Origin of the sequence: Paracoccus sediminicola, from assembly GCF_027912835.1 — a bacterium.
GTDB lineage: Bacteria > Pseudomonadota > Alphaproteobacteria > Rhodobacterales > Rhodobacteraceae > Paracoccus > Paracoccus sediminicola.
The window spans coordinates 56,741-114,411 of the sequence record NZ_CP115770.1 but is presented as its reverse complement, the minus strand read 5'-3'; the positions used below and the strand labels follow the sequence as shown (position 1 = coordinate 114,411).

General features: G+C 61.2%; 55 protein-coding genes (1 of these 55 cut by a window edge). 34 read left to right on the top strand and 21 right to left on the bottom strand.

The features are described 5' to 3' along the window. The 8 genes from PAF18_RS16945 to PAF18_RS16910 form a co-directional block, all read right to left on the bottom strand. On the bottom strand, positions 1-1,362 hold the full coding sequence (locus tag PAF18_RS16945) for an NADH-quinone oxidoreductase subunit N (RefSeq protein WP_078523489.1): 1,362 nt from the start codon (positions 1,360-1,362) through the stop codon (positions 1-3). A 5-nt stretch (positions 1,363-1,367) separates the two neighbouring features. Further along, a complete protein-coding gene (locus PAF18_RS16940; RefSeq protein WP_216034234.1) occupies positions 1,368-2,828 on the bottom strand; it encodes a complex I subunit 4 family protein in 1,461 nt (486 codons plus the stop codon). Positions 2,829-2,839: 11 nt separating this feature from the next. Beyond that, a complete protein-coding gene (locus tag PAF18_RS16935) occupies positions 2,840-4,738 on the bottom strand; it encodes an NADH-quinone oxidoreductase subunit 5 family protein (protein WP_271118268.1) in 1,899 nt (632 codons plus the stop codon). Beyond that, positions 4,735-5,046 (bottom strand): NADH-quinone oxidoreductase subunit NuoK, encoded by a 312-nt coding sequence (gene nuoK, locus PAF18_RS16930; protein WP_050532696.1) that lies wholly within the window; start codon positions 5,044-5,046, stop codon positions 4,735-4,737. The genes PAF18_RS16935 and nuoK overlap by 4 nt, the downstream gene beginning before the upstream one ends. Further along, positions 5,043-5,561, bottom strand: coding sequence for an NADH-quinone oxidoreductase subunit J family protein (locus tag PAF18_RS16925; protein ID WP_078523484.1), 519 nt, complete (start codon positions 5,559-5,561; stop codon positions 5,043-5,045). Before PAF18_RS16925 ends, nuoK begins: the two co-directional genes overlap by 4 nt. Then, complete coding sequence (locus PAF18_RS16920) at positions 5,558-6,457, bottom strand: complex I subunit 1/NuoH family protein (protein WP_043847419.1); 900 nt, start codon at positions 6,455-6,457, stop codon at positions 5,558-5,560. Before PAF18_RS16920 ends, PAF18_RS16925 begins: the two co-directional genes overlap by 4 nt. After that, a complete protein-coding gene (locus PAF18_RS16915) occupies positions 6,454-8,457 on the bottom strand; it encodes a heavy metal-binding domain-containing protein (RefSeq protein WP_353620702.1) in 2,004 nt (667 codons plus the stop codon). The genes PAF18_RS16920 and PAF18_RS16915 overlap by 4 nt, the downstream gene beginning before the upstream one ends. A 179-nt stretch (positions 8,458-8,636) precedes the next feature. Then, positions 8,637-8,999, bottom strand: a complete 363-nt coding sequence (locus PAF18_RS16910; RefSeq protein WP_043847423.1) for an NADH-quinone oxidoreductase subunit A — start codon at positions 8,997-8,999, stop codon at positions 8,637-8,639. Between the two features lie 370 nt (positions 9,000-9,369). On the opposite strand from PAF18_RS16910, the gene PAF18_RS16905 reads away from it, so the two are divergent. Both PAF18_RS16905 and PAF18_RS16900 read left to right on the top strand, forming a co-directional pair. Then, complete coding sequence (locus tag PAF18_RS16905; RefSeq protein ID WP_240477028.1) at positions 9,370-10,011, top strand: RNA polymerase sigma factor; 642 nt, start codon at positions 9,370-9,372, stop codon at positions 10,009-10,011. A gap of 12 nt (positions 10,012-10,023) precedes the next feature. Further along, positions 10,024-10,383 carry a hypothetical protein gene (locus PAF18_RS16900; protein ID WP_271118267.1) on the top strand — a complete coding sequence of 120 codons (360 nt, stop codon included), beginning with the start codon at positions 10,024-10,026 and terminating at the stop codon, positions 10,381-10,383. A gap of 505 nt (positions 10,384-10,888) precedes the next feature. Here PAF18_RS16900 and PAF18_RS16895 read toward each other — a convergent pair. Next, the gene (locus tag PAF18_RS16895; protein WP_271118266.1) at positions 10,889-11,575 is read right to left on the bottom strand and encodes a DUF6629 family protein; all 687 of its coding nucleotides are present in this window, start codon (positions 11,573-11,575) and stop codon (positions 10,889-10,891) included. A gap of 177 nt (positions 11,576-11,752) precedes the next feature. Here PAF18_RS16895 and PAF18_RS16890 point away from each other — a divergent pair, with 177 nt between their 5' ends. From PAF18_RS16890 to PAF18_RS16825, 14 genes are all read left to right on the top strand, one after another. Continuing rightward, positions 11,753-12,295, top strand: a complete 543-nt coding sequence (locus PAF18_RS16890) for a proton-conducting transporter transmembrane domain-containing protein (RefSeq protein WP_353620703.1) — start codon at positions 11,753-11,755, stop codon at positions 12,293-12,295. A 68-nt stretch (positions 12,296-12,363) separates the two neighbouring features. After that, positions 12,364-13,224, top strand: coding sequence for a hypothetical protein (locus PAF18_RS16885; RefSeq protein WP_271118265.1), 861 nt, complete (start codon positions 12,364-12,366; stop codon positions 13,222-13,224). 124 nt (positions 13,225-13,348) lie between these two features. After that, positions 13,349-14,545 (top strand): phospholipase D-like domain-containing protein, encoded by a 1,197-nt coding sequence (locus tag PAF18_RS16880; protein ID WP_271118264.1) that lies wholly within the window; start codon positions 13,349-13,351, stop codon positions 14,543-14,545. Between the two features lie 183 nt (positions 14,546-14,728). Next, complete coding sequence (locus tag PAF18_RS16875) at positions 14,729-14,893, top strand: hypothetical protein (protein WP_157835932.1); 165 nt, start codon at positions 14,729-14,731, stop codon at positions 14,891-14,893. Between the two features lie 109 nt (positions 14,894-15,002). Next, entirely contained in the window at positions 15,003-15,362 is a 360-nt protein-coding gene (locus tag PAF18_RS16870; protein WP_043847459.1) for a DUF5676 family membrane protein, read from the top strand. A 2-nt stretch (positions 15,363-15,364) separates the two neighbouring features. Beyond that, the gene (locus PAF18_RS16865; protein ID WP_271118263.1) at positions 15,365-16,747 is read left to right on the top strand and encodes an MBL fold metallo-hydrolase; all 1,383 of its coding nucleotides are present in this window, start codon (positions 15,365-15,367) and stop codon (positions 16,745-16,747) included. After that, positions 16,744-18,252: a thymidine phosphorylase family protein gene (locus PAF18_RS16860; protein WP_043847457.1), complete on the top strand. Its 1,509-nt coding sequence runs from the start codon at positions 16,744-16,746 to the stop codon at positions 18,250-18,252. Before PAF18_RS16865 ends, PAF18_RS16860 begins: the two co-directional genes overlap by 4 nt. Beyond that, positions 18,249-19,151, top strand: a complete 903-nt coding sequence (locus PAF18_RS16855) for a ribose-phosphate diphosphokinase (RefSeq protein ID WP_043847455.1) — start codon at positions 18,249-18,251, stop codon at positions 19,149-19,151. Before PAF18_RS16860 ends, PAF18_RS16855 begins: the two co-directional genes overlap by 4 nt. Before the next feature lie 18 nt (positions 19,152-19,169). Continuing rightward, on the top strand, positions 19,170-21,650 hold the full coding sequence (locus PAF18_RS16850) for a phosphoketolase family protein (RefSeq protein ID WP_434802277.1): 2,481 nt from the start codon (positions 19,170-19,172) through the stop codon (positions 21,648-21,650). Between the two features lie 107 nt (positions 21,651-21,757). Next, complete coding sequence (locus PAF18_RS16845; protein WP_081749914.1) at positions 21,758-22,024, top strand: DUF2933 domain-containing protein; 267 nt, start codon at positions 21,758-21,760, stop codon at positions 22,022-22,024. Then, positions 22,021-22,671: a methyltransferase family protein gene (locus PAF18_RS16840; RefSeq protein WP_216034265.1), complete on the top strand. Its 651-nt coding sequence runs from the start codon at positions 22,021-22,023 to the stop codon at positions 22,669-22,671. Before PAF18_RS16845 ends, PAF18_RS16840 begins: the two co-directional genes overlap by 4 nt. A gap of 180 nt (positions 22,672-22,851) precedes the next feature. Beyond that, positions 22,852-23,904, top strand: coding sequence for an NAD-dependent epimerase/dehydratase family protein (locus PAF18_RS16835; protein ID WP_271118261.1), 1,053 nt, complete (start codon positions 22,852-22,854; stop codon positions 23,902-23,904). Positions 23,905-23,928: 24 nt separating this feature from the next. Beyond that, positions 23,929-25,263 (top strand): APC family permease, encoded by a 1,335-nt coding sequence (locus PAF18_RS16830; RefSeq protein ID WP_216034263.1) that lies wholly within the window; start codon positions 23,929-23,931, stop codon positions 25,261-25,263. Then, positions 25,260-26,036, top strand: a complete 777-nt coding sequence (locus tag PAF18_RS16825) for a Na+/H+ antiporter NhaA (protein WP_271118260.1) — start codon at positions 25,260-25,262, stop codon at positions 26,034-26,036. The genes PAF18_RS16830 and PAF18_RS16825 overlap by 4 nt, the downstream gene beginning before the upstream one ends. 231 nt (positions 26,037-26,267) lie before the next feature. Here the strand turns inward: PAF18_RS16825 and istB are convergent, their stop codons facing one another. The 9 genes from istB to PAF18_RS16780 all read right to left on the bottom strand — a co-directional run bounded on the left by istB (position 26,268) and on the right by PAF18_RS16780 (position 42,499). Continuing rightward, positions 26,268-26,996, bottom strand: a complete 729-nt coding sequence (gene istB, locus PAF18_RS16820) for an IS21-like element ISPkr1 family helper ATPase IstB (protein WP_271115488.1) — start codon at positions 26,994-26,996, stop codon at positions 26,268-26,270. Further along, on the bottom strand, positions 26,926-28,494 hold the full coding sequence (istA, locus tag PAF18_RS16815; RefSeq protein WP_271115489.1) for an IS21 family transposase: 1,569 nt from the start codon (positions 28,492-28,494) through the stop codon (positions 26,926-26,928). Before istA ends, istB begins: the two co-directional genes overlap by 71 nt. A 264-nt stretch (positions 28,495-28,758) precedes the next feature. Then, the gene (brxL, locus tag PAF18_RS16810) at positions 28,759-30,867 is read right to left on the bottom strand and encodes a BREX system Lon protease-like protein BrxL (RefSeq protein ID WP_271118259.1); all 2,109 of its coding nucleotides are present in this window, start codon (positions 30,865-30,867) and stop codon (positions 28,759-28,761) included. Between the two features lie 11 nt (positions 30,868-30,878). Beyond that, the gene (gene pglZ / locus PAF18_RS16805; protein ID WP_271118258.1) at positions 30,879-33,380 is read right to left on the bottom strand and encodes a BREX-1 system phosphatase PglZ type A; all 2,502 of its coding nucleotides are present in this window, start codon (positions 33,378-33,380) and stop codon (positions 30,879-30,881) included. Beyond that, entirely contained in the window at positions 33,373-36,879 is a 3,507-nt protein-coding gene (gene pglX, locus PAF18_RS16800) for a BREX-1 system adenine-specific DNA-methyltransferase PglX (RefSeq protein WP_271118257.1), read from the bottom strand. Before pglX ends, pglZ begins: the two co-directional genes overlap by 8 nt. Further along, a complete protein-coding gene (brxC, locus tag PAF18_RS16795; RefSeq protein ID WP_271118256.1) occupies positions 36,879-40,400 on the bottom strand; it encodes a BREX system P-loop protein BrxC in 3,522 nt (1,173 codons plus the stop codon). The genes pglX and brxC overlap by 1 nt, the downstream gene beginning before the upstream one ends. A 4-nt stretch (positions 40,401-40,404) precedes the next feature. Further along, entirely contained in the window at positions 40,405-41,007 is a 603-nt protein-coding gene (locus tag PAF18_RS16790) for a DUF1788 domain-containing protein (protein WP_132464600.1), read from the bottom strand. Beyond that, a complete protein-coding gene (locus PAF18_RS16785) occupies positions 41,004-41,648 on the bottom strand; it encodes a DUF1819 family protein (RefSeq protein WP_271118255.1) in 645 nt (214 codons plus the stop codon). Before PAF18_RS16785 ends, PAF18_RS16790 begins: the two co-directional genes overlap by 4 nt. Next, on the bottom strand, positions 41,645-42,499 hold the full coding sequence (locus tag PAF18_RS16780; protein ID WP_271118254.1) for a BrxR family helix-turn-helix transcriptional regulator: 855 nt from the start codon (positions 42,497-42,499) through the stop codon (positions 41,645-41,647). The genes PAF18_RS16785 and PAF18_RS16780 overlap by 4 nt, the downstream gene beginning before the upstream one ends. Before the next feature lie 201 nt (positions 42,500-42,700). Between PAF18_RS16780 and PAF18_RS16775 the strand changes: the two genes are divergently transcribed. The 3 genes from PAF18_RS16775 to PAF18_RS16765 all read left to right on the top strand — a co-directional run bounded on the left by PAF18_RS16775 (position 42,701) and on the right by PAF18_RS16765 (position 45,512). After that, positions 42,701-43,999, top strand: a complete 1,299-nt coding sequence (locus PAF18_RS16775; RefSeq protein ID WP_271118253.1) for a peptidoglycan-binding domain-containing protein — start codon at positions 42,701-42,703, stop codon at positions 43,997-43,999. 162 nt (positions 44,000-44,161) lie between these two features. Further along, positions 44,162-44,635: a thermonuclease family protein gene (locus PAF18_RS16770; RefSeq protein ID WP_271118252.1), complete on the top strand. Its 474-nt coding sequence runs from the start codon at positions 44,162-44,164 to the stop codon at positions 44,633-44,635. A 121-nt stretch (positions 44,636-44,756) separates the two neighbouring features. Next, on the top strand, positions 44,757-45,512 hold the full coding sequence (locus PAF18_RS16765) for a hypothetical protein (RefSeq protein ID WP_271118251.1): 756 nt from the start codon (positions 44,757-44,759) through the stop codon (positions 45,510-45,512). Between the two features lie 103 nt (positions 45,513-45,615). Here the strand turns inward: PAF18_RS16765 and PAF18_RS16760 are convergent, their stop codons facing one another. The 3 genes from PAF18_RS16760 to PAF18_RS16750 form a co-directional block, all read right to left on the bottom strand. Next, positions 45,616-45,840 carry a hypothetical protein gene (locus tag PAF18_RS16760; protein WP_271118250.1) on the bottom strand — a complete coding sequence of 75 codons (225 nt, stop codon included), beginning with the start codon at positions 45,838-45,840 and terminating at the stop codon, positions 45,616-45,618. Positions 45,841-46,006: 166 nt separating this feature from the next. Beyond that, a complete protein-coding gene (locus PAF18_RS16755; RefSeq protein WP_159965062.1) occupies positions 46,007-46,264 on the bottom strand; it encodes a helix-turn-helix domain-containing protein in 258 nt (85 codons plus the stop codon). Between the two features lie 124 nt (positions 46,265-46,388). Further along, entirely contained in the window at positions 46,389-46,640 is a 252-nt protein-coding gene (locus PAF18_RS16750; RefSeq protein WP_076981275.1) for a hypothetical protein, read from the bottom strand. A gap of 210 nt (positions 46,641-46,850) precedes the next feature. On the opposite strand from PAF18_RS16750, the gene PAF18_RS16745 reads away from it, so the two are divergent. The 15 genes in view from PAF18_RS16745 to PAF18_RS16675 are tightly spaced (at most 43 nt apart) and all read left to right on the top strand, a layout consistent with a single transcriptional unit that may run on beyond the window. Beyond that, the gene (locus PAF18_RS16745; RefSeq protein ID WP_242115333.1) at positions 46,851-47,219 is read left to right on the top strand and encodes a hypothetical protein; all 369 of its coding nucleotides are present in this window, start codon (positions 46,851-46,853) and stop codon (positions 47,217-47,219) included. 43 nt (positions 47,220-47,262) lie between these two features. Next, positions 47,263-47,883, top strand: coding sequence for a lytic transglycosylase domain-containing protein (locus tag PAF18_RS16740; protein ID WP_034452016.1), 621 nt, complete (start codon positions 47,263-47,265; stop codon positions 47,881-47,883). Further along, positions 47,880-48,173, top strand: coding sequence for a TrbC/VirB2 family type IV secretion system protein (locus tag PAF18_RS16735; RefSeq protein WP_110281104.1), 294 nt, complete (start codon positions 47,880-47,882; stop codon positions 48,171-48,173). Before PAF18_RS16740 ends, PAF18_RS16735 begins: the two co-directional genes overlap by 4 nt. Next, positions 48,166-48,444, top strand: coding sequence for a VirB3 family type IV secretion system protein (locus PAF18_RS16730; RefSeq protein WP_009808059.1), 279 nt, complete (start codon positions 48,166-48,168; stop codon positions 48,442-48,444). Before PAF18_RS16735 ends, PAF18_RS16730 begins: the two co-directional genes overlap by 8 nt. Continuing rightward, entirely contained in the window at positions 48,434-50,797 is a 2,364-nt protein-coding gene (locus PAF18_RS16725) for a VirB4 family type IV secretion/conjugal transfer ATPase (protein ID WP_271118249.1), read from the top strand. Before PAF18_RS16730 ends, PAF18_RS16725 begins: the two co-directional genes overlap by 11 nt. After that, a complete protein-coding gene (locus PAF18_RS16720) occupies positions 50,794-50,961 on the top strand; it encodes a hypothetical protein (protein ID WP_271118248.1) in 168 nt (55 codons plus the stop codon). Before PAF18_RS16725 ends, PAF18_RS16720 begins: the two co-directional genes overlap by 4 nt. Further along, complete coding sequence (locus PAF18_RS16715; protein WP_434802276.1) at positions 50,951-52,105, top strand: lytic transglycosylase domain-containing protein; 1,155 nt, start codon at positions 50,951-50,953, stop codon at positions 52,103-52,105. Before PAF18_RS16720 ends, PAF18_RS16715 begins: the two co-directional genes overlap by 11 nt. Next, entirely contained in the window at positions 52,105-52,914 is an 810-nt protein-coding gene (locus tag PAF18_RS16710; RefSeq protein ID WP_271118315.1) for a type IV secretion system protein, read from the top strand. Before PAF18_RS16715 ends, PAF18_RS16710 begins: the two co-directional genes overlap by 1 nt. A 16-nt stretch (positions 52,915-52,930) precedes the next feature. Next, on the top strand, positions 52,931-53,584 hold the full coding sequence (locus PAF18_RS16705) for a VirB8 family type IV secretion system protein (protein ID WP_271118246.1): 654 nt from the start codon (positions 52,931-52,933) through the stop codon (positions 53,582-53,584). A 2-nt stretch (positions 53,585-53,586) separates the two neighbouring features. Further along, positions 53,587-54,282, top strand: a complete 696-nt coding sequence (locus PAF18_RS16700) for a TrbG/VirB9 family P-type conjugative transfer protein (protein WP_271118245.1) — start codon at positions 53,587-53,589, stop codon at positions 54,280-54,282. Next, positions 54,279-55,658, top strand: a complete 1,380-nt coding sequence (locus PAF18_RS16695) for a TraB/TrbI/VirB10 family type IV secretion system protein (RefSeq protein ID WP_271118244.1) — start codon at positions 54,279-54,281, stop codon at positions 55,656-55,658. The genes PAF18_RS16700 and PAF18_RS16695 overlap by 4 nt, the downstream gene beginning before the upstream one ends. A 4-nt stretch (positions 55,659-55,662) precedes the next feature. Next, positions 55,663-56,649: an ATPase, T2SS/T4P/T4SS family gene (locus PAF18_RS16690; RefSeq protein ID WP_271118309.1), complete on the top strand. Its 987-nt coding sequence runs from the start codon at positions 55,663-55,665 to the stop codon at positions 56,647-56,649. Next, positions 56,646-56,840 carry a DUF4177 domain-containing protein gene (locus PAF18_RS16685; RefSeq protein WP_133344176.1) on the top strand — a complete coding sequence of 65 codons (195 nt, stop codon included), beginning with the start codon at positions 56,646-56,648 and terminating at the stop codon, positions 56,838-56,840. The genes PAF18_RS16690 and PAF18_RS16685 overlap by 4 nt, the downstream gene beginning before the upstream one ends. Continuing rightward, a complete protein-coding gene (locus PAF18_RS16680; protein WP_271118308.1) occupies positions 56,837-57,250 on the top strand; it encodes a hypothetical protein in 414 nt (137 codons plus the stop codon). The genes PAF18_RS16685 and PAF18_RS16680 overlap by 4 nt, the downstream gene beginning before the upstream one ends. Positions 57,251-57,262: 12 nt before the next feature. After that, positions 57,263-57,671, top strand: the start of a protein-coding gene (locus tag PAF18_RS16675) for a TrbL/VirB6 family protein (protein ID WP_056037075.1). The gene runs 668 nt beyond the window's last position; 409 of the gene's 1,077 nt are visible here — the first part of the coding sequence; its start codon is at positions 57,263-57,265; the stop codon falls past the right edge of the window.

The following is a 57,671-nucleotide window of genomic DNA, read 5'->3' as shown; positions in this document are numbered from 1 at the left end:
CTACGGCCCGGGCAGGATTCCGGCCGCGAGCCCGATGAGCAGCGTGGCAAGCACGGTGACCACGACTGTTCCTTGGGTCAGAACTGCGCCCACCTCTGACGGGTGCTCTGTCGAAGAAGTTCGATACATCGGCACCATCAACCGCAGGTAAACTCCAAGTGCCAGCACCGAGTTCAGGACGCCGATGATCGCAAGCCACAGATACCCGGCCTCGACCGCTGCCGAGAGCAGATAAAATTTGCCCACGAAGCCGAAGAGCGGCGGGATGCCGGTCAGTGACAGCAGGAACACCACCATCGCCGCGCCGAGCCACGGACGGGTGCGCCCGAAGCCTTCGAGATCGCCCAGATCGCGCCCGGCCAGCAGGACAACCGCAAAGGCACCGAGGTTCATCGCCACGTAAGCGGCGGCAAAGACCAGAATGCCCGGAACGGCAAAGCCGCTGGCCCCGAGGGCCACGACGCCCATCAGGAAATATCCCGACTGTGCCACCGAGGAATAGGCGATCAGGCGCACAAGGTTGGTCTGCACCAGTGCGGCGAGGTAGCCATAGGTCATTGTCGCCGCCGCGATCACGGCCAGCGCCAGAGGCCAGCCACCGTCACGGGGCAGGTCGCGCAGGACCTGCGCGAACGCGAAAAAGGCGGCCGCCTTGGTGATGACGGACAGGTAGGCCGCGATCGACACGGGCGCCCCCTGATAAGCGTCCGGTGCCCAGAAATGAAACGGCACCAGCGATCCCTTGTAGCCCAGACCGACGATGATGGCGATCAACCCGGCGATGGTCACAAGTGTCTGGCCCTGCAACTGGCCCAGCTCCGAGAACAGGGTCGAGCCGGTGCCGCCGAACCAGAAGGTCAGCCCGTAGATCATCACCGATCCGGTGACCGCGCCGAAGACGAGGTATTTCATCGCTGCCTCGGTGGCCGCATCGTCGCGCGGCCAGGCCACAAGCGCGAAAGAGCCCAGTCCGGTCAGCACAACACCGATCACCACCACCATCATGTCGCCAGCCCCCGACAGCATCAGCGCGCCAAGGGTCACGAGCACGACGAGGGATTGAACGCTGCCTTCGCGCGGGCGACCGGTGATTTCGGCCCGGACGAGCAGCAGGGACAGAGCGGTGCCGGGCAGCAGGATCAGCTTGGCCCAGCCCGAAATCAGGTCTATCCGGTAAGTGCCGCCGAAGACGGTGGCGTCAACGCTCAGCATCGGCAGTGTCAGCAGGGTGGCCGCCGCAAGCCCGGCCAGACCGATGGCCAGCACCAGCCGCGCCGCGCGGAACATCTCGGCGACGATCATCAGCATCGCCGCGGCGGCAAGCGTAAGCTCCGGCGCCAGAAGGGCAAGATCGCGGCCCATCTCCATCAGTTGCCGAGGCCCGTCATGGTGGTGTGGATCATGTCAATCAGCCAGCCGGGTGCGACACCGATCAGAACGGTCAGGACGAGAAGCGGCAGGACCACCAGCTTTTCGCGCCGGTCCAGATCGGGCATGTCGGCCCATTTGTCGTTCATCTCGCCCAGAAACACGCCCGCGATGGCCCGCAGATACAGCGCCGCCGTGACAACGATGGCGAGGATCGCGATCAACCCCCAGGGCATGCCGTTCAGCGTGGCAAGGAAAATCTGGAACTCGGCCGGGAAGTGCGCCAGGCCCGGCAATCCGAGAGAGGCGAAAGCCGACAGGATGAAGGCCCAGCCAAGCCACGGCACACGGCCCAGCAGCCCGCCGAAATCGCCGATTCCGCGGGTATGGGCCCGGTCCTGCAACATGCCCACAAGGAAGAAGAGGGCGCCCGTGACCAGCCCGTGGCTGACCATCTGGAGGGTCGCGCCATCCAAAGCTATGGTCCGGATGCGCGGCTCTGTCGCCAGTGCAGCAATGGCGACGCCCATCACCACGTACCCCATGTGGTTAACGGACGTGTAGGCGATCATCTTCTTTAGGTCGCTCTGCGCCAGTGCCGCGAAGGCCCCGTAAAGCGCGCTGACCACCCCGAAGGCGAGGATCACCTGTCCGGCCTGCGCGAAGGCCTCGGGCGTCATCTGGTAGGCAAAGCGCACCAGCCCGTATGTGCCGAATTTCAGCATCACGCCGGCGAGGATCACGCTGCCCGCCGTGGGCGCCTGCACATGCGCCGCCGGAAGCCAGGTGTGGACCGGGAAGGCCGGGATCTTGACCGCGAAGGTCACGAGCATTGCAATCAGCGCCAGCATGGCGGGAAGCCCGCCCAGTGTGGTACCTTCGACCCAGACACGCATGTCGAAGGTACCTGAGCCGAGGTAAAGCCCGATGATCGCCAGCAGGAGGGGCAACGAGCCCACAAGCGTATAGAGGAAGAACATGAGCGCAGCCCGTTGCCGCTCTTCATAGCCCCAGCCTGCGATCATGAAATACATGCCCACCAGTGAGACCTCGAAGAAGACATAGAAGAGCAGGCCGTCAAGCGCCATGAAGGTGCCGAGCGACGCGGTTTCCAGCATCAGCATCAGCACCACATAGGAGGCCGCCCGCTCCCCGATCCGCGCCGAATACAACGCCGACAGAAGAAACAGAAGCGAGGTCAGCAGCACAAGCGGCAGGCTCAACCCGTCCACGCCCAGTCGGTAGGCTGCGCCAATGGCCGGGATCCAGGCGATTTCCTCGACCTGGGCAAAATCTCCGGCCACGATGCCCCGCGCCCAGATCCCCAGCGTGATGAGGAAGACGGCCCCCGTCGCGGCGATGGACACCGTGTGTGCCTTTTTCGTGGAGCGGTCGGGCAGCGCCATAAGCGCGAGACCGGCAAGGATGGGCAGGAAGGTGGCAATGGTCAGAAGCGGCATGAGCGCGATCCTCAGAAGAAAAGCGGGGCGGCGAGGAGTACGCCGGTGACAAGGGCGATTCCGGCGACGGTCATCGCCATTTCGCGGTGGATAAGGCCGCTTTGCAGGCGGCGGGCGCGGGTGCCGAGGGCGACTGTGCGATCGACAAGGCCAAAGATTGCGCGGTCGATGGTGTCACGGTCGGTGCGCAGGCTGATCTGTCCGAGAGACAGGTTCAGCCTGCCAACCGCGTTGACCAGCGCCAGAAGCCAGTATTCGGCGCGCTCGATCCGGTGTGACAGCGCTTGTGCGCCTGTGACGATGCCGCCCAGCACGACACGGCGGATGATCCAGCTATCCAGACGGTCGCACAGCCGCGCCAGGGCCAGCGCCGGGCGGACCACGAGGGCGTCCAAACCCCCTGCAATTGGAAACCCATCCCGCGCAGGTGCAAGCAGCGGACCCAGAAGGCGGGCGGGGGCCAGCAGCCAGCCAAGCGCCAGCCCGGCCAGACCCACCGCCAGCCCCATGGCCGGGACGATCCAGCCGGGCTCGGCCAGATGCGCGCCCAGCATCGCCTCCAGCGGTTTGAAAACAAGGCCGAGCGTGGCGGCGAGTGCCACGAGAACGCCCATGCCGACGGCCATAAGCGGCACTGGATCGTGGGGCTTCTCCGGCGTGCCGGACCACAGCACCTTCAATGCCCGGCCCATATAAGCCCCGGTCAGCACCGACCCGGCAAGGGCCAGCGGCAGCAACCACGCGGCAGAGGGGCTATCGAGAGCCGCGGCGAGTATTGCGTCCTTGGAATAGAAGGCAGCGAGCGGTCGCAGCCCGGCCAGCGCCAGAGCTGCCACGGCAAAGCCCGCAAAGATGCCGGGCCGGGTGCGACCTGCGCCCGCAAGCGTGTCAAGATCCGTGCTCTCGCGGTCGTGCTGGAAGACGCCGGCGCCAAGGAACAGCGCCGACTTGATCGCCGCATGGGCGATCAGGTGCAGAAGGGCGGCGATGGGAACCCCGGCCCCCACCGCGATCAGCATCAGCCCGTACTGGCTGGCGGTTGAGGCGGCGAGCAGACGCTTGAGGTCCGTTGCGGCCAGTGCCATTAGCCCGGCAATCACCGCCGTCGCCCCGCCGACAATCCCGATTGCCAGAAGCGCGCCGCCAGGCAACATCGGTGCGGTCCGGATCAGCAGGATCGCCCCCGCCGCTACCAGCGTGGCCGAGTGGAGCAGGGCAGACACCGGCGTTGGTCCCGCCATCGCCCGCATCAGCCAGTCCTGCATCGGCACCTGCGCCGACTTGCCCATCGCCGCGAACAAGAGCAGCAGGCCCGCGATCAGCGCCGGGGTGCCGGTGGTGGCAAGCGTGGCCGATATCTCGGAGGTTCCGGCGATACCGATCAGCAGGAAGGCCGCGAGGTAGAGGCCCAGATCGGCCGTCCGGGTATAGAGGAACGCCCTCATGGCCGCCCCGGGCACTCCGTTGCGTCCGTGCCAAAACCCGATCAGAAGGTAAGAGGCGAAACCGATCATTTCCCACGCCGCCAGAAGTGTGATCCAGTCGCCCGACAGCACCAGAAGTTGCATCGCGGCCACGAACATCAGCATGGTGCCGAAAAAGCGGGGGCGTTCCGGATCCTGCGCCATGTAGCCCGCCGCATAGGTCAGGACCATGGCCGCGACGGTCGCGACGACCAGCGCCAGCGTTGCCGTCAGCGGGCTGGCCACCAACCGGATCGGCAGGTCCGGCAGGAAAGGCAGACTGGCCGTGATATCCGTACCGCCCGCCACCCCGGCGAACAGCGCAATTGCCCCGGCAAGGCCCAGGGCTGCGCCGATTAGCGCAATCGCCTCCGGCGCCCGCCGCAGCGCAAGGGCCGTCAGGCCCGCGCCCAGGGGCGCGAGGATCGTCAGCGCCAGCCAGATCACCCCTTGAGCTCCCGCGCTTCTTCCATCTCGACCGACCCGCGCGAGCGGAACCGCGCGATGGCGATGCCGAAACCCACGGCCATCTCGACCGCCATCACCGCCATGACAATTAGCACGAACATCTTCGCCGCGGTCACATCGGGGTGCAGATAGCGCCAGAACGCCACGAGATTGAGCAGTGCCGCGGCAAGGATCAGCTCGACCCCCATGATGATCATGACAAGGTTGGTCTGGCTGAGCGCGCCATAGAGACCAACGCCGAAAAGCGCCGCACCGACGCTGAGCGCGATCATGAGCTCGGGGATCATGGGGTGTCCTCCTCTTGCGGGGCGATGGCGACCATGGTCGCGGCGATCATCGCGGTCAGGATCATCAGCGCCGCGCTTTCAAAGATGAACATCGAGCGTCCGAGGATTTCGCGTCCCAGCAAGCGCGCCTGTTCATCGGCCCCGGGCACGTCGGGCACGGGGCCTTGCCAGCCGGCGGTCCAGATCACCACAAGCGCGGCAACCAAGCCAATCCCGCCTGCCCAGAGCGACAGGCGTTTCTGGTGTGTCATGTCCATCTTGCCCATGCCGCCGGGGTCCATCATGAACATGACCATGAAGATCGCCATGACGCTCATCTCGGTGGCCATCATCATGATCTGGAGCACGCCCAGGAACTCGGCTTGCATGACAAGGAACATCGCCCCGATGGCGGTCTGACTGAAGAGGAGCGCGATGGCCGAACGCACCATGGAATGCGTGCGAAAGACGACGATCCCGAACCAGATCGCGGCAACACCGAAAAACGCGAGAAACAGGGCGGTGGCAAGGCTCATATCGGCACCACGAGGGCGATGACGCCCACAAGGAAGATATTGGCCAGCGCCAGGGTGATGCCGAGCTTCCAGCTCAGTTCAAGATACTTCGCCTCGCGCAGGCGCGGCAGTCTGGATCCGAGCGCAAGCATCCCTGCTGCCACGGCGAGCGTCTTGAGCGCAGTCCAAACCCAGCCCGGCAGCCACGGGCCAAGCCAGCCTCCAAGGTAGAAAGTGACGGTTGCGCTGGCCAGTGCGACGATGATCACAAGCCGTGCCAGCCGCAGGACGGCCAGCCGCGCGCCGGTGTATTCGGCCTCGACTCCACCCGCCAGATCGCCGCCGCCGGTGGGCAGGTCGATGGGCGGCAGCCAGGCGACACCCATCGCCGCGATGACGAACAGGACGAAGCCGATGGGCTGATAGGCGACGTTCCACAGCGCCGCCTGAGACAGGACGATCTGGGTGGTGGAGAGCGACTCCGCCCGCATCGCCACTGCCGTTATGGGCATCACGATCAGCATGGCATAGGCGATGAACTGGCCCAGAAAGCGCCAGCCGCCGATCATCCCATAAGCTCCGTTTGGCCCCCAGCCCGCCATGATAAGGGCAACCAGTACATAGGCCAGCGCGGCGTTCAGAAACAACGCGCCAATGGCCAGATCGGTAATGATCAGCCCCGGCGCCAGCGGGATCACCGCCACCGACAGCAATCCCGCGACCAGCAGTAGGACCGGGCCGGATTCGAAGAAGAGCCGGTCGGGCGTGCGGGGCATGATCTGTTCACGGCCCAAAAGAGCAAGTGCCGAAGTCGCCGGGCGTGTCAGGCTCAGGCGTCCGTGAACCGCCCAGCTTTCCAGAACGGCCACTGCGTAGCAGCCGACAGCAAGCGCCAAAAGGATCATCGCGATACTCATTGTGACGCGCTCCAGGGATCAAGATCGAGCGAGGCGATTGCGGTCAGTGCGTCGGCAAGTTCCATCTGCTTTATCAGGTCGGGCACATGCGCAGCGAGTGCCGCGAAAGGTGTGGTCAGATGGGTCGAGGAAACCATGCCACCCTTCAATGTCAGGTGCAGGGTTGCCGGTCCGCGCGGTGTTTCCAGTGTGGCCATGCCATGGCCGTCGCCTTTTGCACGCGGCATCACTGGTATCGCAATCGCGCCCGCCTCGGCTATCAGATCAAGGCTTTGCGCAATCTCCGCACAGCGTTGGCGTAGCCGCGCCATCGCGTCGCCTTCATCCTGCGTGATCGGTTCGAAACCTAATTCGTCGTAGACCCCGTCGCCGTGTCTGGCATCGGACGCATGGCCCGCCGCACGTGCCACAGGACCTTCCGATGCTCCCTGAAGCGTCCCGATCCCGGTCAGTTTTGGTCCCATAAGTGATCGGTTGAGTGCAACGTGCAGAAGGCTCGTTATAGAGGTTGCTTGCTCTGCCACCTCATCCGCTTTAGCCGTCCGGACGCGGTGTTCCATGGCCGCCGCCCGGCGCCCCAGCGGTGCAAGGCCCGCTTGTCGAGCCAACCCGGCAAGCCAGTTGAGATGGCTTGCGATCCTTTCGCGTTCAACCGCCGCGGCGCGCGCCGTCAGCACGTCTTTCGGCGCGGTCTGCCCTGTTGCAGCTTCGGCAGCGCGGCAGGCCAGTTCGCGCATCGCCACAGGTGACAGGGGCACCGCGTCTGCAAGACTTGCAGCAAAGTCTTCGAGAGCAACGCCTGATGGCAGCGCTGCCGCCTCCATCCCTCTGATCTCGGCGCCCGCGACGCTGTCTCCATCGAGGGTCAGAACCATATGCAGTCCGCTTGGCAGACCCGGGAAGAATGGGCCGAATGGAGCGTCTATCCATTCCATCACCAACCCGTCGGGGCTGACCGGTTTGCCTTCCGTCAGCTCGACCATGGACATGAAATGTGGCTCGATCCCCGGGATGTCGGGCGCTGCGCCGTGGCCTGCGTGGCCATGATGCTCGCTATGCGCATCCTGCTGCCCGTGTGCGCCATGCGCAGCGTGCCCCCCTTGGCCCTCTTGGGCTGGCGTGTGCGCGTGGTGCTTGTGACTGCCATGTCCACTGTGCGCGTGGCCTCCGGCCTCGGCCTGCGGAACGAGGTCCATGCCGCATTTGGGGCAGGAACCCGGTGTCTCGGAGGTCACCTCGGGGTGCATCGGGCAGGTGTAGGGGCCTGTCGGCTCCGAGGCCGGTTTGGCGTGATGGCCGTGGCCGTGATGCGCATGATGACCTTGGTGCGCGTGCTCTCCGGCCTCGGCCTGAGGGACGAGGTCCATGCCGCATTTGGGGCAGGAGCCGGGCGTGTCGGAGGTGACCTCTGGGTGCATGGGGCAAACATAGGAAGTGGACGCCTCGGCGCTGGTCACAGCATCCGCGTGATGATGGGCCTTTTCTGCTTGCGTAGAACCCGTGGACGATTTCTCATGGCCCTCATGGCCCTCATGGCCCTCATGGCCCTCATGGCCCTCATGGCCCTCATGGCCCTCATGGCCCTCATGGCCCTCATGGCCCTCATGGCCCTCATGGCCCTCATGGCCCTCATGGCCGTGCGACGCCGCGCCGGAAACGCGGCGTTCCACAAGGAACATCCCGCATTTCGGGCATTTGCCGGGTTCGTCCGAAACGACTTCGGGATGCATGGGGCAGGTGTATTCGATCCGCTCCGACAGGGCAGGCGCATCAAACTCCGTGATGTCTGGTGCAAAAGCCCCATTGCGGAGCAGTTTGCGCAGATCCTCCAGTCCGGAGATCAGGCCCGCCTGCGACATCTCCGCCGTCACGTCGGCAGTGGGCAGAGGGCCAAGATCGACCTCACCAAGCGCCAGAATGCACCGGGGTCGCGGCATCTGGGCCCAGACGACGCTGGCCGCATCGGCCAGCGCAGTGGGCAAGGGCCCCGCGATCAGCAAGACGTTCGCGTGGCGCGGCGTCACCGCGCGGATCAGCCCTGCGGCGTCCAGATCGAGACCACGGGCATTTGCGACATCCTCACCGGGAACAACGAACGCGCGCAAGTCCCGCGCCATGGCCCCGGCGACCAACCCGCGGAAACCGCGCAACAGACCCTGACGTGCTCCGGACAAATCCATCATTGCCGCCTCAGCGCGCCCTGGCTCCATCCATAGAGCAGGCCGAGAAACAGGATTGCGAGAAAGACACCCATGTCGAGCAGGGCAACCAGCCCCTCTTCACGGTAGACGACCGCCCAAGGGTACATGAACGCCATCTCCATATCGAAGGCCAGAAACAATAGCGCATAGCCGTAATACTTGGCGTGGTATCGGACCCAGACCGGATCGCGGGCCAGCGTGCCGGCGGTTGCGGGCACGTCCTTGGCGGGTTCGGCACGGGCCCGCCCGATCGCACGGGCGAGGGCATAGATGCTCAGGACCAGCCCGACCGTGCCGAACGTCAGGCCGAGCAGAATGGCGTATTGCGTCAGTTCACTCATGTCCGCACTGGCTCCTGTCGTGCTTGGCCTTTTTTGCCAGATCTGGTACCGCGCACGAAAAAGCCGTGCGTAGTCCTTTCCATCCACGTTAAGGCAAGGACGCTCAAAAAGAAAAACGATTACGAAAAATTACTTCCCCAACCTGACGACGCGACTTGAAGCAATGAGATTTTGAAAGTCGCGGCGCCTTTGTCAGCAGCAACCATGCGGATAAATTTCATCGGCACGATGGATTGCTGATTTCAAAATCACTAACATTGGAATTTCGCCTTGGAATGGATAGCTTCATGGTATCTGCCCATGGCGACATGTTCGATGTATCCGCCTGCCGGGCTGGATCGGAATTTCGGTGCAAGGGCGGCGTGCAACCATGTCGGAAACCAAAAACCATATCCCAATGGACAGCGACGGTGATCCGCCCGGCCTCGAGACAACACTGTCGGTGAACAGAAATGCGTTTTTGGGGTTTCTCGTCAAACGGCTGGGAAACCGGGCCGATGCTGAGGACGTTCTGCAGGAGTTTTGCATCCGCGTTCTGGCACGTAAGGATCAGCTGCGCGAGGCGGACCGCATGGATGCCTGGCTTTACGCGGTGTTGCGTTCGGCGCTGAATGATCACTATCGCAAGTCGGGACGGTCGAGGCGTCTGACAGAGGCTGTCGCACTGGAAGTTCAGTCTGCGGTTGTCGCGGATGACCCGGTCGAAGACATGGACGTGATCTGCAACTGCGTCAAAGGGCTGGTCACTGAACTGCGTTCCGGTGACGCCGAACTGATCCGCCGAATTGACATTGACGACGAGGATCGCGGCATTGTGGCAGCGGACCTCGGGCTTAAGTCCGGCACACTGAATGTGCGTCTCCACCGCGCCCGCGCCGCCTTGGGTGACGCGTTGATGGCCCACTGCGGCCCTTGTTGCCGTCATGGCTTTGACGATTGCTCCTGTCCGCCGGTCGGCTGCGAGCATCCTGTTGAAGAGACCGATTGTAAGGACGAAAACACCCCGTCTTGAGGCGGTTTTGTAATGCTGCGCTTCAAACGGCGTCTTCATAAAGAAGACGCTCGGGAGGATCGTATGACCACGGAACCGGCAGATGCGCAGGCAGTCGCAGACTTGATTTCGGATGTGTTTTGCGAGTGTCGAAGCATTGTTGAGGCCGATGTTGGAAGGCTGTCGGGCGAGTTGTTTCTCAAGGTAGATGTCGAAGGGCGGAGCCTTCGGTCTGCGGCAGACGCGGTCGGGCTCAGCACAGGTGACGCCAAAACAGCTCTTTTTTTGTTCCGCCGCCAGATAGCCAGTGCTTTGGTATCGTCAGTCCTCACAGTATCGGCGTCGGACGAAGATCAAACGCGCGGAGAAGGGAGGCGAAGTGTGGGCCACTGAGTGGTCGGGTTACGGACCGCACCCCGATGTGTGTAACGAAAGGACAGAGCCGGCGTCTACACTTATGAACCGCGCAATCAGCGTTCATCAGCAAGGAAGACAGACATGTTCGGACCTCTCATTCTGGTTGGTATCCTCGTTTCGGTTTTGCTCGCCAGCAGAATAGTCGAAGCACATCGTGACGGCATTGTTGTCGAAGAAGCGCTCGTGGCCATCCCTGTAAAAAGCCCTCAAGACAGGAACCGACGCTAGGCGCAAGGCAGGGAAGGCCGCCCGCAGAGCACATGACGCCACAGTGACCAAACCAACCAACACAGTCTAAGCCCGCAAGACGAAGCGCAATAATCAATGACCGACCAGACAGCCCGCCCATTCACGCGCCGGTACCATGGCAGCGTCCCGGAAGCCCTGACGTTCAGCCTACGACGACCCCTTGGACAGGCCGGTAAGAAATACAGAGAATCGCCGTTGTGATTCCGTAGAGCGCGCCATTTACTTGTCGGATTTAGGCAAACAGTTCAGGACATTCACGGGCGCACTTATTTGTCAGGATGATGTAGACCAGATGCAGCGTCGCAAGTCCTGCCAGCAGGCAGAAGAAAGAGATGTAGGCATATTGCAGGAAAGCAATATCGACCACGATCACCGCCACCAGCGTCAAGGCGAAATGGCGCACATGTTTGTAGTGCGACAGGGCCGGCGGCAGGGTGATGAGGGTCACGTAGATCGTGTTGGTCAACCACCGCGGCATCATGAAATCGAGCCACATGGATTTTTCATAGGCCAGCGACTGGTTGTTGAGCTCTACCACAACCATGTCGCTGTTGAGCCCGTGCGGGATGTATAGCAGCAGGCCGAAGGCCAGTCCGATCAGCGCCATGAGGCGGAACAATCGCTTGCGCGGACTGTCGTCCGGCTCCAGCACATAAACCGAGAAGGGAACCCATATCGGCCACATGAACCACGTGAAGAAGATGAACCCCATTGCCCCCCACAAGACCGTCAGGGGATCATTTCCGTTCATGCCAACCCACACGAAACCCTCAGTGAATTGCTGAAGACCTGCGAAAAGCGGCATCAATGCAAGCGGGAGATAGCGTTTGTTGCGCTGGAAGGCCACGATTGAAATGGCGGCCCCACCCCCGACAAGGAAAACGCTTGCAGCAAAACTGACTTGGGCCGACAGGCACATGGCATTTTCCTTTTCAGGCCTACTCTCTGTTTCCAAACGTAAGCGACTTCTACAGCCTTGAAAAGAATGCAAATCGTCAGCCGCAGGATTGGTCCGGCTCCCCCCAAAAACAGGAGCCGGAAGGCCTGCTCCGCGTCGCCGCGGCAGTCACGCGGGCGCAGAGGCTAAAGCGGCACGATTGAACGCCGGGTCTCCGGCTGGTCCATCTCGTACGGCGGTGCCGGCTCGACGCTCCTTTCCGAGCTGGGCCGGCTGGCGGGCAGGACGCTGATCGCGCTGGCCGGGCTGACCGCGGTGCTGATCGGGCTGGGCTACAAGGCGGCGCTGGTGCCGTTCCAGTTTTGGGCACCCGACGCCTATGACGGCGCGCCGGTGTCCGTGGCCGCCTATCTGTCGGTAATTACCAAGGTCGCGGCAATCTTCGCCTTCGCGCAGATCTTGCGCGACCTACCGGTCGGTAACAGCTGGCCGCTGGTGGTCGCGCTAATCGCCGCCATGACGATGACGTGCGGCTACCTGGCGGCGCTGGTGCAAAGCAACGAGGTGCGCCTGCTGGCCTATTCGTCGATGGCGCAGGCGGGTTATTTCATGATGGGGATCGTGGATCTGGGGCCAGGCTTGCTGGCGCTGTCGGTCACCGTTTCCATGACGATTTTCAGGGTCTGGAGAACTGGACCGACGCGCAGGACGTTCTGGACGAACTCGCCGAGGCCGGAATAGAGGCCGATTTCGATCATAGCGGCCTTACCGAAGGCGTCGTCTTCGACAGCCGCGCACGGACCCACCGGGTGCACGGAGCAAAGCCTCTCTTCTATCTCTTGCGGCGAGGCAGCGCGCCGGGGTCGCTGGACCGCGCCCTGCTGGCTCAGGCCCAGGCGGCCGGTGTCGAGGTGCGGTTCAACGATCGGGTCACGGCCACGTCGGGGAACATGATACTGGCAGGCGGACCGCGCCGTGCTGATATCATCGCGGTCGGCTACGTCTTTGACACGGCCATGCCCGATGGTGCCTGGCTTGCGTTTGGGCCGGAACTTGCCCCGAAGGGCTACGCCTATCTGCTCGTGAACGAAGGACGCGGAACGGTGGCAAGTTGCATCTTCACGGGCTTTCGCGATCAGGCGCACTATCTTGCAGCGACGGTGTCGTATTTCGAACGTCACGCCGGGCTGCAAATGCAGAATGCGCGCGGCTTCGGCGGTTTCGGGAATGTCAGATTGCCACGCACAGCGATGCAGGGCGGAAACCCGGTGATCGGCGAGCACGCGGGTTTTCAGGACGCTCTGGCAGGATTCGGGTTGCGCTATGCGATGCGAACGGGCCAACTGGCGGCAGAGAGCCTGGTACGCGGCACCGACTACTCCAGGGCCTGGCGGCAGAGTTTGCAGCCGGGCCTGAGTGCCGGCGTGGTCAACCGGTTCATGTTCAACCGGACCGGCGCGCGCGGATTGGATTATCTGATCGGAAAACTCGGTGCCAACGACACCCGCTCGGTATTGGCGACGGCCTATCGGCTGTCGTTTACCAAGCGCCTCGTGCTGCCGCTCGCCCGGTTTCGCTATCGCGAACCTCTTAAAGACCGCAGTTGCGACCATGTCGCTTGCGATTGCGTCTGGTGCCAGCACGGTCTCCATGATCCGTCCGGTGTCTGACCGCCCTGGCCATCGCGCCACCATCGAGATCAAAGCAGGTTCTCGCGCCATCATATCAGGAAGCGGCGCACCAGTCGACGACCCTGACGTTGCTGCCAGATTCACGATGCGCTAAGCGGGAACCATGCGCGTCTTTGACAGAAATTTTATTCGGGCGGACGGTATCAGCCGCAAAGCAACGGGCGTCTCGCGGTCGAGCAAACATGCGCGCGCTGCGATGTGTGTGCCGGACCTCGGCGAGGGCGAGGGCACGTTCCGGCTTTTCGTCGAAGGCGATGTGCTTTACGACGAGATGATCGCCGCGATTGAGCGCGCGACGCGCGATATCCGCATGGAGTCCTATATCTTTGCGGCCGACGAGGTCGGCGCGCGTTTCGTGGCCGCGCTCGCGGAAAAAGCGCGCGCCGACCTTGACGTGCGGCTGCACCTCGACGCCTTCGGTGCCGGCCAGAGAAACTTTCGCAGGCTGCGACACGAATTGAAACAGGCCGGGGTCCGGTTCCGCTGGTTTCGCCCCTTCAGCCTGCTGCACCCGCTGAGATATCTGCAACGCAACCACCGCAAGCTTCTGGTCGTCGATGGCCGGGAAGCATTCCTGGGCGGTTTCAACATACGCCGACTGAACTCGCGCCGACTTCACGGCGAGACCCGTCAGCGAGACACCCATGTGCGCGTCGCGGGCCCGCTGGTGGAGCTCGCTGTCAGGCATTTCGAGCGACTCTGGCTTGACGCTGGCCAGCTTCCGGCCAGCGCGATTCCCGATGATACCAAGGGGATCGAGGGGTTGCTGGTGCCGAGCTACTCGCGCCTGTGCCGCAAGCGGCTTGGCTGTCTGCATGCGGGGCTGATCGAAATGGCGCAAACCCACGTTTATCTGACCTCACCATATTTCAGTCCTGGAACCGTGGTCGACCGCGCGCTTCAGGCCGCCGCCCGGCGCGGCGTGGACGCACGTTTGCTGGTCCCCCGCCGGAGCGATCCGCCGGTCGCCGGCTGGGCGACTCGGGCTGCATATGCGCACCTTCTGTCGGCGGGCGTGAGGGTCTATGAATACCTGCCGCGCCAACTGCATGCCAAGACTTCGGTCATCGACGCGGCTTGGTCGATCGTGGGCTCGGCAAACCTCGACTACCGAAGCCTGTTCATCAACCAGGAGCTCGTGTTGATCGCTCGGGATCGGACCCTGGCCGAGCAACTGCAGGCGCAGTATCTGGGCGACCTCGCAGAGGCCGCTGAAATCACCCAGCCGGCGTGGCACCGCCGCGGCTTGCGCGCGCGTGGCCTGGAGGCGATTGGCTGGGCCGCGCGACGACTGCTGTAGCTGTCAGAACCGCTCGACCCATGCCAGCCCGGATCGGGCGTCCCGGTCGGAGCTACCAAACGACTGCCTCCGGCCTGCGAGACCGCCCGCATCCTCACACTGCAAACGCGCCAATGTCCGAATTCCTGTAATGCTGTCCGTCGAGCCGCGTCTATAGAACGAAGGCAAAAAGAGGAGGTCCAGATGGACAGTCTTTCCAATACCCCGAAGCAAGCCAGCGCTGCCGAGAAATCGACCGGATGTTGCGGCGGCAAATCCGACGCGCAGGGCCAAGCCAAGCCCGAGCCGCGCGTCACGGAATCCGCCAAGGAGACGCCGGCCAAATCCGGCTGCTGCTGCGGCCACTGACACGACACCCCCGCGCGGGATCTGCGTCCCGCGCGAGCCACGGCACGGCGGCGCCGGATAGCAAGGCTCTTGCGGACCGGTCCCACCGGCGGCGAGGAGGGAACAAGCCATGATGCCTATCATCTATTTCACCGCAGTCGCGGCGATCCTTTTCCTGGCCCTGCGCATGACGTGCGGGGCATGTGTCATGGGCGCGGATACCGCGACGGGGCGCGCGCGCCTGCCACTTGTGCCGCTGGGCTGGGCGCTGAGCCTGTTTCTGGCGGTGACCTATCTGGTCTGCATCGCGTTCGATCTGATCTTTCCCGGCTATGCGATGTACCAGACCTGGTCCGGCCTGCTGCCAGGGTTCGTCTGGCTGACACCGCTTGGCTTCATCGTCGGTCTGGTCGAGAGCTTTCTCTATGGCTGGTATGCCGCGTTGATCTTCGGCGGGCTCTTCAACGCCATCGCGAATAGGGAGACTTAGGCATGACACAAATCACACGTCCGAAACTACGCTTTCTGGGTGCCGCCGGGACCGTGACGGGATCGCGTTATCTGATCGAGGCCATGGGACGGCGCATTCTCGTGGATTGCGGCCTGTTCCAGGGGTTCAAGAACCTGCGAGAACGCAACCGCAAAACGTTTCCCGTGCGTCCGAACACGATCGACACTGTGCTGCTCACACATGCACATCTCGACCATTCGGGATACCTGCCGGCGCTGATCCGGGCGGGGTTCGGCGGCCGGGTCCACTGCACCGAGGCGACAGCAGACCTTTGCGGGCTTATCCTGCCCGACAGCGGACACATTCAGGAAGAAGAGGCGCGCTTTGCCGCCCGGAGGGGGTTTTCCAAACACAAGAACCCCAAACCGCTCTATACGCTCAAGGATGCAGAGGCGGCGCTGGAACGCCTTCGGCCGCATGGCTTCGATCAGAGGATCGACCTCGGCGACGGGGTCGCCGCCCGTTTCATCCCGGCCGGGCACCTTCTGGGCGCCGCCCAGATCCGTTTCGAGATCGGCGACAGGGTCGTCCATTTCAGCGGCGATCTGGGCCATGATCCCGATCCGCTGATGCGGCCGCCGAAACCGTTCGGTGGAGCCGATGTGCTGGTCTGCGAATCCACCTACGGCAATCGCTCCCATCCCGATACCGACCCCGAGGCCGAACTGGCCCCAGTCCTGAAGCGCACGTTTGCCCGTGGCGGCACGGTACTGATCCCGTCATTTGCGGTCGGACGGGCGCAGGGGGTGATGCTGCATATCGCGCGGCTCATGGCGCGGGGGGACATTCCCTATGTACCGGTGTTCCTCAACAGCCCGATGGCCGTGGATGCGACCGATATCTATCACCGCCACCACGCAGAGCATCACGTCAGCCGCGAAGACTGCGTCGCGATGTTCGAGATTGCCAAGCGCGTCAACACGGTCGAGCAATCGAAGGATCTGAACACGCGCCAGGGCCCGATGATCATCGTCTCCGCCAGCGGAATGCTGACCGGCGGGCGCATCCTGCACCATCTGGCAAGCTTTGGCGGCGACAGGCGGAACACGATCCTGCTGTCCGGCTTTCAGGCCGGCGGAACACGTGGCGCGGTGCTGGCCCATGTCCCGCGAACCTTGCGCATGTTCGGACGAGAGTTCCCGATCGAGGCCGAAGTGGTTCAGCTCCAGTCCTTTTCCGGGCATGCCGATGCCGACGAAATCCTGCGCTGGATGTCCGCCGGTCCCGCACCCACGATGACCTATCTGACCCACGGGGAACCTTCGGCTGCGGACACCCTGAGATTTCGCGTCAAACACGAGCTTGGACGATCCGTGCGCGTCCCGGAGCACCTCGAATCCGTCTATCTGGACCGGCCGCGATGACCGATACGCTTGCTCTTGTCCCCGCCGGGATCGACACCTACCGGCAACCGGTCGTCTATATGAACGAAGACTGCCACATCTGTCGCTCCGAGGGGTTCGCGGCCCAGACCCGTGTGCGGATCGACCTGGAGGACCGTTGGATCATCGCAACCCTGAATGTCGTTGGCCGCGGAGCGTGGCTTGACGTGGATCAGGCGGCGCTGTCCGCCTCGGCTTGGGCGGCGCTTGGTGCGCGAGCAGGGGACAAGGGAGCGTTTTCTCATCCCGAACCGCCCGTTTCCGCGTCGATGATCCGGTCGAAAGCCTATGGCGACAGGCTGGATCAGGCTGGGTTCGCGGCAATCGTGAGCGACACGCTCGACAGCCGGCTGTCCGATCTCGAGCTTGCCGCTTTCGTCACCGCCTGTGCGGGTGAGCGGCTGGATGAGCCCGAGACCGTGGCACTGACCCGCGCCATGCAGGGCGCCGGGCAGACGCTCGACTGGGGAGGGCGGACCATTCTCGACAAGCATTGCGTCGGCGGTTTGCCGGGCAATCGAACGACGCCGATCGTGGTTGCTATCATCGCCGCAGCGGGGCACCTGATTCCCAAGACGTCCAGCCGTGCGATCACGTCGCCGGCAGGGACGGCCGACACGATGGAGGCCATGGCACCCGTTGCGCTCGACGCCGCCGCGCTGCGCAGGGTAGTCGAAGCAGAAGGCGGGTGCATCGTCTGGGGTGGCGGGCTCGCCCTCAGCCCCGCCGACGATCATTTCATTCGTGTCGAACGCCCGCTTGATTTCGACTCGACCGGTCAGTTGGTGGCAAGCGTACTGTCGAAGAAGGCCGCGGCGGGTGCCACGCATGTCCTGATCGACATGCCGGTCGGACCCACGGCCAAGGTGCGCTCTGAGAAGGCTGCCGAGGCACTCGGCGTCCGTGTGTCAGCGGTCAGCAATGCGTTGGGTCTGAACCTGGCGCTGCATATCAGCGACGGCATCGCTCCGGTCGGGCGCGGCATCGGCCCGACGCTGGAAGCCATCGACGTGCTGGCGGTCCTGCGACGCGCGCCCGATGCGCCTGCGGACCTGCGCGAAAGGGCGCTGGATCTGGCCGGGCATCTTCTGGACCTCGCTCCCGACGGCGTGGCGGGGCAGGGACGAGACCGGGCCCGGGCTCTGCTGGATAGTGGCGCGGCTGAGGCCAGGTTCATGGCGATCTGTGAGGCGCAGGGCGGGTTCCGGGAACCCGGAACGGCGGCGCAGCGGATCGAGATACACGCCCCCCACGCGGGCCTTTTGACATCCGTGGATAACCGCCGGATCGCCCGCATCGCCAAGCTGGCAGGCGCGCCGCGTCAGAAATGCGCAGGCATTCGCTTGCTGGTGCGGTTGGGCGACCGGGTGGACGAGGGCCAGCCGCTCTATGAACTCCATGCCGAGACAGCGGGCGAACTGGCCTATGCCCTGGCCTATGCCGAATCCCAAACCGGGGTTCTCACGCTGTCCGAGGAGGGCCCATGATCCTCATACCGTTTCCCGAAATGAAGCTACTGACCGAAACTCTGGCACTCGCGATGGGGGCGGAATTGCGCACGCTCGACTGGCACCATTTCCCCGATGGCGAAAGCCTGATGACCTTGCCGGGCGATCTGGACGGGGCCGACGTGGCGCTCCTGGCGACATTACGCAATCCAGACCATCATGCGCTGCCGTTGCGCTTCGCCGCGGCGACGGCCCGCGAGATGGGCGCGCGCCGCGTCGGATTGATCGCACCCTATCTCGGTTACATGCGGCAGGACAGCCGTTTCGAGGCTGGGCAGGCGGTCAGCGCGCGGCTTTTCGCGCACTTCCTGGGTGAAAGTTTCGACTGGCTGGTGACGGTCGATCCGCATCTGCACCGGATCGCTCGGCTGGAGGAGGTTTTCCCGATCCCAGCGGTGCGCGCCGTTTCCGCCCCACTGCTTGCAAACTGGATCAAGACTAACCTGCCCGACGCTGTTCTTTTGGGCCCCGATAGCGAAAGCCAGCAATGGGTGGCCGAGGTGGCCCGGCTGGCCGGACGGCCCTATGAAGTGCTGCGCAAGGTCCGGACCGGCGACCGTCAGGTCGAGGTCAGCGTGCCGGAAAGTGCCGTGTTGCGCGATGGCACGCCCGTGATCCTGGACGATATCGCCTCTTCGGGACGGACCTTGGTGCGCACCATTGAACGGCTCGTTGCGGCGGGCAGCCGCGCGCCGGTGTGCCTCGTGATCCACGCGGTTTTCGCCGGTTCCGCACATGATGACATTCTGGCAGCCGGTGCCGCAAGGATCATCACCACCGACACCATACCGCATCCATCGAATGCGATCGGAATCGCCGACGTTCTGGCTGAAGCATTCGGGTCGCTTGGGGTGCGAGCGGGCACAAGCATCGACTAGAGAAGCAGGGAAATCAGGATGTCCAAAAACCACAACAGGCACTTGGAGACGCCGGCCGCCGGGCAAGTGCGGACAAGGGATCGGGCCGCTCTCTATCGTGGCAACGAACCGGCCTTTGCGGATTGGGTGCTTGGCGCGGGTCTTGCGGCCCATGACGACCTGACACAGGTGCGGGTCCACGACATGGTCGATATTCTCGAGCGTCGCGGGCGAGTGCGCGACAGGGCCGAAGCCTGGCGTATCCTCGCCGCAGCAGATCGCATCACGAAGGCGGCAATGTGGCTCGTGGTGCATATGACCTATGCGCGAAACGTGCGCACGGACGGGACACCGCTTGACGCCGAGGATTTCAAAGCCGGTCCCGATGGTCATACCGGCGGGTCGCTCAACATGGTTCCAGCCTATGTCGGCTATCTGGCTGCAAACGCGCTTGGCGGCATGACACGATCCTGGCTGATGGGACAGGGGCATTGCGTTGCCGCGATCGACGCGGTGAACCTCATCGTCAACAACATGTCGTCCGAACAGGAGAACCGATACTCGTTTTCCGATCCCGGCCTGACGCGCTTCGTTCGGGATTTCTATTCCTACGAGATCACCGCCGAGGGACGCCCCGCATCTGCGCTCGGCAGCCATGTGAACGCGCATACCGCCGGCGGTCTCATCGAAGGCGGCTATCTCGGCTTTGCCGGACTGCTCTACGGGCACATGCCTCAGCCCGGTGAACATCTTGTGGCGTTCATGAGTGACGGTGCTTTCGAAGAACAGCGCGGAAGCGACTGGGCACCGCGCTGGTGGCGTTCGAAAGACACCGGGCCGGTCGCCCCGATCATGATCGCGAACGGTCGACGGATCGACCAGCGCACGACAATGGCGCAATCCGGCGGCGTGGACTGGTTCCGTCGGCACCTGCGGCTGAACGGTTTCGATCCGATCGATCTGGACGGGCGCGATCCGGCAGCCTTCGCTTGGGCGATCTTTGAGATCGAGGAACGTCTCGCCGCCGATGCCCTGGCCGTTCGGGAAAAGGACGAAGCACCTGCGATCCGTCTACACTACGGCATCGCGGAGACGGTCAAAGGTTTCGGATTTCCCGGCGCCGGCACGAACCGTGCGCATAACCTGCCGCTCGAGGGCAATCCGCGAACCGACGCGGCCGCCCGCCGTGACTTCAACGAAGGTGCCGCGAACCTCTGGGTGCCGCCAAAAGACCTGTCGGATGCGGTGCTTGCGCTCAACAACCATGACGCCTCGGGACGTCCCAAGGAGCGGGCCCATCCCCTGATCTCGCGCCCGGCGGTGACGCCCAGCCTGCCCGAACCGCCGTGGCACGCCTCTGAGGGTCGCAGAAACGTCTCGCCGATGGAAGGTCTCGACCAATACTTCGAAGCGCTTGTCCTCGCCAATCCCGGCCTGCGCGCCCGCGTCGGCAACCCTGATGAAATGCGCAGCAACAGGATGAACGCGACCCTAGATCTGCTGAAGCATCGTGTGACCGCCCCCGAGCCCGGGATGCCGGAATCCGAGACCGGTGGCGTGATAACAGCCCTTAACGAAGAAGCCGTCATATGCGCCGTTCTGGGAAACAAGAGCGGTCTCAATCTGGCAGTCTCCTACGAAGCCTTCGCCACGAAAATGCTTGGCGCTTTGCGCCAGGATTTGATCTTCACGCGGCAATTGATCGCCGCAGGTCGCCAACCCTATTGGCTTGGCCTGCCGGTTGTCCTCACCTCGCATACGTGGGAAAATGGCAAGAACGAGCTGTCGCATCAGGACACGACCGCCGCCGAAACGATGTGGGCGGAGATGTCCGATCTCTCTCGCGTCGTGTTTCCTGTGGACTGGAACAGTGCCGTCGCATGCCTGCGGGATGTCTTTCGATCACACGGGGCGATCTGGACGATGGTGGTTCCCAAGCGCGAAGTTCCAGACGTGCTATCTCCCGAACTGGCGCAACGGGCGCTGGCCGACGGCGCGGTCTGCCTGCGCGATGTCGGTGGCGATGACCCGGAATTGATCTTGGTCGCCATTGGCGCTTACCAACTGGCCGAAACTCTCACGGCGTCGGATCGCCTGAAAGAAAAGAGCGTGCGGCACCGTGTCATCGTGATGGTCGAGCCGGGACGGTTCCGCAGCACCCGCGACGATCATGAGGCGAAGATGACCGCCTCCGACGCGACGCTCGAAATATTCTTTCCCGAAACGGCAGGCGCCCGGGTTTTTGTCGCGCATACCAGGCCGGAGCCGCTCTGCGGTCTCCTCCGCCGCCTTGATACCGGATTGCGGAAGTCGAAATTCCTCGGGTTTTGCGGTCGCGGCGGTACACTCGATACCAACGGGATGCTGTTCGCCAACCGATCAAGCTGGGCGCATGTTCTTGCGGCTGCGGCGGATGTCACGGGGCGGCGGGCGCTTGATTTTCTGACAGAAGCCGAATTCGATGCGGTTCAGGGACGTCGCGCGCCCGCAGGAGTTCTTTTCAAGGGACATGACGTATGACGCGAAAAAAGACTGGCCATAACCTTGCAGAAACTGCGCGAATGGCTCCGACGCGTGGGGGCTGGTTTCATGTCCCCTCGATCCACAACTGACTACGGGAATGTGTTATGACAAGACATCACGAAAAACATTTGGATAATGACAATCCGCCGAGGCCGCCCTCGTTCTGGAAATCACGCGCGGGCATCTACCTGATCTTTGCGCTCATCCTTGGTGGACTACTGCTGGGTTACGAGCATCGGGTGCACATTCTGGGCAGCGGGTTGCTGATCTGGCTCCCTTTGCTGCTTTGTGTTGGCATGCATTTCTTCATGCATGGCGGTCATGGTGGCCACGGCGGACATGGCGGCCGCGGATCGGGTGATGACAAATGACGAGCGACCCGGGATCGTCATACGGGCTTTGGCTGCTCGTGTTCATCAATTCGGCGGTCTTCATTCTGTTCGCGTTCAGTTTCTTCAAGCCACAGACATCGCGTGACTGGCGCAGCTTCGGCGCATTCAGTGCTTTCATCGTGGCACTTTTTGTCGAGATGTACGGGTTTCCGCTGACGATCTTTTTCCTGTCGGGTTGGCTCCAATCCAACTGGCCGGGGATTGACTGGTTCGCCCATGACAGCGGGCACCTTCTGGAAATGATGTTCGGCTGGGAAGCGAACCCGCATTTCGGGCCGTTCCATTTCCTCAGCTTTGCATTCATCGGTGGGGGCTTCTGGCTGATCTCGGTGGCCTGGCACCATCTCTGGGCAGCACAGCGGGCCGGGCGACTGGCGGTCACGGGTCCCTACGCCCGGATACGGCATCCGCAATATGTGGGGTTCGCTCTCATCATGGCAGGGTTCCTCGTGCAATGGCCGACAATCCTCACGCTTGCAATGTTCCCGGTTCTGGTCTGGATGTATGCGCGACTTGCCAAGAGCGAGGAGGCCGACAGTCGGGCCCGGTTTGGCGAGGCATGGGAGAGATATGCAGAGAATGTTCCGGCGTTTCTGCCTCGATTCCGGGAAGTTGCCGCGCAATGAACGCAAGCGTTCTGTTCCGTTTTTTGCAGAGCGCAAGCTGGCTATCGGGAAACCGGAGCGGCGTCAGTTTTTGCCGACGATCGAGCGCTCGCCTGCGAATTGATCGAAGATTGAGTTTGATATCGGAAATGCAAGACGGATTTGCGATTTAGAAGCGCCGAGACCAAGAGGGTGAACGGAGTGAGCAATCTGGTGATCCTCGGAGGATCCGGTGATGTCGGGTCGCGGCTTGTTCGCCTCCTTTCCGACCATCAGGAATGGAAGGTTTGGGCGGTTTCCAGGCGAAACCGTGCGGTTGAAACGGCGCATGAAAACGTGGTTTACACAGCCCTCGACGTGGCGCGCCCCGACGCGGCCCATTCACTTCCCGACGACGCCATGGTCGTAAATCTGACCGAAGCGACACCGCCGGGGCTGGTCGCTGAAATTCTCGCAAGAGGCGGTACGGTGCTCGATACATCGGCGACGCCGAGCTATGTCCACGCCCTGATCCGGGCGGCGGACGGGACAAACGGGTGTCTTGTGACGGGTGTTGGAACTGCTCCGGGTCTCAGCACATTGATGGCGGCAGCTCTGGCAAGCGACAAACGGGTAGAGACGCTGCGTATCGGAGTCGAGCTTGGTATGGGCCGTCACTATGGACAGGCGGCGGCCGAGTGGTTCTTTCGGACGCTTGGACAGCCTTATGACGATCCGGTGACGGGCCGGTCTGTGTTTCCAGGCACGCACCCCTGGAGGTTCAGTTTCGCACAGAACGAGGCGCCGAGACTGGCGCTCGATGTGGCGTTTCCCGATGAGGGTATTCATCCTGGCGGACTCGAACTCCGTGTTCACCATTACCTGGCCGTCGATCCGCCATTTGTCACACGCCTGTTTGCAGTGGCACAACGGCTTAGGCTCGGACGTTGGATGTCAGAGCATCCCCGGCAAATGACAAAGCTTTCACAGTGGCTGCCGCAATTCGGGCAATTACGAACACGGATTGCGGCGGTTGCGTTCGATTGCGAAGGCAAAGAGATCGCCGCGAACCTGTTCGAAGGTGGCGATCAGGCTGATTTGACGGCTGCGATGATATTGGTGACACTTGAGGCAATGCGGTCCAGCGATGCACGACACGCAGGGGCCAATTCCATTGTTGATCACCTTGATCTGGAGCAGGCGCTGAGCGGTTTGCGTCGCCACTTAGCAGGCGGAGTGGCCATACACACAAACGCTTGGCAAAGGCCGAACTAAGAAACAGGAAAGACGGGGCAAATCATGAACCATGAGCACGACCACGGCGGCGACGGCTACAAGAAGAACTCCATTACTTTGGGCGGCGCGGTTGCCATGGGCACGGGCGTGATGATCGGGGCAGGGATCTTTGCTCTGACCGGGCAGATCGCCGAACTGGCCGGGCCGTTCTTTCCCATTGCGTTCATCATCGGCGCGATCGTCACCGGGTTCAGTTCCTACAGCTACATCAAGATGTCCAACGCCTGGCCCTCGGCAGGGGGGATCGGGATGATCCTGCAAAAATGCTACGGACCGGGGGCAGTTGCGGCTGGGGCGGCGCTTCTAATGGCGCTCAGCATGGTGATCGCGGAAAGCCTCGTCGCAAGGACCTTTGCCACCTATCTTTTGCGTCCGTTCGATATCGAGGGCGGGCCGCTGGTGCCCATCCTGGCCGTTGGGGTAATCCTTTTCGCCTTCGTCGTAAACATCGCGGGCAACCGGTCAATTGGGCTGTTCTCGATGGTCATGGCCGCAATCAAGATCGGGGGCATCGCGCTCTTCGGGATCGCGGCCCTGTGGTCGAGCGGGTTTGAATTTGCAGCCGCGTCGCGGGACGCTGTGGATTTCGGCCCGATGGGTTTCGTCGCCTCGGTCGCGCTTGCCATTCTTGCGTTCAAGGGGTTCACGACGATCACCAACAGCGGCGCCGAGATCACCGATCCCAACCGCAACGTGGGGCGCGCGATCATGATTTCGATTGCGCTGTGCGTCGTCGTCTATCTGCTCGTGGCCTTCGGTGTCGGGTCCAGCCTGACCATAGACGAGATCATTGCCGCCAAGGACTATTCGCTGGCCGAGGCGGCGGAACCGGCATTGGGGCAGGTAGGCTTCCTGCTGACGGTCCTGCTGGCCGTCGTCGCCACGGCGTCTGCCGTGCTGGCGAGTGTCTTTGCGGTCTCGCGGATGCTTGCGATGCTGACGGATATGAAGATGATCCCGCATAGTCACTTCGGCATGTCCGGTCCGATCCAGCGGCATACGCTGGTTTACACCGTGGTGATCGCATCCTTCCTTGCTGTGTTTTTCGATCTGAGCCGCATCGCGTCGTTGGGTGCGTTCTTCTATCTGATGATGGATATGGCCGTGCATTGGGGTGTCTGGCGCTACCGCAGGGCAGAGATCGGTGCCTCGGGTGTCATCATTCTTGCAGCACTCGGGTTTGATGCGATCGTTCTGGTCGCGTTCACTGCCATGAAATTACAAAGCGATCCCGCGATTGTCGCCTACGCGGCCCTTACGATCGCGGGAGTCTTTCTGTTCGAACGCGCCTACCTGTCGCGCTGGCTGGCGCCGCAAGATGAGCCCGCCCACAGTTGACGGATGTTGCCACGCAATCGGTTCGCGACGGGCGGCGCGCGGGGTTCGCCATGCTCGTCGGTCTTGCTCTGGGTATAGTGGCCGCGAACTCGCCGCTGGCGGACATCTACGCGATTGTGCATCACCTGCCTCTGCGGGTTGGGGCGGGCGACTGGGCAATCGAAGCCCCTCTGATCGAGTGGATCAATCAGGGCCTTCTGACGGTCTTCTTCTTTCTCATCGGTCTTCACACAAATCTTGAGCTGACCCGTGGGGCGCTGACCGAACCCGGTGCGGCCATGCTTCCGGCAAGTGCGGCGCTTGGGGGCATGATTGTGCCGGCAGCGATCTACTTCGGGCTCAATGCCGGAGATGCCGTCGCCCTGCGTGGCTGGGCAATCCCGATTGCGACAGACATCGTCTTGGTCCTTGGCGTCCTCTCGCTGTTTTCGGGCCGGGTTGACCCTGCGGTCATCGCCTTTGCCACAGCCGCAGCGATTTTCGACGACCTTGGCGCAGTAATTGTCATCGCATTGTTCTACGGAGCGTTCGATCAGTTTTGGCCGCTTTGGGTGGTGGTTGGCGGCTTAGCAGGTCTATTTCTGCTCAATCGAACCCGAAGGGCATCTCTCTTGCCTTACCTCGCCTTCGGCTGCGTTCTCTGGGCAGGACTTATACTGACCGGTCTCGAAGGAGCCATTGCAGGGGCAATTGTCGGGTTTTCATTGCCGCTGTCGTCGTTTCCGCCAAGAGCGACAGCGCGCGCCGAGCGGCGCGTGTCGCGTAGCCCATAATTGGGCTCTGCCTCAATCTGTGTGGCGGAGGGGCAGCATTCTTGCCCTCAACAGTTCTGGCCCGGCTCGGCCGTACATGGCGCGTTTGAGGGTCTTCAGACTGTCAATCGGCACGCAATTCTGACCCCCTATCGGCGTCCAAAACTGACCCCCTTGGAGCGCACGGGTAGCTGGCCCGATGCGGTGTAGCCCCCATACAGCGCAGCCGTATCGGGCCAGCGTTGGTGTCGGTCATTCTCGGGTCTTGAAGCGCCAACTTTCGTTGCCGGTTTCAACGATGTCGCAGTGATGGGTCAGGCGGTCGAGCAGCGCAGTGGTCATCTTCGCGTCGCCAAAGACCGAAGGCCATTCCCCGAAGTCGAGATTCGTTGTCACTATGATCGAGGTGCGTTCGTAGAGGCGGCTGATGAGATGGAACAGCAGCTGGCCGCCGGTCTGCGCGAAGGGGAGATAGCCGAGCTCGTCGAGGATCAGGAAGTCGAGGCGGCAGAGCAGGTCTGCCGTGCGCCCCTGTCGGTCGGCACGCGCTTCGGCATCGAGCTTGTTCACGAGGTCCACGACATCGAAGAAGCGCCCCCGTTTGCCGCGCCGGATGCAGGCCCGTGCGATGCTCACGGCAAGGTGGGATTTTCCGGTCCCGGTGCCACCAATTAGCACGAGATTGCGTTGCTGTTCGAGGAACTCCCCGGCGGCCAGATCGCGCACCAGCGTCTCGTTGACCGGCGTTTCCTCGAAGCTGAACTCGTCGACCTCTTTCGCCAGCGGCAGCTTGGCAATCGTCATCTGATATTTGATCGAGCGCGCCTGCTTCTCGCTGATCTCGGCATTCAGCAGGTCGCCGACGATCTGTTGCGGCTCGTGCTGGCGCTTCACCGCCGTGGTGATGATCTCATCGTAGGCGGCCTTCATGCCGTAGAGCTTCAGCTGGCTCATCGCGTCCAGCACTTGTGATCTTTCCATGGTTGGGTCTCCTGAGACTGTCGTAGCGTTTGCAATCGGCGACGGGCTCGCAGGTCAGTCGCAACGCGGCCGGCGTATCGATGGTCAGTGGCGGTGGCGGCTCCCGATGCCGTGCAAGGATGTTGATGACGACCGAGGCCGCGGGGACCCCTTCGCTCAGGGCATCGGCACAGGCAGCATCCACCGCATCCAGTCCATCGATCGGGATCATGCTCAGGATCTGGACCATCTGCCGGTCGCCGTTCGGCACCTTGCCAAGCTTGCGCTGCACGCGCCTGATCGATGGCGGCAGGTCCCAGTCCTTGAAGGGGGCGCCATTCCGGAGGGCGCCGGGCTTGCGAGCCAGAACCGGAATGTAATGCAACGGGTCGTAGATGGCCTTGTCGCGCCCGAAGGCTCGGGCGTGCTGACCCACGATTTTTCCGTCCTGCCAGAACTCGACCCGCTCGGCATAGGCACGGATCTCGACAGGTCGGCCAACGGCCCGACCGTCCACGGAGTAGCGGTTCTTGTCGAACCGGACGAGACAGGTCTTCGAGACTGAGGCTGGCACGGCATGGAAGCCGTCGAACGGACCGACGTAGGGGACAAGACTCGCGCGCTCGTTTTGGAAGACCTCCCAGATCGTTCGATCCCGAAGCTCCTGGTGCGCATTGGCTTGGGCCCAGGCAACACAGCGGTCCTCGAGCCAGGCGTTGAGCTCGGCGTAGCTCTTGAACTTCGGCCGGGGCACGAAGAACCGCCGTCGGACAACGCCGACCTGGTTCTCGACCTGTCCCTTCTCCCAGCCTGATGCCGGTGTGCAAGCGACGGGATCGACGAGGTAATGGCTGCACATCTGCTGGAACCGGCGGTTGTAGGCCCGGTCGCGGCCGACGAAGATCGTGTCGACCGCGGTCTTCATGTTGTCGTAGATGCCCCGCGTGCAGGTGCCCCCGAAGAAGGCGAACGCCTTGTCGTGGGCGTCAAATACCATCTCCTGCGTCTCACGCGGGTAGGCCCGCACGAAGAGCATCCGGCTGTGGCAGAGGCGGACGTGCGCCACCTTCACCGTGGTCGTCGCGCCATCGATCACTACGATCTCATGGCTCCAGTCGAACTGGTAGGCTTCCCCTGGATCGAAGCTCAGCGGCACATAGGCCGCGGCAGATGCCTCCTCTTCCTCCTTGGACCACGTCGCCGCGTATCGCCGGACCGCATCATAACCGCCATCATATCCTCGGGCCCGGAGTTCCTCGAAGATGCGGATGCGGGTCAGTCGCTCGCGCTTGGGCTTCCGCGCATTCACTGCCAGCATCTCGTCGAGCATGCCTCTCCAAGGCCCTATCTTCGGCAACGGCTGAATGGCCCGCTCGTAGGTGAGCTCCGTCGCACCGGACCGGATCACCTTGCGCACCGTGTTCCGCGATACCCGCAGCTCGCGGCAAATCTGCTTGATCGACTTCTTGTCCTGAAAATATGCCCGCCGAATCTTCGCTATCGTCTCCACGACCAACATCCCACACTGCGCTCCCGATGACCTCGGAAGCATCATGACCATCAATGTAAGGGGGTCATTTTTGGGCGCCGATTACCCCGCTACGGGGTCAATTTTGCATGCCGGTTCACACTCTACGATACCCAAGATAAGGCTAAGCTTGGTGCCTTTGATGGCATGATCTGGCTAAAAAGCCACTAAGGGGTCTGTCGGTTTGCCAATGGTTTCCTGCGTGCCTTGAGTGGTGGATCGAGTTGTCATCTTTATCAATGCGAAACATACGCCTTATCCCTCACCATTTCGCACATAGGTCACGTAGAAACCCTTGATAATTCGGTGCTCTTGCAAACGGTCTCCAAGTGAAAACCCATCCTTTCTGATGGGTGCTTGGAAAATATCGAGGCCACGATCCAGCACGATTTTCCAGCCGGTGTCGGTGACGATATCGCGGGCATGCGCGGTGCCTGTACCATCAAACGCCCAGGTGAACTCAACGCCTGAACCGACGCAGGCATCTGTGATTGAATCCAGCAATTCACGTTGTTTCGCGACGTTACCGTCATCAGGACCGGTTACGAGATGAACACTGATCTGGTCCTCGGGCGACTTACGCCGAATGACCATTTCGACGAACTCCATCATGTTTCGGATCTGGTAGAAGAACCGCACATAGGGGTCCGTCACGATGATCTTGGATGCGCCCGCAATGTATGGGCCAAAGAGGCGATCGTAACTGATCCCCTTCCGATCCTCAGTGAAGACCTGATGCCCTTCTTCCAGAGCAGGTTTTACGTCTGTCTTGGCCGCAAGAGCGGGCTCCGCCAACGTGCCGGAAGCTGATCCCGTTGCACCAACGTCCGAAGCGACATCGCCACCATCAGCCGGCGTGTCGGTCTGTTCCTGTTCTTTGGGGTCCAGCGCTGGCTTGAGATGGTAGAACTGTGGGTATTCTTCTTCCTCGACCGTCGTCACTCGCCGCTTGGTGCCGTCGGTTCCGAGATAGTGGAAATCGACCTCGGGATAGGTACTGTCGATGCGCGCCAACTGGTCTTTGACCCGCTTGCGGCTTTCCATGGCTAGGCGCAGCAGCTCTTCGACATCTTCCGCCGTCTCCCCGCCATTCGGGAAGATCAGCTTTAGAAGGCCCGACATCGTCTTGTAGATCGCATCCCGGTCCCGCGTGGAAATCTTCTCGCTGATTTTGAAGTGCTGGTCCGGCCGGTGCGAGAAATCCTCCTGGCGTAGGTGACGCAAGATTTCGGCAAGATAGTCAACGATGAAGCCGTAACCCTTGGTGAACATCTCGCCGCGGATAACGTCGATTTCCCAGCCGGGCAAGTAGGCATGCAGGCGGTCGATGAAGGCCGAGTCATGGAACTGGGGTGGCAGTGCCTCAAAGAGGTCGCTGTTTTTTAGCATGAAAGGCACATTGTGGTCGGTGTTGCCGACGAAGGCGAAACTGGCCTCCGCCCCCATGGGGTTCACGCCCCTGGAGAAGGTTTTGTTGGCCATGTAGTTTTTCATGATGTCGACGAGAGCCTTGTTCGCGGTCTTTTCACGACCGGCAAACTCATCGAAGGCCACGACGTCCCAGTAGCCTACAAGGCCAATGCGGCCGTTCGAGTTGTTCACGAAGAGTTTCGGGATCGATACCTCACCGCCAGAGATCAGCTGGCCATGCGGGGAGAACTCGGAGTAGATGTGCGACTTGCCCGTCCCTTTGGGCCCAAGCTCGATGATGTTGTAGTTACGCTCCACGAAGGGAATCAGGCGCATGAGCTGCAACAGCTTGGCACGACGCCCAAAGGCTTCCGGGTTGAAGCCGATACTCTGCATCAGCAGGTCGATCCAATCGTCAGTGCCGAAATTCTCACGCGCTGCGCGGTAACTCTCATAGTCGACCTTGGCGATCTGAATGGGCTTGATGGTTTCGAGGATCCAGGGCGAGATGCGGGCATCCTCGGAAAACTCGTATTGCACATCCGCGATGCACCAGACGCCCGTCACAAGAAGCTTGGGGTGCGCCTTGATCGTGCCGCTATCGACCGCGACCTTCTTAATGCCGAGGTTGTCGAAGGTAGCCTCGTAGCTGTCGGTCTTCTCATTCAACGACACGCTGATCTGGTCGATGACCTTGTAACGCCCCTTTTCCTTGATCGTTGACTGGATAAGCCCCGCTTCGCTGCGGTGGACATAATGCTTGCGCAGGATTTCTTTGACGGTCTCGATGCCAGTCGCGATCGACGCCTCGTCGTCTGTGGCGCAATACTGGCCGAGGAGGTACTCGAGCACATAGGTTGGAACAATGGCGTTTCCCTTGACCGCCTTGACCAAGTCCTTGCGCACGACAAAGCCCGCGAAATGTTCATTGATCCTAGCGTCGAGATCACTCATGGGCCCGCTCCTCAAAAGTCAAAATCTGTTGTGATGCCACGTTTCAACTGGAAGCGATGGCTTGTGTAGTCCTGATAGTGGCTTGTCTTGCCAACCCGCTCGCGCAATTTCAGGAATACGTCTTGGTTGTTGAATTTGTCCGCCTCCCGCGACAGCAGGAACTTCCGGGGCATTTCGCGCTCACGCGCGTTCTCGGATGTGAAATCGAACTGTAGGACATGCTCGTCTGAAATCAGTGTGTCATCGGCGGCATAGATCCCCGCCACCAATTCGCGCGCCTGCATCTTCTCGGACACCGGTTGCGCCTGGTAGAAGATCACCGCCGTTTGCCCAGACGTGATCTGGCTGCGACCGGACACAATGATCTGCACCTCAACCTGGTTCACATCCGCCTCGCGCTGTTTGCCGACACGAATGACAGGGATGACGATTTCCTGCAGCGACGCGCCACCATGGACAAACCGACTTCCCGCGCCTTTGACCCGAAGACGGTTGATAGAGTTCGGGATCAGGACATCGAGGTCGCCAGTGAGGCCCAGGTTGACCGAGGAGAATTTCTTCATGCCTGCGGTCTCATGAAGGCCACGACCGACGACGAACCGACGGTTCCGCATCAGGATTTCGTCGCCTTTGGGATCGGCAACTGCGAAGTCGCTCTCGTCAAGCGCTCGGTGCTGGTAGAGGAAGCCGTGATCCGCCGTGATTAGGATATTCGAAAAGTTTGCCGAGGTCAGCTTTCGAACGAGTTTAGTCAGCTCTTCGATCGCGTCTTCGGCAGCCTTGGGCAGCTGATCCTCGGTCTGGAGCTTGTCCCCGATCGCGTCGATCAGGTTGTGATAGATGTAGACCACGTCGTTGTCGCGGAAGAGCTCTTTGCCCTCATCGACACGCATATCCAGGACGTCGTGCGCCAGGAGGGCCTTGGTACGATCCCCTGCGCGCCCGGTTGCCAGAAGCTTTTCGCGCGCAGCGAGGCCTTGAGTGCTTTCCCCATCAGACAAGACAGAACCCTGCCCATCGGCCGCAAATGACAGGCCCCGGTTTGGCAAAAGTGCTGCCATCCCGAGCTGTGTATAGCTCGGAAGCGCGCTGATCATGGGTTTCAGCTCTGCGTCAAACCGGTTCAGCGCCCGTATGCGGCGCAGGCATTCCTCGGCCACCTCAAAGCGCAAAGCATCCGAAATGATGACCGCAACCTTCTGGTCCTTGCGGCGGAACTCTGCGGCCTGCTCGAAATAGAAGGCGCTTTGGCGTGGGTATCCGGCAATGGTCCAATCGGTCAGCCCTGCGACCTGATCCTGCCAGGCATCGTTCAGCTTCAAGAGGTAGCTATTGGTGTATCTGTTCTCGACCGCATCGTAGAGTTCCGAGAGTAGTGAGGCATGGCCGCTGCGCTGCATGTGGTAGATGAATTTGCGATAGAGCTGGTCGAGCTTGTACCAGCTGCTGACATACCGCTTCACCCCCTCGGCAGGGCTCGTCATCCCCAGATTTGCCTCGGCCAGCGCCTGTTGGAATTCAGTCGCAAAGCCGATCGCCTGATAGATATCCTCGTAGGCACTATACCAATGGCTCTGCCGGCGCTCGCGGACCCATTTCAGCACCTCGGACGCGCTCACAGTCTGGGTCGACATCGCATGAACAAGCTGTCGGATGACGTGGCGATCGATTTCCTCGAAATGGTCGACCGCCATTACCGACCGGAAATCGCGCTTGGACAGATCTTCCGGGATCTTCAGCAGGCCCTGATAGCGTGCCGCCAGCGTCTCGAAAGCTTCTTCCCAGTGGCGGTTGTTCTTCCAGCGGCGGAAGACCAGCAGGGCCTCGGCGTTCAGCTTGCCATCTTCGCCGAGCGCCCGCAGATACGCCGACTGGAAAAGCGCGATCGCAAAGTCCTCGAAGTCGGGCTCGTCCGGCTGATAACCATAGGCATTTCCGACCTGCTTCCAGAACACCTCCATCAGGCCCGAACGCTCGATGAGCCGCATTGCATCATCGCGACCTTCAGCCAGCTCGCCCAACAGCGCTTCGACCACAGTATCAAGCCCACCTTCGGCGCCAGCACAGACGGCAAGCATTCGCAGCCGAACCTGCGATTGGGTATCGGCGGCATTCAAAAGCCGTTTCAGTTCAGCCACCCGCGCTTTTGAGCGGTAGAACTCCATATGGTCGCGCACGACGTTCTCAAACTGCGGCGGCAGGCCCAGCTCACCCAGCCAGCTCGCCGCCTGATCCGCCTTGAACACTGCGGTAGCCAACTGCAGGTCCAGCAGCCAGTTCGCCGCGTTCCCAGGCTCTGGCCCGTCATGGAACACCAGAAACTTCGCCTTCGGCTCCTGCCGCAGCACACGGTATTTCAGCCCGAACTGGTTGTTGGTGATCTCCACCTTGGTCACGCCCGCCAGATCGAGCGCATCGAACTCTCCCCGCATGTCGCGCGCGGCGTCATACCAGAAGACGATGCGATGCTCGTCGAAGAGGCGTCGTAGGCTGGCGGTGATCCGGTCAGTCATCCTTGGCCTCTAGTCCGGGGATCTTCTTAAGCGCCGCGCCGAATTTCGGATAGTTGGCCTTCACACCGTCATCGAGGTCGATCTCGATCTTTGCCTGCGCCAGAGGGAAGACAACATCGCGCTCCCACTCGTTTAGCTCGTCGATCTGTTTGGCGATCACGGCCATGTCTTTCAGCGCCTTTGTGCGCTGGCCCTGGCTGGCACTGGGGTCATCCGATAGCTTTTCCAGCCGCCCGCGTTCACCCTCAAGCTTGCTGATGAACTCGCGCAGGTAGTCGTTGAGCAGCACCGACACTGTGTCGCCCCGATAGCGGTGCATGTAGATCAGCGCGTTGAACGTGCCCTTGGGACTTGAGAACATCCAGTAAATCGGGCGCTTTTTGTAGCGCTTCACGTGGTCGGCGTAGAAATCCTTGGTGAAATACTTGCGGATGTCCTTGCCAAGGGCATCCTCGATATACCGCAAGTTCTCGCGGAAATGCGCCTCGCCAAAGGTCACTCGCAGGAACAGGCGGAAGCGTTCGGTGATGTCATCGGCGAACCAGTTTTCGTCGAGCACAGGGATCACGTTGTCAGCGTCGGGCGTAAAGGTCGGCTCCGGGATGCGGGCGAGGTAGTCCTCCAACCGCTCGCCCTGGTTGGCGAGGATCAGGCCCGGCGCGTCGAGGCTGTAGCGGCCGAACATGCAGCCTACGGCATAGCTGAGGAACTCGGCCATGGTGTCGGCGCGCAGGCGGGTCTCGTTCGCCGCCGCGTCGTTCTTGATGCCATAGCGATAGGCGGGGTTGCAGGTGAGGGTGATTTCGTTCAGCGGCACCTCGGGGCTCAGCTCGTCTTGCAGGCCATAGGCGTCGATGAAGATGCGGTTGTTCTCTTCCTCCAGCCGCTGCGTCTCGTCCGTCATGCCCTGCCAATGGGCGCGAAGGGTGGCGTAGCTGTCCTCGAGCGTATCCCCGCGATGATCGGGCGAGAGCAGCGGGAGCGTGGTGAAATCCCAAGAAGTTTCGTAGGCGTCCCAGTCGGACTTCGCCAAGTCGATAAGCGTTTCTGTCGGCGGTGCGTCTCGCAGTTCCGAGATGTTGCCCGGCAAAGGAACCCGGTCAATATCGCCGCTTTGAAACGCGAAAGTTGGGTTCAGGACGGAAAGGGCTTCGCGGGAGAAGTTCGAGTTTAGAAGCGCAATCCCGAATTTTTCGTCATACAGTGGCGTGGTGGAAAAACCTGACATCCCGTTTGTATCAAAAACAAAACCGTTCGGGCGATACCTCGCGCAGAGCATTCCGCTTGTCGACGTCAAACTCCATGTAATCGCAGGCCGGAAAAAATAAGACAGGTTCTTGAGAGTGGCAAGCCGGTTGCCTTTGTCGTCCCGTAGATCTTTCAGATGCCTACCGTCATCTTTCCATAAGATTGCGAGTTCATTGTTCCCGAACCATTTCCGCTCTTCGCCGCCCTTACTGTAGGGAAACCATGTTCGGTCTGAATTGAAGCCATCAGGATCAAACTGGGAGCGGTCGAAATCGTTGAAACCAACTTCGTGCCAGAACCGAAGAAATCTATCGTTATCGCCAGTTGCAATGCCTTGCTTGCATTCAAACTGAGACTTGAACGAAACATTAGAAGTAAAGCTCTTGCGAAATTCATCCGAAAGCCAATAGGCTATTGGAGTTCCCGGAACCTTGAGCATGTCAGTCTGTTTGGCGGAAAATCTGTTATATGATTTATCGAGATACAGGCGCTCGATCTCGCTAGGTGGACGGACGCTTACCTTGCTTTCAAAAAGCTTCCGATAAACTCCTAACGTGCTCTCCGTCGGAGCGCTACTTTGCATACAAAACGCAACTGTTCCGAAGTCAGGACCAAAAAGTCCTCTTCCAACGTGAAGAAGGCTCGTGAGAGTCTGACTGCTCAGCAAGTCAGTTCTCAGATCAGCATATGAACCGATAAACATCCACGAAGGTAAATTTATCATGGACCAATAACCAGCCGGACGGTTGAGTTGATGGCATCGGTCCATGAAGCAAGTCATCAGATCCGATTTTGCTGATTTGAATGTTCCCTTCAGCCAACCTTTCAGGCCCGGGTTCATGTTCTTCCCGCCCATATAGGGCGGGTTGGCTACAACCGCGTGATACCTAGACGACAGCGCCTCAGCCATGCGAAGCACAGTGATGACGCGCTCCTGCACCTCTTTCAGCAGCAGGTCGCCGCCGAAATCCCGCGCCGCGACCACCCGCAGCGTCTCTGCCGGATCGCGCAGTTTCGGCACGATCAGCGAGCCGAAGTTCTTGGCCTGCTCGAACTGACCCAGCGTCTCGCGCAGCTCGTCCGTAAACAGATCCTTGCCCACAAGAGCGGCCACGTCCTGCATCTCGGCATCTGTAAAGGCCACGTTCTGCAACACGCAAATGTCGGGCTTGGCCGCCATCCGCAGGAACCGCCGCCGCCCCAGCCGCGCCGCCGCCTTCATCGCCAGCGCAAAGGCGGCCAGCGCGCCCGCACGGTCGTCGATCTCCACCCCCGTCAGGTTGTGCGTCAGGATCAGCGCGGGGATCTCTGTCGCGTCATAGCCCTCTTCCTCGTAGATGGCGTAGAGCAGGTCAAAGGCATAGGTCAGCATGTGCCCCGACCCGGCGGCAGGATCGCAGATGCGGATGTCTTCGGGGCGGGTGATGCGCAGGAAGTCCGTCTCGGGCTCTTCCGGCGCGATGTAATAGTCCATCCGCTCGGCCAGGCGGCTGCCCGGCCGGTTCAGCAGCCAGAGCCGCCCCAGAGAGTTCTCGACCAAATAGCGGACGATCCAGTGCGGGGTGAAGAGCTGCGTCGCCGCCGGGATGTTCTCGGCTGTGATCTTCTGGTTCTTCTTGAGGCCCGCGAAGACCTGATCCTTCTTCTCCGAGATGTAGAACTGGTAGAGCCAGCCGATGATCTCGACGTCCTGACAGGCATCCTCGGTCATGACTTTGCGCAGCTCGGCAAGGATCGAGGATTGCGATAGCAGATCCTCGGGCATCAGAAGTTCGGTGTAGTCGTCGATTTCCTCGAACAGGAAGGGCATAGGCCCGTGCCACTGGTTGCAGGTATGGACCAGCAGCTGGCGATAGGCCTCGGCCTGCGGGTCAGACGACGGGGTGCGGCCATCAAGCAGCGCCGCGATGCTGCCCGGCGCGCCCTCGGGCAGGTTGCCTGCCATCGCCTCGGCCAGAAGTTCCGGCCGCGTCTGATCCCCGGTTGGCGACACAACGCCCACGGTCGTGTAGCCGTTCACATCCATGAAGCGCAGAGCGGTGAAACGGTTGAACCAAGTATAGGCGACCTGTTCGATCACTTGCCGCTTGCCGTCCCACGAGATGGCGGCATTCAGCGCCTTCATCGCCGTGGGATGCTCGCGCTGCACCGGGGCGGCTGGATCGAGCACGAGGTCGAGCTTGGAGGTGACCTGATCGATCAGCAGGTTCCGAGCCGCCTGGGCAAATTTCTTGAGCGCGTTCGTGTCCATTAGACGATCACCTTCTTGCCCGCGCGGATCTGCTCCAGCAGGGTCTTCTTCATAGCGTCGACATATTGTTCGACGTCCGCCTCTTCGGTCAGGTAGGGCTTGGCGAAGCCGACCTTGATTTCCGTAGCGTTAACGTAAGTTGGCTGCGGAGCGGCCGGCGGGGGCTCATTCATACCGGGTTTGGGCTGCGGCTGCGTGGCCGGTCGGCTGAGCCGTTCGACCTCCGCCAGAATGCGCGGCAGCAGATCGAGCTTCGCACCGTTTGCCCTGTCGCGCAGGATCGGGATCATCTTGACGCTGTCGAGCCCGGCTTTGTGGCTGTCGATGTTACGCTTGATGTGCGCTTGGTCATCTGCTGAGAGTGCCTGGAACTCTGGCGTCTGCGCAACTTTGGCCGAACACTCATCGATGGCCGTGATCACGGCCTTGCGCTCCTCGAGCACGGTCAATTCCACGCGGTCTTTCAGTCCGTAAAGTTCCGTCTTGAGGGATTGAATGGCCGTGCCCCTGTAACAGGCAGGATCTGCCAGCGTGCGGGCCAAGGCCTCGCCCGCAACAGCATCGACGTAGGAAATATTCGCTTCCTGATCGCGCAGAAAATCGCGCGCATCGTCATAGATCTCGCGCTGTGCGCCGCCCATGAAACTGCGGACCTTGTCGAGCACGTCTTCCTTGGCGTCGAGCAAGTCGTCTTCCTGCGCCGCAGGTTCAGTTATGTACCAAGTGGCGGGTTTGCCCACCATAGCCGAGATTTTCGCCGCCAACGGCTCAAGCGCCACGACAAACGGATACTGGGCTTTCTGGGCCAGCAGCTTTCCCAGTTCTTCCGACAGTGTCCGAGTGCTTTCCAGCCATTCCGCCCCAATCGTGCGGGCGTCGGTGCCGTCCGTGGGGAGATCAAACAGCTCTTTGTAGAGCTCCTTCGCCTTCCGAATTTGGGCGGAGGTGAACTCGGTCTGCGGAGTAAGGAGGACATTGGCCAAGGCATGGCTGTTATTGAGCGCCTTCGCGAGTTCGGCGCGCTCAAGCACCATGCTGTCCGAGCGAGTTTCGAGCTTCCCTTTAGCGGATAGGCTTGCGGCGAGGCATAGAACTGCGGTGACAGGCCACCCATAAGGTTTACCACCAAACCGTTCTGTAAGGTACTTGACGGAGACCTTCACGCCGATCCGGGCCTGAGACTGGACGTAGTTCAACACGTCCTGCTCGGCCTCGGTCAAACCTTCGCCGTTGTCGCCAAAGAGCCCGCTTTCAGGCGTTGCGGCCTTGAGAATGTCGGCCTCGGAATAGGTCACCCCCCGCAACATCGGGAGGTTGACATAGACTTTGTCGACAAGGCCCTGGAAGCCTTTCACGATCCGCTCTTGTGGCTCTTCGCCGCCGATATCAAGCTCATCGCCGCGCACGAACATCCGCGCCTCTGCCATGAGCTTGCGCAAGCGCAGTTCGAGGTCCTTGTAGCGCCGGCTGTTCTGATCCCCTTTCTCCGCGACAATGCGGTCGCGCCCCGGCTGCTCCGAGCCTGCTCGGGCTTGCCGGATGAACTTGTCGGTCTGCTTGAAGAGCGTCAGATCACGAATGAACCGCACATCAGCTTGCAACACGACCGCTAGTTCCTCGCGGCTCACATTCCGCATTCGCACAGCCTCGGGCGAGGCGACATCGTCGTTGAAAGGGCTAATCAGATTAATCGAGAGCTCATGCTCCCGGCCCAAGAGGTGATCGTCCAGTTTGCGGCTGAAGCTGTATTCATTGCCGGTGGTCAGATGCTTGATCTTGCGATGGCGCAAGATCGTGTCGAATGCCAGCGTCTCCATTTCCTTCGACAGTTCGGACGGGTCGACATCGAGCGCCTTGATCTCGGCCTCGACATCCTTTTCCTCGTTTGTCAGGAACTCGTAGACCTCGCCATTGCGCTGGATAAGCGTGTTTCGTTCGAGGAAGGACAGCGCTTCCTCAATCTTGCGGCGTTGTTTGATCTGATCAGTATCGAACTCAGAGAGCAAAAGGACGCTGATGTTGCGCACCGTTGGCTTGAACTCCTTGACGTATTTGACAAGGAACAGCGCTTTCAGCACCCGGACTGCGAAAGGGTCGATGTCCTGGATTTCCTTCTCGGCAATCTGGATCGACTGTTGGACGGCGGACTTCAGAGCGGTGCGGATGCCCTCGAACATAAGATCGAACGTGGCAAGGCCGCCCACGGGCTGGTCTGCCATCTTCTTGGCGACCTCCTGGAACACACCCAGCATCGAGCGTTCGCCGACCGAGCTGTGTTTTCCCTCAAAGGCGTTGTGCTGCGAGAGCGACGTGATCGCCATCTGGAACAGCATGTATTGATACGGGGGGAACGGGTAGCTCGAGACAAAATGAGCGCGCCCGTCAAAGTTCTTCAGCTTGATCGACCCATCCGTAAAATCAAACAAGGTCTTGAGGTTGTTCTCCTCGCGGTCGTGCAGGTTGCCGAGCCGCACCTGGCCTTCGTCGGTCTTCGACAGAAGGCGGCGCTGGATGACCTCAGCCACGTCGGCAGAGTTCAGAGGCATCTTCACGCCAAAACGCGCCATGATCTTCGAGAAGTCCTGCGACTGAAACGCCTTTCCGTCCCCGATGATAGCTTCCATGTCCTGCTGTGAGGTCACGATGACCCAAGCCTGGCCTTTGCATTTCGTATTAAGGCTTTCGGCGATGGTTTGCAGGTTCGTCATCAATTTGACGTTTTCAGCGATGTACTGGCCTACTTCGTCCACGAAAAAGTTCAGCCGGAACTTCGGCGCCTGCTTGTCGATCCAAGCCTTCACCTTGTTGGCAAAGTCCTCGATCGAAACTCGGGTGTCAGCGCGATACTGGCCCAGAATGTCTGCCGCATCTGCTGGGTCTCCACCTGTCACGGATGCGAAGGCGGTGGCAATGTTTTTACGCTCGAGCGCTGCCTGTTCACGGCCGCGCTCCCAAGGCTTGCCAGCAGCAGCCGCATAGGCATCCTTAAACGCAGCCAGCTGGCCGCGATCATCGAGGTCACGCTCAAACTGCGCGATATGGGGCAGCTTGCCGTAGTAGCCGCAGGCTTCGTCAAAGACCTTCTGGAACACTGAGAGCAGCGCATCCACATCGGTCTTGGAGATAACATCCGCCTTCTGGTCGATGTTGAAAAGGATCGACTTTGAGGGCACGGAGACCGCCTTGCGCAAAGCGCCCAAAAGCATGGGCTGATCGATTAGCTTCTCCTCGAAAATGTCAAAAGCCCGCGTGCCATCGACTTCTCGGTTTTCCATGAGAAGGGCCAGCATCTTCAAGAGGTGCGACTTACCGGAGCCAAAGAAGCCAGAAATCCAGACCCCATTGGCGGTGTCGTAGTTATTATAGGCATCAAGGAAGGTCTCGAGGCGTTTGCCAATTTCATCGGTGATGACATACTCGTCGAGTTCGATGCGCAGGCTTGCTTCATCGTCAGCCTTGATCACGCCATCAATCGGGCGGTCGACAGGCTTGGCGAAAATGTTTCTCAGAGCAGTGGTCATCCGGTCAGACCTCGTAGTTCAGAATGTTAAAAGCACGGTAATATTTGTCGTCATGCAGCAACCCGAAGAGATCGAGGGATCCCCCCGTCGCTGTGGAGTGAGTGTAGCTGCCGGGAAAGAACAGGACTGTTGGCTTGTCTTTGGCGGTGCTCTGGAGGTTGTTGAGCACATTGTGTGAGCGGATATACGGATAGACTTCGCCCACACCGGAAAGAAAGATCACGTCATGCGGCTGAGCGGCGATAGCCGCACCAATCTTTGGGATCAGGTGTTCATGGACATCAAGAACGCCCTGCAAAAGCTCGCGCAGCTCTGACTTGTCCATCTCAGGCTCTGCGGCAAGGACGTCTTCGAGGATGCCGCGTTCCTCGAGAAGCCCAAGGGAGATTTCGTAGAGGCTCAGGTCGAGCGCCGTCACGCCCGCATGGGCGATCCGCTCGATCAGATCGCGCCGGTCCTCGATCATTGTGACGCCTTCTTCCGCCGGGAACGGGCAGATGAAAAATGGCACTTCGTTGCCGAGGCCTTGCTTGGTCAGGAACCGTTCGCTGGTGATGACCCGGTAGAGGTGCTCGGCGCGTTCCTTGCGTGACAACTGCGGGATCATGATGAGCCTCCCTCGATCGCAACGCCAGGGAACACCGCAAGATCGGTGGGGTCGGTCGCCTCGATTATCTGCCGGAACTGCGCCGAGAGATAAGTCGACTGGATCCGGTTATCGCCAGAGATAACGCCAGCTTCCCGCATCATGCGGAACAGGATCTGCCGGAGCTTGTTGCGGGTGCTGTCGCTGATCGAGGCCAACCCCTCATTCCAATCGGCTTTGGCATCAAAGAATATGTCGAAGCTCTCGAGCGGCAGGTCCAGCTGATAGGCGAGATACCGATCACAAATGACCTCAACAGCGAACTCACGCACGAACCTGTAAGCCCGACATGTGGCGATCCACAGTAGGTGTTGTTGTTCTTGTCGACCGGGCCCACTGACGAAAAAACGGATTTCGTCTTCGGTCAGCGTCATCAGGCGGTTGACGATTTCGCGGAGGGTGCGCCGGTTTGAAGCCGCCTTCGGCAAAGACGTCGCCCCCTCTTCGAGCGCGCGTGAAAGCGTTACTTTCCAATCTTCACCGGCTACGTGCAGTTCGGCGACGATCACGCTCTCATTCAGAAACAGCCCCCCAGAGGTAAAGGACATTTTGTAGGGCTGATGGTTTGCTCCGAAGTCTGCTTTCCGTGCTGCCATGGTCATCCAACGACCTCGTCTCGATTCAACAGCACGATCTGCTGGTCCTGCGGTTTTCGAGCGGCGGGGTCGGTATCAAGCCCCAGCCTCTTAAGCGCGTAGAACAACAGCGCGCGGCGGACCACGATCTCCGCGCGGCCCGCCTCCATGCCGTAATCCATCTCTATCGCGCGGCGTTGGTTGTCGGAGAGGTCCGGATGCGGCCCAATCTCGAGCAAGACGTCTGTGTGCCAAGCGCCATCGGAGCCAGGGTCCGACGTAACAGGCCCTTGGCCCCCGACCTCCACGATGCGAGAGAGCAGAAAATCCTTGAAAACCTGGTCATTCTGGCAAAACGCGCGGGCATGCCAACGGAAGCCGTCAAAGGCAAGAGCATGGGGCTCGATCCAGCGCGCGTTTGGCTCAGGGCGCGACATCGACTGATAGGTCACCTGTAAGGCGGCCGGCAAACGGATCGCCGCAAGAACATCGCGCAGCGTTTCAGGCGCCACGCCTCGGGCAGGTGTCGGCGTTGCTCCAAAGCCCGGGAAGACGCTGATCCAGCTTTGCTCCGCGCTCACCAGCCCTTGATCGACGGCCCGCAGCTGTGCGAAGTACTCCTCTGCATCCGGCTTGAGATATTTGGGCTTGAACTGTTTGCCGCGCAGGTAGGTGCGCAGGCTCTTGTCATAGACGAGGTTCCGCTTGGCCTGATCGATATAGGCGTTCAGGTCCAGCGATGCCTGCTGTGTTGAAACCCCGAACGCGTCCATCAAATCCCCTCGGTTTATCCGCCCCTGCCAGAACAGGCGAAACTCGATGAACTCATATCGACGTTCGACACCCCAGTTCAGCTGCTTGCCCTTCTTGCGAGTCACTTAGTGCCCTCATCTATATGTCGCAAAGCTACACGCGTCTAGTTTTTAGATTGACTCACAAACCAGACCATATGACGCTTGCAGTGTCAGGAAGTCGATTCGTGACAAGCCCGTCACGTTATTAGACGTATCACAAACTTGGGGGCTCGCCCCAGCATTACCCTCCCGCACCGCTCACTGGAAGGGAAAAGGAGCTTTTGCATGACGATACTTCGTACGCTCACCGCATCCTTGTTGATCAGCACCTGCCTGACGGCAGGCGCTGTCGCACAAGAAAGCTCTCCGCTGGACGCAGAAATTACAGCGATCGACAGCCAGATTTCCGAAGTCGATGCGACGATCTCCCGTTATGATGGGGGATTGATCCGTATCCTTGCCGAGAGCCGTCGCGAAGCGTTGCTTCTGTTGCGCACGGTCGTGGAGGCAAGACAGGCGGCGGAAGCCTCTGGCGCGATGATCGAGGTCACCGTACCGGCGGTAGTGCCAGATCCGGAGCGCGCCGAGCTGCTTCTAGGAGAAATGGCCGCACAACAGGGTCGTGTCGAGACCGCGGAGCGAGAAGCGGCCTCGGCAGGGGGATTGATTCAGGCGGTGGCCCTCAGCCGTGTGGAAACCGAAAAGCTCACGCTCGCTCAACTGCAAATGGCCTATCTGCAGGCCCGTTACGGCATCGCCTTCCCGGTGACACCGACCGTGACAAATTCAGCGCCGCCCATAACCGACCCAACTTCACCCGCTGCCATGAGCCAAGGCGAAGGGGTCGCTGAGACCGCACTGCCTTGGGCCGACCCGGACCACCCGGACATCGACTACAGCCTCACGCCTTTCGAGCAAGCGCATAGTGAAGGGGACCGGATCTCGGGCTGGTGGGTGATCAATGAAGAGCGTGCAGCAATCGACGACAGCCCGTCGGTGGTCTCCATAAACTACTCTGCCTATGACGCACGTAGCTTCGGTGGTCCTACAGCTTTACTTGCGCAATGCCGTGAGGGCGAAACGTCTGTGGTATTCGTCCAGGACGACTTCTTGATGAGTGCCATACGCCGGGATTCGTTCGACATCACCTACCGAATCGACAGCAATCCTGCGCAATCGACGCGCTGGAACGAGTTGACCAATAACAAGGGTGCCGGGCTCTTTGGCTCTGGCTCGGAAGGGTTCCTGCGCGGCCTTTATGATGCCGAGAGCTTTTTCATCCGGCTCACGGACGGCAATGGCCGACGCTACGATGCAGAATTTGATCTCGCCGGAATCGAAGATGCGATTGAAGCCGTAGCAGGCGCCTGCGGATGGTCAACGCTAGATCTCTCGCCAGACGACTACCGTGCGATCCAAACTCTCCTGAACGCGGGCGGGTTTAACGCAGGCACCCCAGACGGCGTCTGGGGCAATGGATCGCGCAATGCGATGCGGGCGTTCCAAGAACAAAGCGGCCTGCCCATCACCGGCGCAGCCGATCGCGCAACCCTAGAAGCACTGGGCGTCCAGCCCGGCGAATAGCAACCTTGCCCTACACAGCCCCGCCCGCAAATCATCCGTGACATGATGCGGTGGCCTACGGGCGACTTCACAGGGCTTGGGTCTTCCCTACGGGATCATCCGTTTATGTCTCGTCACCTCCGCAAAAAGATTGGTTTGCCCTTATTGGTTTGCCCTTTGCGCTTGCTGCTCGCCCTCCTTCTGTTCTCGTTTGTTGCCGCCCCGCAGGCCCATGCCGATCGCTTGACCGGCGTTGCCAGCGTTATCGACGGCGACACGTTGGAAATCCGGGGACAGCGTATCCGGTTGCATGGGATCGATGCCCCGGAAAGCCGACAGCTTTGCGCCACGGCCGAGGGTCAGCGCTGGCGGTGCGGACAACAAGCGGCACTGTCTCTCGCCGACAGGATCGGCCGCAGGCAGGTCAGTTGCACCGTTCGCGATACCGACCGCTATGGCCGCTTCATTGCGGTCTGTCATCAAGACGGTACCGATCTGAACGCTTGGCTTGTGCGTGGAGGGTGGGCCCTGGCTTATCGCCGATACAGCCGCGACTACATCCGCGATGAGACCGAAGCCAGATCCGCACGGCGCAATATCTGGTCCGGACGCTTTGACATGCCGTGGGACTGGCGCCGCGCGCAAGGTGGCGGATGATGAAGTGCGAGGCTGTCGGCTCGCGATCTTGCCTACCACCGCAACCGCAACACGCATCATCAATGTTGCAATAGTATATTTTCGTATGTATGCTGGGTGAAGATCGTCAAGGGTCCTTGCCATGCGCTTCGAATTCAAAAACCTCCCTCTGGTGGCCTTTTTAGCTCTCGCCTTGACCGGGCCAACAGTTCCGACGCAAGCACGCGCCCAAACCTATCAGATCGATTGCGCCATCCTGCTGTGTTTGTCCGGTGGGTGGCCGGCTTCCGTGCCATGCGCACGCGCGCGGGCCGAGTTCATCCGGCGCATCACACCTTGGCCGGTGGAGCCGCCGCTGCAGATTTGGCGCTGCCCCATGGGTGCGTCTTACGATGGGCCTGCCAGGTCGCGCCCCACGGACCGGATCTTCGATGCCCTATATGGTGGTTCAGGAACCCCACCAAACTCTTCAGCCCCGCTCTTCGATCAGGCAGCCGAGGCAGTCGGGATGCTTGGGCTTAAAGGCTCCAACGCGGCTGGGGACAACTTCGTAAGGGCTGATTACGCCCTCCAGCTCGTAGAAGACCGCGCCGACATCGATATCAGCGGGCCGGAATTCAACTTCGTGCGTTCCATCCGCGTCTTTGACGTTCGTTATGCCCGCCAGCACGAATCCGGGCGAGATGGCGACTGCAACCGCAGCGCCGCCGTTGTCCTCGGCACCTATGGGATCCAGGGCGATTTTTCGTGGAGGGCGTCGTCACCCGCAGCGCTTCCTGCTGCGCATGCCGGTCTCGAGCGGTGGGGCGAGCACTGCCCGAACATTTATCACAGATCCGTCTTTGTGGAGTGGCGTGACTATAGCGGGAATTACGGCTTCGAGCAGGTCAATTACTGACTGTTGAGGCGCCGCGACGTCGCGCAGAGCCTTGTACGAAATCAAACCTGCAACGCAGGCACACTCACACAATCGAGGGCCATAAAGGCCATATTCTACCATGTCAGTCGTTGCGACAGGGCAGCTGCGTGAGTGACGCGAAGTCAATATCGGCTTTATCCGCATCGCAGAGATCCGGGTAAATCTTTGAGACACGCTGCGGGCCATGGATGTCCCACCGGATTGCCAGAGCACCTGTGTTCCAGCGATATACCCAGCCGACAATGGTTTCTTCATCGGCTGCAATCAAATTGGCGATCGCGACGCCTTCGACCTCATTTTCGTTCACTGTTTACTGACTTCCTGCAATTTGGCGTTGCGGATAGCAGCTCAGATCCAAAGCGTTTGCTGCAACCGTGTGCCGGGCCTCGTTAAAATCGGTTACTGTTCGTCCTCGCGGTAACGAATTCACAACGGGAGAAGTCAGCTCCCGTGTTCTCGAAATATGAAATGGATCAAATCCGGTGGTCGGGCTCCGTGGCGGCTTCGACGATCGCCAAAACCTCGAAGGGGTCAAAGCCGATGGCGCGCGCCAGAACGACCAGTTCGACGACGTCGATCCGGCGTTCGCCGCTCTCAATGCGTGCCACGAGAGATTGATGGCACTTGAGCCTGTCCGCCAAGTCGTCCTGGCCCAAGCCTGCGCTTTTGCGCGCGTCGACCAACGCCTGGCAGAGTGCCACCTGCCCTTTGCTTCTGATTGTTTTTGCCACGCGTCACATACCTTTTGTGACGTCGCTAGCGGATGAAATCTGTTATCTAAAAAGTAGATATATGAGGGTGTTATCGGCGTCTGGTTTCCATGGGCTGCAAGTCTGATGCTCCCGAGGTTGCCCATCAATCCCCTACCAATTGTAGAAATCGGCCATAGTCCTCGCTGACTTCGCGCGCTTCTTCGAAAGCGCGGGCGCGTTCGCTGTCGAGGCAACGGAAGTAGCTCTGGATATCCTGGATGTAGTCTTCGAAATCGCCACGGATGATGTCCGCATAGTCCCGCGCCGCCTGCGAATCGCTTGGCAGGAAAGGACGGGCCGGGGCGAAGCAGGATTCCGCCAAAACCGGCCCGGGAACGCAGATTAGAAGGACTATAGCTTGCAATGGGAGCAGGCATGTCAACCTTGGGTTTCTCAAACCTGTTATCTCCTTGATCGCAGACACTGGCCGTGACTAGTGTTTGCATGACCAAACTACAGCTAAAGCACGATATTACATCTTGCGGTTGATAGTATACTATCGTAACTCTGGGCTTCAAGTGGGAATGCCTGGGGTCGCGCCATTGGAGAAAGCGTGAGCCGGGCCATGAACTGGGACATCGAAGCACCAAATGTGGTTACGGAAGCACGTTTCCGCGAACTCGTGGAAAGCGGCTATAGCGCAGAAATCCTGTGCCAGGAGTCGGCACATAAGAAAGGCCCCAGCTATTACGGGGTCTGGATCATGCGCGTTGTCTCTGATGATGGCGTGGAAAAGCTCCTCGTCACCGCCCGTACGCGGACGACTTACAACGATATCAAGATCCGCGAGTTCAAGACGATCTCTGGCGTGGTGTCATTCTTCATTGGCCTTGGCTTTGCGCATGTCGACCTGCCGCTTGAGGCGGGGACAAGCCGTACGCACAAATTCGCCCCGCCAGACAAAGTCCCATCAGACAAGGGCGCTGACACCTAGCCTCGTCTGTCTCTGGCTGGTCGCAGCACCTGCCTCCGCACAGATGGTCCTGGTCATGGAGAGCGACGGCTCTCTGACCCCCTCCCGCTCTCAGAGCGGTTTTGCCCGGAACTACAATGACGGCATTGGTCAGGGATCGGCGTCCGATGGTTTGGCCATTCTTGGCGAGACTGAAGCAGCTTCCGAACCTGACGCACTGAGGTTTGCGGCACTCGCCCAGCCAGCACCCCTGCCCCGCGCAGATGTTCTCTTAGGCATTGAGGCAACGGCCCTGCGCTATGCCGGCCATCCGGGCCTGCGGCGCGCAGAGCTCTCCGTGAGGGATTGGCTGGCTCTCTACCGGGCCAATATCGAGGTTGAGAGCGCCTACCGGCAGGATGCGATTTCAAGTGCGGGTGCCATTGGCCTTGGTCAATTGATGCCAGCAACTGCGCGTGATCTGGGCGTCGACCCGCGTGATCCGCTGCAGAACCTCGACGGGTCCGCCCGCTACCTCGCGATGATGCTGGAAACCTTCGGCGATCCGCATCTGGCGCTGGCGGCCTACAACGCGGGGCCCGATGCGGTCCGCCAGTATGGCGGCGTTCCCCCCTACCGAGAAACCCAGAACCACGTGGCCCGCGTCATGGCTGTCGTAGCCCGATTGGAAGGATCAAATTCATGAAACAGATTTCAAACCTCTTCGTCGCCGCGCTGGCGATCTTCCTGCTCATTGCAGAACCGGCCCTGGCGCAAAGCATCGACCTCTCCCCAATCCAGAGCCTGCTGCAAGGTATCGTCGATGCGTTGACCGGCCCGCTTGGCGTCGTCATCGCCACACTCGCGGTCCTCGGCGTTTTCTTGAGCTGGTTCTTCAATATCATCGACCTGCGCCAAGCGCTTTGGGTGCTTGTCGGCATCGCTGGTGTCGCCGCCGCCCCCACCATCGTTGCGGCGGTCTTTGCCGGTGGCTGAGCGCTCGCCTCTCTTTCTCGGCCTCGTGCGCCCGCCCAAGCTCCTGGGCCTGCCCATCATGTATGCGATGGTCTGGCTCTTCGGCTCCGTGCTTCTCTTCGTCTGGGTCCAGCATATCGCGGTGCTGGCTGTCGCGGCCCTGCTCTACCCGGTGCTTTGGAAGGCCGCAGACTGGGATCCGCGCTTCATCGACGTGATGATGACGGCGCTGCAGGAAACCCCGCCCACGCGGAACCGCAGCATTCACGGCGGGGACAGCTATGCCCCGTGATGCTGCGCTCGATCCCCGCACGATGACACCAGAGTGGTATTCACGCGAGACCCGCCTCGCGCACATGCTGCCCTATGTGAGCTTAGTTGATGACCAGACCGTGCGGACGCGGGTCAACGAGCTTTTCCAGTGCATCCGGCTCGACGGGGTCAATAGCTACACGACCGATGACGCATATCTCGACAAGGTGACCGCGCTCTTTGCTCGGATCATTGCGCAATTGGGGCCGGAGTTCAGCTATTACGTCCATAAGGTCTCGAAGGCGATCACGCTGGACCTCGAGCCGCTGCGCGAGGACAGTTTCGCGGGAGAAGTCGACCGTCTCTGGCGCGAGAAACTCGAGACCAGCGGGTTGCGCGACAAGACCCTGACCCTCACGGTGATCCATCGCCCGCCTCCGAAAAGCGTCCTGCCGTTCCTGAACCGCAGCGCGCCGGATCGCCTCAAGGAAGCGACCGAAAAGCGCCTTCGCCGATTAGCCGAGGCCGTGAACGTGTTCCTGTCTGGCCTGACGGAGCTGAACCCACGTGTGCTTTCGGCCAAGTCCGGCGAGTTGATCGGCTTTCTGGGGGCCCTCAACACTGGCCAGGAACTGCCGCTCTATCCGGCGAACACCTATGGCTTCCTGTCCTGCAACGTCGCCAACACGCGAGTGACGTTTCAAGGCGATCACTTCGAGCTCTCCGAAGGCGTCGTGGGACACCGCTACGGCAAGAGTTTCACCATCGGGGAATACTCGGAAGGCACCTCCTGCACCATGTTCGACATGCTGAACCTGCCGGTCGACATGATCGTCACCCATTCCTTCACGCCGATCAATTCGAACCTCATGGCGGGCCGCATCAAGCGGCAAAAGCGTCAGATGCAGGCCAGCCAAGATGCGGCGCTCTCGCTGATGGAAGCACTCGACATCGCCGCAGATGATCTCGAGGCCAAGCGCCAGAGCTTTGGCGAGCACCACATGGTCGTGACGATCTTCTGCGATACGATCGATGAGCTGCAGACGCTCAGCGCCGAAATTGTCAACGCCGCCGCCGCCGAAGGCGTGAAGATGATCGGCGAGCGCGTCGCGGCTAAAGCGCATTACCTCAGCCAGCATCCTGGCAACCAGCCCAAGCGCGTGCGCGCCAGTGCCATCACCAATCGCAACTTCGCGGATTTCGCGGCCTTCCACCGGACCCAACTCGGCAAACCGGCCAGCAAAGTGCCCTGGGGCAAGGTCATCACCCTGTTTCCGACGCCGGAGCAGAGCGCCTACCGGTTTTCCTATCACGAACAAGGCTCGCCCGACAAAGAACCGACCAGCGGACATACCCTGATCATGGGGCGGCCCGGGTCGGGCAAATCGGTGCTGTCCGCCTTCCTGATGACCCAAGCCCGTCGCCCAGGGGCGCGGATCTTCGTCTTCGATTACCGTCTTGGCATGGAGATGGCCGTCCGTGCCAATGGCGGGCGCTACGCCTCCCTGAACGCAGGCCAGCCCACGGGTCTCAACCCGCTCTGGACCGAGACGGATGCGCGCGGCACCGCCTGGCTCTCGGATTGGCTCACAACCCTGCTCTACCGCGCCGACAAGCCGCTGACCCCGGCGCAGACCAACCGCATCCAGGAAGTCGTGCGCCAGAACGCGCAGGCCACAAACCCGGCCCTGCGGAACTGGCGGGATTTCGCATCGCTTTTTGTGTCCACCGACGATGGCGGCGATCTGCACCAGCGCCTGCTCGAGTGGACCGAAGACGGCCGCTATGGCTGGATCTTCGGGCAGAGCCTTGAGGACACTTTTTCACTCAAAGGCGATCTCGTGGGCTTCGATCTGACCGGCATTCTCGACAGCGAGGCCGACAAGGAACGGATGGCGGTCCTGTCCTATCTTTTCCGCCGGGTCGAGCGCGAGATCGAGGACCGCCGCCCCACCATCATCGTGATCGACGAGGCCTGGAAGGCGCTCGACAACGCATATTTCGCCGAGCGGCTGTCGAACTGGCTGGTGACCGCGCGCAAGCAGAACACGGTTGCCGTGATGATGACGCAATACGCAAGCCAGCTTGAGCGCACCCGGACCGGCAAGACCATCGTCGAAGCCGTTCCGACGCAGATCCTGCTGCCCAATATCCGCGCGCAGCCTGCGGACTACGCCATGCTGAACCTCACGGAGAAGGAGCTCGACGTCCTTCTCAACACGGGCAGCAACAGCCGCCTCGCACTGATCCGCGACGATCAGGGCTCGATCGTCGTCGATGCCGATCTGAGCGCCCTTGGCCCCACACTCACCATCCTTGGCGGCATGGAAAAGGGCGAAGCGCTTGTCGGCGCCGATTACCGCAACCGCCCAGATTTTTGGAGGCTTTCATGATCCGTAATCTTGTCGCTTTGGCTGCGCTCGGCGCACTGGCCTCCTGCACCCAGTATCGGGAGCCGCAGGCCAATTGCTTTTCCTTTCTCGCCTCGACGGCAGCGACAGCCCAGGATTGCCACTTCGCACCGCTCGGTGCGCCGGAGGGCGACGTTGAAGTCTAGCCTGCCTCATATCCTGGCGTTTTGCCTGCTGCCCGGTCTCGCCTTGTCTCAAGGTGTGCCGACCAATGACAGTGGGCTGACCGCGCGTGACATCGTCGAGACTGGCGATCGCGAGGCAGACTTGGCTGTTCAGGCCGACAAGCTTGCCGTGCGCGAACTCATCGCCGAGATCGAACGGGAGCAGCTGGAAACCCTCCGACGCATCCTCGATGCCCAGACCAGCTTCGGCGGTCAGGGGCTGCCGGCCATGGTCTCAGGGCTGGAGAGCGGCAGCGGCGATCCCGACCGCTCCGTCGAGGCCGTCTATGGCACTGCCGAAATCGATCCCAACCCTGGCGGCGCGCAGATGTTCGGCGATGCGGCGGAAAGCATCGAGCAACTCATCATTCGCGTGGCCCAGGAGACCAGCGGGTTTGCGGGCGTGGGCCGCGCGGGCCTTTCTCCGGTCCAATGGCGGGCCCTGCTGCAGGCTCTCATCTGGCAGGAAAGCCGCTTCACCATTGGCGCACGCTCGCCGGTCGGCGCCTTTGGCCTCACTCAGATTATGCCCGGTACGGCCAGCGATCTCGGCATCAACCCGGAATACTACGACAGCCCCTACCTGCAGGTGCATGGCGGCGCGCGCTACCTCGCGACCCAGCTCAACACATTCGATGGCAACATCATCAACGCCCTCGCGGCCTATAACGCCGGACCCGGCCGGGTTTTCGAGTATGGCGGCGTCCCACCCTTCCGCGAGACCCAGCACTACGTCCAGGTTATCCCTGAACGCTACAATCTCTATCTGACCCGTATCGGCGGGATCGAAGCGCTTGGCACGATCGACCCCGCGCTTCTCGCCAATGCCAACCTCTCAATCACCGGGCACGGCGCGTCCTTCTATGGCAACAACTCGCCTGCGGCGATCAGGCAGGCCACCCTGCGCATTGCGGATATCGTCGAACGGATTTCTGAGACTGAAGACGTTCAGGAAAGCATCGCGCTCAACACCTATGCCCGCGCCGAACTGGTGCGTCTCGTGGCCGCCCGCATCCGGCTTCAGGCCGCCCGCACCCGCGTGCTCTCCGCCGAAGAGCTGGCCCAGGCCAGCGCCCGCATGGCCGAAGGCGCGTTCATGGATTTTACGATCAGGGAGATTGAATGATGGGACATCTGCTCTTGAGGACAGCTTTGGCCACGACACTTGGCGTTGGCTTGCAGCTCAGCGCCCTACCCCCTGCCGCAGCACAAGGTGTACCGGTCGTCGACACCCAGAACATCGCGCAAAACATCCAGCAGCTGCGGCAGATGATCGAAGACGAGATCCTGCAAAACGAGCAGCTGACGCAGCTCCGTGAACAGCTCGGCCTTCTCACGGATCAACTCGCGGAGCTGCAAAGAACCTACGAGGCTCTCACCCGACTTGCCGAGCTTCCCGAAATCATCCGGACGGAAATGGAAGACGAGTTGAACGGTCTGCTCGACCAAGAGTTCGGGGACATCCTCGCCACGATTGAGGCGATCAAGACTGGGGATTTCTCGGGCCTCTCGGGCTCCGGCGCAAGCGAAATCGAAACCCAGATGGACCGGGTGCTGGCCGATCTCGGCTTCGATGAAGACACCCTCTCGGAAATGGCCACCAGCGGCAATCCCGGGGCCAACCGTGTGGCCACGCAGGCAACAACCGGCGCACTCGTCTCAGCCGCCGCCCAGAACAGCTATGAAGATGCCAGCCAGTCGCTCGAGCGGGTAGACCGCCTTGTCGGGCTCATCGACGACATGGAAGAGCTCAAGCAAAGCGTCGATCTCAACACGCGCGTGACGGCTGAATTGGCCATCGCCCTCGTGGCAATGTGGCAGCTGGAAGCGATTCAAACCGTGGGCGATGGCACCGGCGGCGTGATCGATGCCGCCACCATCGCCGAGGAGCAGCGCTTCATGGATTTCACGCTGCCCGAGCTGCGGGCCGAGTGAGTGCGGGGTGTGACGCGTGGCGAGTGAACAAGAGATCATCGAGGAAGAGCTGGTCTACGGTGCCCTGCGCCGTGAACGGCTTTGGCAGCGTCTTGGCCTGATAGGCCTTGTCATCGGCATCATCGGCTGTCTGAGTGCCGCGGCTGTCTCGATCCTCGATGTCGATCCGCCCCCCGTCGTTGTCCCCTATGATCCCGCCACCGGCTTTGCACTCCCCGAAGCATCGGTGGGCGCTTCCTCGGTGACCGCCAACCAGGCGATCATCGAGGCGGAAGTGTTCCGCTATGTGACCGACCGCGAGGTCTACAACCAGCTCGACAACGACCTGCGCATCCGCAGCGTCCTGCGCCGCTCTGACGGGGCTGCCGAGAGCGGGCTACGCCAGATCTGGAACAGCGCAAATGAGAACTACCCGCCGACGGTCTATGGCCCCAATGCGCGGCTCGACGTGGAGATCCTCAGCATCAACCGGATCGGAACCAACCGCGCGACGGTCCGCCTGCGCAAGCGCCTGACGTCCATTAACGGCACCCAGACCGGCCTCTTCACTGCGACGCTTCTCTTCGAGTTCCGCCCGGAGACCCGCCGCTCCATCGATGAGGTCTGGACCAATCCATTCGGCTTCACCGTCCTCGAATATTCCATCCGCTCCGACAGATTGGAGAACTGACGTTGTTGTTTATAAGATCGCTTATTTTTGTCATTGCCCTGTTGCCCGGCTTCGCCTCTGCCGAAGCCATCCCGCGTGGTGGTCCCAACGACAGCCGAGTGCGCTTGGCCACCTACCAGGAGGGTCAGGTCTACCGCCTCAGCGTGTCGCTCACCCATGTGACCACCATCGAGTTCGGCGAGGGCGAAAGCATCCGCTCGATCATCGCGGGCGACACCGAGGGCTTCGAGATCGACGGCGTCCCGGGCGGTCAGGCCTTCGCAATCAAGCCTGTGGCGCGCGGGGTGCATACCAATGTGACAGTCTATACGAACCGCCGGAGCTACTACTTCAACGTCCAGGAGGTCCGCAGCCCGACCTTCTACGTGGTGCAGTTCCGCTACCCTGACGACGCTGCGCGCCCGACCCGGGCCATCGCCGCCCAAGCGCCGAACTACAACTACGGCGCCAGCGCGCGGACCGAGTTCACGCCAACGCGCATCTGGGATGACGGGACGTTTACGTATTTCGCGTTTCCAAGAAACGCGCCTGTGCCCGCGATCTTCCGCTACGCGGGCGGCCGCGAGCGCACGGTCAACACGCAAATTCCTGAAAACGACGTGATCCGCGTCAGCGGCGTGAACCGCCAATGGGTCCTGCGACTTGGCGAAGAAGTGGTCTGCATTGAGGCGATCCCGCCCGCGGAGGCCACCTCATGAGCGATACCGAGAACACCGAGCTGGAAAGGCGCCTCGCCGCCCTTGAGAAAGGCAGTGCCCGCGCGCCCATAGCGGCGCAGCGCCGGTCGCCCCTTCTCGCGCTGGTCGTGGTCCTCGTCATCGGCGCGGGTGGTGCCATGCTTTATCTCCTCTCACAGCCCGAAGGAGAGGAAGCCTTGCCGACGGCCACTCCGGACGTCTTCCAAAACGAAGGGGATGGCTTTGGCGCCATCGAGACCTTGCCCCCGCCCGAGCCCGAGGTTGTGTTCGTCGGACCAGACCCCGTCGAGCCCAACGCGGAGCTTCTGGCGCAGATCACCGCCCTGCAGGCCCAGATCGAGGAGTTGCGCAACGCCCCTGAACCAGTTGTCGAGGAAGACACCGCCGCCGCAGAGGCAATTGACGCGCTGACTGCTCAGATCGCGGCGCTACAAGCCGCCTCGGAAGCCGCACAGCAACGATTTCAGGACGAACTGACGGCGCGGGATCGCAGCCTTGAGCAACTCCGCATGGATCTGGAACTGGCCCAACTCGAGGCCAGCCGACCGCAACCCGCGCCAACGGGCCCCACGCAGGATGAGCTGCGCGCACGCGAGCAAGAGCGACTGCGCCGCGAGGAGGAAGCAAGACGGCTTGCGGAACTTGAACGCCGCGCGGCTGAGGAACGCGCATTTCAGGATCGGCGCATCACCTCACCCACCATTGCCTTTGGCGGCACCTCCGGTGCAAATGAGACGGCCTTGACCGAACGGACCTTTGGGGAAGTGACGGATTTCGTGCTGAACGGCGCGCTGCCCACTTCTGTGACGCAAGCCGAGGTCATCGCCAACCCGTCCAATACCATCATACAGGGCACGATGATCCAGGCCGTCATGGAAACCGCCCTCGACAGCTCCCTGCCCGGCCAGACCCGTGCCGTCGTGTCCGAAGATGTGTTCAGTTTCGATGGCTCGCGCCTTCTGATCCCGCGCGGGTCACGCCTGATCGGGCGGTATCGTTCCGGCGTCGATATCGCGCAGCGCCGGGTCACCATCGCCTGGGACCGGATCATCCTGCCTGACAATCAAACCATCCAGATCAGCTCTTTCGGGGGTGACGAGTTGGGCCGCTCCGGCGTGACCGGCTTTGTCGACACGCGCTTTGATGAACGCTTTGGCTCGGCGGCGTTGATTTCGCTGATCTCAGCGGCCCCAAGCGCCGCTGCAGCAAATGTGCAGGATGAGACCGCCGCGGATGTGCTCGAAGACGTGGGCGATGATCTTGCCGATGCCACGGACAGCGTGATTGGCGATTACCTTTCGATCGGTCCGGTCATCTATATCGACCAGGGCGCCCGCGTCACCGTCATGGTCGACCGCGATCTGGAGATCTTCTGATCCCATGTCGCTGAGCTATCTCCAGACCTCGCTTGATCGGATCGACGCCGCAGCACGCGACGATGTCATCGAGATCTGCATCAATCCTGACGGCACCTGCTGGGGAGAATTTCAGGGCGATCACTTCATGAGAAAGCTGGATCAAGCGTTGACCGCAACCGAAGTGAAAGACCTCGGCAACCAGATCGCCTCTTCTGCCAATACCACGATGAGCAAGGACCGCCCCATCGTCTCGGTCTCAATCACCTACAAGGGGCGGCCGATCCGGGCACAGGTCATCACACCACCCGCCGTGCTCTCGGCCATGTCGATCAGCCTGCGGTTTTTCTCAAGCTTGCCGCTCGATGGAATCGCGCTCGATTTCCTCTATGGCAAGGAACGCAAGCTTGAAGAACTCCGTCTCGAGAAAACCCGGGAACTGCGCGAGGTTGTTACGTCTGGCGTCATCGATGATGCGCTTGCTTTTTGCGTCGAGAACAAACTCAACATGATTGTCTCAGGCGGCACCTCCACCGGCAAGACCGTCGCCGCGCGGAAGATCCTCACTCATGTGCCACCAGAGGAACGCATTGTCACCATCGAGGAAGCCGCCGAGCTTCTGCCGACCCAGCCAAATGCCGTGACCCTCATCGCCAATCGCGATGCAGAGTTCCAGACCGCCGATGTGCTGCTCACCGCCACGCTGCGCATGCGCCCCGACAGGATCATCCTGGGCGAGGTGCGCGGCAAGGAGGCAATGACCTTCCTCGAAGCCATAAATACAGGGCACGGCGGGTCCATGACCACCCTACATGCCGAAACCCCACAGCTTGCCGTGCAGCGCCTCGCGATCGCGGCACTTAAGACCGAGATCCCGATGACCTATGCCGACATGATCCAGTACATCGAGAACTCCATCGATGTGATCATCCAGGCCGGTCGCCACGACGGCAGGCGCGGCATCACCGAATTCTACCTACCCGGCGCAACCGAGATTGGAACTTCTCCATGAAGACATTTGAATACGATATCCTGTCCTTTCCCATGACTCGTAAGACCAGCCTTGCCGACATGCAGGCCAGCCTGAATGCCAAAGGTGCGAAAGGCTGGGAGGTGGTGTCGATCAGCTCCTCGGAATTCGCCAATGTGGGACACACGGTCTTCCTGAAGCGTGAGACCACACTCGCCGGAGCTACGGCATGAGGCAGGCGGGCTGTACCCTCGCACTGATTGCGCTGGTCCTGGGCCTGACGTCGGCACCCGGCTTCGCTGAGCGCAATCTCGTGCCGACCCTCGAGCGCAGTTTCGACGTCTGTCCAGAACGGCCCGCTGAACCCGTGTGGATGCAGGAGATCCCCCTGCACCAAGCCTATCAGCGCGTGCTGGTTCAAGACATCTACCGAGCCCAAAATCTTGAACGCATCGTGGAGACTGGCAGCTGCGCTTGCGAGATCCGGTTCCCGTCCTGGGATGATGCCGAGGGGGCGTTTCGTGAGCGCCACGCCAGTGACGAACGCTGGGAAATGTTGCAGGCCTCGGACGCCTACAACCGCCGCGCCAACGCCGCCCGAACTGCCGCCAAGGCCATCTGCGACGCCGCAGGTAATTGGTAAGGCAGCCCCGCGATGAGTGTCGTCACCTACTTCGTTGAAACCTCCCAAGCCTATCTCGACACCGCCGCTGAGACCCAGTTTGGTGCGGTTGCGGCAACGGTCGGCACGCTCCTGGTTTTGGGGACAACGCTGGTGGTGATCCTCGTCGGCATCAACATGATCTATCAATATCGGGCCATGGATGGGCACACAGCCTTCTGGCTCGCGGTCAAGATCGGGCTCATCGGGATTTTCGCGACCAATTGGATGCAGTTCAACGCCTTCTCGTCTGCCATTCTCTATGGGATCGACAGTATCGCGGGCGCGCTTGTAGCTTCCGTCGGCGGCGGCAGCCCGGGCCCTTCAGGCACCTTCGCGGAGGAATTCGACCGGCTGATCGCGGAGCTGGGCGACTATCTGAACGCTGCCGGGTCCGAGCTGA

Bases quoted from the DNA above. Each gene is read 5' to 3' on its own strand.
- PAF18_RS16945 (WP_078523489.1), bottom strand. From the start codon at position 1,362: ATGGGCCGCGATCTTGCCCTTCTGGCGCCGGAGCTTACGCTTGCCGCC.
- PAF18_RS16940 (WP_216034234.1), bottom strand. From the start codon at position 2,828: ATGCCGCTTCTGACCATTGCCACCTTCCTGCCCATCCTTGCCGGTCTC.
- nuoK (WP_050532696.1), bottom strand. From the start codon at position 5,046: ATGATCCCCGAGCTCATGATCGCGCTCAGCGTCGGTGCGGCGCTTTTC.
- PAF18_RS16925 (WP_078523484.1), bottom strand. From the start codon at position 5,561: ATGAGCCTTGCCACCGCCCTGTTTCTCGCGTTTTTCGGTGTTGCCGCG.
- PAF18_RS16920 (WP_043847419.1), bottom strand. From the start codon at position 6,457: ATGAGTATCGCGATGATCCTTTTGGCGCTTGCTGTCGGCTGCTACGCA.
- PAF18_RS16910 (WP_043847423.1), bottom strand. From the start codon at position 8,999: ATGAGTGAACTGACGCAATACGCCATTCTGCTCGGCCTGACGTTCGGC.
- PAF18_RS16905 (WP_240477028.1), top strand. From the start codon at position 9,370: ATGTCGGAAACCAAAAACCATATCCCAATGGACAGCGACGGTGATCCG.
- PAF18_RS16900 (WP_271118267.1), top strand. From the start codon at position 10,024: ATGCTGCGCTTCAAACGGCGTCTTCATAAAGAAGACGCTCGGGAGGAT.
- PAF18_RS16895 (WP_271118266.1), bottom strand. From the start codon at position 11,575: ATGTGCCTGTCGGCCCAAGTCAGTTTTGCTGCAAGCGTTTTCCTTGTC.
- PAF18_RS16880 (WP_271118264.1), top strand. From the start codon at position 13,349: ATGCGCGTCTTTGACAGAAATTTTATTCGGGCGGACGGTATCAGCCGC.
- PAF18_RS16875 (WP_157835932.1), top strand. From the start codon at position 14,729: ATGGACAGTCTTTCCAATACCCCGAAGCAAGCCAGCGCTGCCGAGAAA.
- PAF18_RS16870 (WP_043847459.1), top strand. From the start codon at position 15,003: ATGATGCCTATCATCTATTTCACCGCAGTCGCGGCGATCCTTTTCCTG.
- PAF18_RS16865 (WP_271118263.1), top strand. From the start codon at position 15,365: ATGACACAAATCACACGTCCGAAACTACGCTTTCTGGGTGCCGCCGGG.
- PAF18_RS16860 (WP_043847457.1), top strand. From the start codon at position 16,744: ATGACCGATACGCTTGCTCTTGTCCCCGCCGGGATCGACACCTACCGG.
- PAF18_RS16855 (WP_043847455.1), top strand. From the start codon at position 18,249: ATGATCCTCATACCGTTTCCCGAAATGAAGCTACTGACCGAAACTCTG.
- PAF18_RS16850 (WP_434802277.1), top strand. From the start codon at position 19,170: ATGTCCAAAAACCACAACAGGCACTTGGAGACGCCGGCCGCCGGGCAA.
- PAF18_RS16845 (WP_081749914.1), top strand. From the start codon at position 21,758: ATGACAAGACATCACGAAAAACATTTGGATAATGACAATCCGCCGAGG.
- PAF18_RS16840 (WP_216034265.1), top strand. From the start codon at position 22,021: ATGACGAGCGACCCGGGATCGTCATACGGGCTTTGGCTGCTCGTGTTC.
- PAF18_RS16830 (WP_216034263.1), top strand. From the start codon at position 23,929: ATGAACCATGAGCACGACCACGGCGGCGACGGCTACAAGAAGAACTCC.
- istB (WP_271115488.1), bottom strand. From the start codon at position 26,996: ATGGAAAGATCACAAGTGCTGGACGCGATGAGCCAGCTGAAGCTCTAC.
- istA (WP_271115489.1), bottom strand. From the start codon at position 28,494: ATGTTGGTCGTGGAGACGATAGCGAAGATTCGGCGGGCATATTTTCAG.
- brxL (WP_271118259.1), bottom strand. From the start codon at position 30,867: ATGAGTGATCTCGACGCTAGGATCAATGAACATTTCGCGGGCTTTGTC.
- pglZ (WP_271118258.1), bottom strand. From the start codon at position 33,380: ATGACTGACCGGATCACCGCCAGCCTACGACGCCTCTTCGACGAGCAT.
- pglX (WP_271118257.1), bottom strand. From the start codon at position 36,879: ATGGACACGAACGCGCTCAAGAAATTTGCCCAGGCGGCTCGGAACCTG.
- brxC (WP_271118256.1), bottom strand. From the start codon at position 40,400: ATGACCACTGCTCTGAGAAACATTTTCGCCAAGCCTGTCGACCGCCCG.
- PAF18_RS16790 (WP_132464600.1), bottom strand. From the start codon at position 41,007: ATGATCCCGCAGTTGTCACGCAAGGAACGCGCCGAGCACCTCTACCGG.
- PAF18_RS16785 (WP_271118255.1), bottom strand. From the start codon at position 41,648: ATGACCATGGCAGCACGGAAAGCAGACTTCGGAGCAAACCATCAGCCC.
- PAF18_RS16775 (WP_271118253.1), top strand. From the start codon at position 42,701: ATGACGATACTTCGTACGCTCACCGCATCCTTGTTGATCAGCACCTGC.
- PAF18_RS16765 (WP_271118251.1), top strand. From the start codon at position 44,757: ATGCGCTTCGAATTCAAAAACCTCCCTCTGGTGGCCTTTTTAGCTCTC.
- PAF18_RS16745 (WP_242115333.1), top strand. From the start codon at position 46,851: ATGAACTGGGACATCGAAGCACCAAATGTGGTTACGGAAGCACGTTTC.
- PAF18_RS16740 (WP_034452016.1), top strand. From the start codon at position 47,263: ATGGTCCTGGTCATGGAGAGCGACGGCTCTCTGACCCCCTCCCGCTCT.
- PAF18_RS16735 (WP_110281104.1), top strand. From the start codon at position 47,880: ATGAAACAGATTTCAAACCTCTTCGTCGCCGCGCTGGCGATCTTCCTG.
- PAF18_RS16725 (WP_271118249.1), top strand. From the start codon at position 48,434: ATGCCCCGTGATGCTGCGCTCGATCCCCGCACGATGACACCAGAGTGG.
- PAF18_RS16720 (WP_271118248.1), top strand. From the start codon at position 50,794: ATGATCCGTAATCTTGTCGCTTTGGCTGCGCTCGGCGCACTGGCCTCC.
- PAF18_RS16710 (WP_271118315.1), top strand. From the start codon at position 52,105: ATGGGACATCTGCTCTTGAGGACAGCTTTGGCCACGACACTTGGCGTT.
- PAF18_RS16695 (WP_271118244.1), top strand. From the start codon at position 54,279: ATGAGCGATACCGAGAACACCGAGCTGGAAAGGCGCCTCGCCGCCCTT.
- PAF18_RS16690 (WP_271118309.1), top strand. From the start codon at position 55,663: ATGTCGCTGAGCTATCTCCAGACCTCGCTTGATCGGATCGACGCCGCA.
- PAF18_RS16685 (WP_133344176.1), top strand. From the start codon at position 56,646: ATGAAGACATTTGAATACGATATCCTGTCCTTTCCCATGACTCGTAAG.
- PAF18_RS16680 (WP_271118308.1), top strand. From the start codon at position 56,837: ATGAGGCAGGCGGGCTGTACCCTCGCACTGATTGCGCTGGTCCTGGGC.